This window comes from Mesorhizobium sp. 43Arga, assembly GCF_053714255.1.
The window spans coordinates 450821-508491 of sequence record NZ_JBSKBO010000004.1 but is presented as its reverse complement, the minus strand read 5'-3'; the positions used below and the strand labels follow the sequence as shown (position 1 = coordinate 508491).

Sequence of the window (57671 nt, the reverse complement as noted above, 5' to 3'; positions counted from 1 at the left end):
GGTGTCGGTGACCGAAAGTCGCTCACCTCGACACGTCGGATCACGGTGTGCGCCTGATCGACGCCGATGTGCATCTTGTAGCCGAAGGTACTCCTCTTGCCCTTCTTGCCCCAGCGCGCATCCGGATCGGCCGATGGCTTGATCGGACCCAAATGGCCCTTCCTCGGCTGCTTGGTCGGCCGGCCGCGCGCCTGCAGGAACGTGGCGTCGACCAAGGTGCCGCGCTTGACGATCAGCCCCTTGCCTTCCAACTGACGGTTGATCTCCTCAAACACCTTGTCGATCAGATGCTCGCGCGTCAGCTCATCGCGAAAACGCCACAGCGTTGAATGATCGGGCGTGCGGTCCGAAAGGCTGGAGCCGGCAAAGCAGCGGAACGACAGCCGGTCACGGATCTGCGCCTCAAGCGCCGGATCACTTAGCCCGTGCCATACGCCCAGCAGCAAGCACCGCAGCGCTGACCCAGCAATACCCGGATCGGCCCCCAGTCCAATTCCTTCGCTATCAGGTCGAAGATCGTCTCATCCGACGCAGCCAGACCGTCCGCTAGGCTCAGCTGACCAAGCACTCGATCCACCATCGCGAATCCTCCTCATTGGATATTCGCATGGAATCATCGATCCGATTCTGTGCAAAGCCCTCATCTAGGCGCGAGGCTTCGGACGAAACCGCTGAATTCTAACGGCGACGATGACGCAGGGTTGCTGATTTGTGGCGAGCTCAAGATGCAGCTCGGCCGGCGTCGGGTACGTTGCAATAGCCAGCACTCCATCTAGGCCCACTCGAATACAACATGCTTCGTCACTTGATGGAAAATCCTGGCAAGGTCTGCAACCGGCACGAACTTGTTAGCGCGGCCTGGCCCGCCAACATCCATGTCGGCGCACGTACCGTTGACGTTCATATCAGCCGACTGAGAAAGGCACTCTCGCCTCACAACGTTATCCGAACCATACGCTCGGCCGGATATGTGCTCCAAGAGCAGGAAATCTGATTCGATAGTCGTGTGCCAGTGCGCGATGAAGCTCGGCGAGCAGAAGCTGCTAGCGAGCGCGCCCTCAATTGACCGGATGACGATCACTTGCGCCGAGATCGGAGCTTTCTGAATGTGCTCACTGAACGAGCAAACGGAAAGGAAGCGCTCATGTCGGCAGGAAAGAAGTTCATCGGGCTTGACGTTCATCAGGATACCATGGTGACTGCGGTTGCGGATGATGGCGCGGATAGGGAGGTCCGCTATTTCGGCACGATCGCCAACCGGCCAGAAGCGTTGCATGCAGCATTGAAGAAGATCGGGCAGGACGGCGCGGGGCTTCGGGTCTGCTATGAATCGGGACCATGCGGTTTCATAATCTATCGGCTCCTCGGTAAGATTGGCGTGGACTGCATGGTGATATCACCATCCTCGATGCCGCGACGCCCCGGAGATCGAGTGAAGACCGATCGACGAGACGCACAGACACTGGCCCGCTTGCTGCGTGCCGGAGAACTGGTCGCAGTGTGGGTGCCGGACGAAGCGCATGAAGCGGTTCGCGATGTCGTTCGTGCTCGCCGGCAGGCGAAGGATGAACTCGCCTCGGCAAAGTCCGTCCTGAAGAGCTTTCTTTTGGGGCATGGCCGGCGGTTTACTGGCAAGGCAATCTGAGGCAAGGCTCATTGGGGCTGGCTGTCAGAGGAGAAGTTTGCCTTTCCGCACCAGCAATTCGTTTTCGAGGAATACAAGCGGCGAATTCATGATCTGATGGACCGTTGCAAGCGGCTGGACGACGTTTTGAAGGAAGCCGTTTCAGGCTGGGTGCTGGGGGCCTTTGGTCCATGCCCTTCAGGCTTTGCGCGGCGTGAAGTTGACGGCGGCCGTCACCCTCGTCGAGGAAATCGGCGATCTCCACCGCTTCAACAGTCCCAAGCAGCTGATGGCCTAGGCTGTAGACTCATTAGCGCGGAGCCAGAGGCGCATTGAGGCAAGTTGGACCATGGCGAGGAAGTTCTCAGCGAGTTTGTCGTAGCGGGTGGCGATGCGCCGGAAGTGCTTGAGCTTGCTGAAGAAGCGCTCAACCAGATTGCGCTCGCGATATAGCCGCTTGCTGAAGCATGGTTTCCATTTCCGATTGCGTTTGGCCGGGATGTTGGGCACTGCGCCCTGGGCCTCGATCAGGTTGCGGATGCCATCTGCATCATAGGCTTTGTCGGCCAGAACGATGGTTCGCGGATCGAGGCGGTCGAGCAGGCGATATGCGGCCGGTCCGTCGTGCGCTTGTCCAGCGGTCAAGCCGAGCCGGATCGGAAGCCCTTGCGCATCGACGACGGCGTGGATCTTGGTCGTGAGCCCGCCGCGTGATCGACCGAGACAAAGATCTCGATCCCCCTTTTTGCCGTCGCAGCCTGTTGGTGCGCTCGGATAGAAGTGCTGTCGATCATCTGGATGTCGCCTTCATAGGCGGCGGTGATGGCGTCCATCATCCTGTCCCACACCTCAGCTTTGCGCCATCGCACGAAGCGATTGTAGCAGGTGGTGCGTGGGCCATAACGCTCGGGCAGATCGCGCCACGGCGCACCGGATCGCAGCACCCAGAAGATGCCGTTCAGCACGCGCCGATCGTCTACGCGTGGAACACCTCTCGGCTTATTGGGTAAAAGCGGTTCGATCACGCGCCATTCGAAGTCGGTCAGGTCATATCGGCTCATGCCGAGCCTGAATCAGAAAGCAGCGCGATATGGAAGCGGCATATCTTACAGTCTGACCTCTTCGACCGGATCTCCGCGCTCGAACTCCCACGTCTCTGCCATATTCAAGACATCCTCGAAGGGCTCATTGGGATGCGAAGTGGTGCATAGAAAGCGTGCCTCGTTGCTTCCGTCACCAACCACAATCCCATCGATTATATCTTCAACTCTCGCGCAACCCGGTCCAATCACGGCCACGAGCGAGACCCCGTCATTCAGACATTGCTCTACGAAGCCGTCGAGCAAGGCCTCATCCGAGACGGGAACGTGCAGAATAATTTTGCGAGCAAACGACATCGCCAAACGATAACCGGTCGGATGACGGCTTTCTACCCGTCTCGGCTATCCATGTTTTATGGGTTCACGACCTAGTGCCGGCGGAATATTCCAGCGGCAAGAGGATTAAACGGGGAGAGATCACCCGCAGCGGTAATGCTGCGGCCCGGACAATGAGTATCGAATCGGCATGGCATTATCGTTTCCCGACCCGCGAAGGGCGTAGCTTGATAGACCGGAATGCCGAGATCCCTGAACATATCCGGGCCATCGCGTGGAAAGCGCAGGTTCGCCTATGTGCCAAATTCCGAAGGCTTGCCGCTTCCGGAAAGCAGACGGTCAAGGTCGTGACCGCCGTCGCCCGTGAGCTTGCCGGATTCATCTGGGACATTGAACGGCAGACGCCGCCGGTCCTCGTTGAAGCACGGCGCTAGCGCGCGGAGGCGAAGCTGGTCGGGGTTGCATAGCCGGAGCGCGCGGCCTTCAGGCACAACGAGAGGGGATGGAAGACACTGGACTTGGCTGGCGCGCTGCGCGGTCTGATTGACGTAGGATAATCCTCGATACGGCGCTGGGGCAGACTTGATCGATGCCCGCTCAATTGAAGGAGGAAGGTCCGCGACGGAAAAGGGTCGTGCGGTAGCGAATTCGCGAATAGGTGCTTGATCAAACGTCGTCAGGCAACGGCCGCGCAGCACGAAACGGCGAATTGTCGCAGGTTCCAAACTGCAGCTAGGAGGGGTTGACTCCGATGAAGCTGGAAGCAACATTTCCGATATATTCAACCTGAACATAATCGGGACCAACCTTGCGATTTCCTGGTATTCGGTGATGCGGGCGCCACTGGGAGCAGGCAAGTCCGCCGGCAGGGCCCCCTTCGCGGAGGCAGGAGCCATTGTCGACCTAAAAGTTGCAGCAACACCGCTCATCCGGTCGAACGACAGCGAGGACAGTTTCGGCCAGCACCGGGTCGGCCAGGATGCGAGAGGTTCGATGTCTTCAACGCCTTCAATCGCACCCGGGCCGCAAACGACCACGATCATGGAAGCAATGCGTTATGGAAGCACCTGCGCTTTGGCGTCGGCACCTCAATGACACGTTCGAGTTCCTCAATCAGATCCACAAAAGCTCGAGCCAGCAGGAAATCTGTCGCCATCTGATTTCCTATGCCGAGCGGTTTGGCGCCAGAAACGTGCTGGCAGGACCGATCCCGCCGCCGCGAGCGCTGAGACGCGAGCAGATCTCCCATGTGCTGCTTGACGCCTGGCCACAGCAATGGTCGGAGCGCTATTTTTCCAACGGCTACCTTTATCACGACCCCACCATTCAGCTTGTGAATCGTGGGGCCACGCCTTTCCGGTGGAGCGAGATCGATCAAGTTTCCCGGGTTTGTTCCTTCGGCCGACGGATCATGGCGGAGGCATCAGAGTTTAAGCTGCACGACGGCTTCACTGTTCCGTTCGCGACATTGAGCGGACAGCCAGTGGGATTTTCCATTGCAGGGGAGAAGCTCGAGCCGGATCCTCACGATCGTCTCGCCTTTCAGTTCGTCGCCGCGTGCGCCTTCGGTTGCGCGGCCGTTCTTGCCGATGGAAAACGAGCCTCCAAACCGGTGCATCTGTCACCTCGACAACAGGACGTCCTGCGCTGGGTTGCCGAAGGCCTCACCGTCGACAAGATCGCTGATCGCCTGAACATCAGCCGCAACACGGCAGATACGCATCTGCGATTGGTGCGCGAGAGGCTCGGTGTGACAAACAACGTGCATGCTGTCACAAAGGCTTTCCGCCTGGGCCTGATCAGCTAGCCTCACGCAATCGCGTGATGCCGCATCGGTGCGCGATGAACCATTGGGTTGACCTCCACAAATTGGAGGACAACCGAGATGCTTCTTGTCGTCACGTCGCACAATGCAGACGGATATCAGGTGGAGCTGGACCAAGCGTTCCAGCTTCGCCACAAGGTGTTTGTCGAGGAGAAGGGCTGGACCGACCTGCGGCGCGAGGACGGTCGCGAGGTAGACCGCTTTGACGACAGGCGTGCCGTCCACATGCTCTTCACCGAGCAGAACCGTGTGATCGGCTACCAACGCCTGCTGCCGTCGACGCGCCCTCATCTTCTGTCGGATGTCTTGCCGGAGCTGTGCGAAGGCACGCGTCCCATGGGAGAAAACATCTGGGAATGGTCGCGCTACTGCGTCGAGCCGCAATATCGTGAGCGGGGACGGATGCTGAGCCCCGTTGCCAATGCGCTGTTGTCGGGCATCGTCGAGTGGGGCCTGGGCAGCGGGGTCGACACAATCATCATCGAAATGAACCCGCTCTGGCTGCTGCGCCTGGTTCAGTTGCATTTCAAGGTGACGCCGCTTGGGCTGCCGAAATTGATCGGCGGTGAAGAGACGGTCGCAGTGACAGCCAATTTCGATGAGCGCACCCTGCAAAGGCTGCGAGAGACCCGCAGCCCAGCCAGCACCAAATCTGCATCGTAAGCCCAAGACAAGGGTCGGCCCACGGAAATGGTGCCATGCGCCGCTCCATCCAACTTATCACGCTTCATTTTGCGACTGTTGTCGCTGAGGAAGGCAGCTTCCTCGGCGCCTCCCGGCGCCTAAGAGTTCATCATTCCGCGCTCAGCCGGCGCGTAAAAGATCTCGAATTGAGACTGGGCGTGACTTTGTTCCACCGCTATCCGGGCGGGGTCAGGGTGACGGCCGCCGGCGACTGTTTCCTGACCAAAATACGACGCATTCTGAAAGATCTGGACGACACGGCTGGTCAGAAGCACGCGCGCGATCTCCACGACCTATCTGCCTCGTGCAGGAACAGCCTGCTTGCCTGCTCATGGCTGGTTTCCTGGCGCGGTTGATCAGGCGCGCGCGCGCGGGCTGCCGGTAAGGCCGAAGGGATCATCCGCCTGGCGCGCCCGACATTCGAGCCGAGACCAGAGCGGAGATCCAAGCTTCAGGGGCGCGCTGACCTCCACAGACTTGAGGTCTGCACCAAACGCTTCACGCGCTTCATCTGAGGCAAAGCAGCGAGCAGTGCTGGGCAACTGCGGTGGCCTCAAGGTGTCTGCTCGCAACATTGCCATAGGTGCTCGCCCGTACCCGCCTCGAGATGGCCGATCCCCATGTTACCGGACTTGTCCCCGCGCCGCTTGTGCCTTGCGACTGCGATAACCGCGATCGGATCGCATAAAGGCCTCAAGCATATGGGGGATCAGAGCCGCCGCTTCGACCGGCTCATACAAGCGGCTGTATTCCGCCGCGTAGCGCTCTAGCTCATCCTTGAGCGGCTCGGGAAGCGCGATCGTCACGCGGACCGTCCCGAATTTCGGCAATGGACCAAGTTTCAGGTTGGCCATGCGCCGCCTCCGAGGGAAAATGCGACAGAGACATGTTGACTGTTCAGATGCTCGACGTAGGCGACCAGATCGCGATGAACGGTGGCGGGTAGTTCGACAGTGATCTTGACCGGTCGATCGTCACGTGCAGAGAGTATCAGCTTCGTCATGACGCATCCTTCGCTGCCCCGTACGGTGCCAGCACGAGGTCGCGATTGACGATGACGCGAACCGGAAAACCCGGCCGGATCGTCAGCGTCGGCTGGACATTGAGTTGGTTGCGCACGATCTGCTGGCCGACATTGCTGAGCGAACCCTGCGCGCCTTCGCGAATGGCTTTGGCAATATCGCTTTCGTTGCTGCTGGAACCAAGCGACGTCCCGATGCCGAGCAGGGTCGAGAGCGCTGCGGCCCTGAACAATTGTCCCCAGTGATGGTCTACCTCGTCCTCGAGCCCGGAAAACCCTCTGACATCCGCACCCTGCTCGCGCTCGAGTACAATCGAGCTTCCGTCAGGCATGATGAGCCGGTTCCAAACCAGAAGCACGCGGGACTGCCCGAACGCGACCTGGTTGTGGTATTGCCCAATTAGTCTCGAACCTTGGGGGATCAGAAGGTACGATCCTGTCGGACTGTCATAGACACTTTCCGTGACCTGAGCGGTAATCTGACCAGGGAGGTCGGAACGGATCCCAGTGATGAGGGCAGCCGGAATAACCGTTCCTGCCTGGACGACATACGGCGAGGCTTTCTGGGCGAGACGGTCGGGACTGACCGTGCGACGATCTGGCTCCGCGTTGACGAAGGCGGCTTTGCGATCTTGCATATTTTGAGCGGCGCCTGGATCGGACGCCGGCGATCCCATCGGTGAAACCAAGCCTGACATGGTGTCGGCAATGGCATTTCCGGCACCCGCACCCTGTCGCGCGGGATTTGCCCGCGCGTTGGTGTCGGTAAACAGTTTCGCGACACGCGCGGCCTCGATCTCAGCCTGGCGACGTTGCTCTTCGGGATCGGCGCGCGGTGGGCGGATGTCTGGTACCGTCACCGGCTGTCCGCGCTCTTGCGCGCGCAGGATCGGGCGCCCGAGATCGCCCGGCAGCGCGGGACCGAGTTTCGGCACCCCCGAATAGTCCTTTGGCAGGTCCAGCAATCCATCGGCGGTGGCACGGTTTTCCGTAGAGAACAGTTCGGAGGGCTGCTCATTCCAGCGTCGTCTGGCATCGAGCGCCCAGATCAGCGTGCCAAGGATCGCAAGACTGGCGACGCCGCCAAGACCAATCAGCACCTTCCGCGACAGCCGCGTTACTCTAGCTGGCTCTGGCCGCAGCCTCAGTTCAGCCCTGATATCCGGTTTCGATGAATAGGCGGTGTCGCTCATCGGAACAGCCCCGCGCTGCGCTGTGGCCTTTTTCCGTCGATGCGCACGATCCGGACACGCATCTCGCTCGTCGTGTCACCCAGCCTCAGTTCAGCCGCGGCGAACAGGCGATCAACGACATAGTAGTTTTGCCGGGCGCGATAGTTGACCAGTTCGGAACCGCCCGAAGGACCGATGACGAACAGCGGCGGCATTTCACCCTGGCCGATGCCGGACGGGAATTCGATATAGACCTTTGCCCCGTCGTCGAAGGCGCGCAGCGGCTTCCAGGGTGCGGTATCGCCCTCGATGCGATAGCGGAAGTTGAGCTTCTGGATATCGACGCCGGAAGCGACCGGCTGCGCAGAGGCAGCCTGCGCGTTCTGGCGCCTCAACGCGATCAGCTGGTCTTGCGGGTACTGCCACGAAACCGACGCCATGTAGGTCTTTTCCGTGGAGCGGAGCTCGAGGTGATAGGTGCGGCGGTCGCTGTTGATCACAAGGTTCGTCTGGAGATCAGGGCGGGTTGGCTTCACCAGGATATGAACCTGGAGCTGCTCCCCTGCTCCGCTCTGCGTGTCACCGATGATCCAGCGCACGGTGTCGCCGGCCGCTACCGGACCGGAGCCGACAAGCTGCTCGCCTGGCTGCAAAGCGACGTCGGTGACCTGGCCGGGTGCGGCATAGATCTGGTAGAGCGCGCCCTCGCTCCAGGGATAGAGCTGGATTGCGTTGATGAAACCGTTGCGGACGGGCTGCATCCGCGCGGCCTCGTTCGCCTGGCTGATGCGCTGCTTGGGGTCAGCAGCCTCCGCGTTTTTCCCGCCACTGTCGACCGGCTTCAACTGGCCGGGTAGTGGAAGGGGCCTTGGCAGTTCGACCACCTTCACGGCGCCGGGCGGATCGACCTTGCGAACGGCAGGCGCGGCATCGTCATAGTCGATCTCAGGCGGAATGAACTTCTTCGAGGCGCAGCCGGCGAGCGCTGTCGCCGATAACAGCCCCGCGGCAAGCATGCACGTCATCGACATGCTGAGCGCGTTCTGTGTCGCCGGTTTCGGTGTTGGTGGCGCACGCATCATGGGAGCTCCTTCGACCAGTTTATGGCGTTGACGAAGACACCGAGCGGATTGGCTTTCAGCCGGTCGGCCTCGCGTGGTTGTTGAATGATGACGGTGAGGATGGCGGTCCAACGCTCGGTGCTGGCCAGGTTGCCGTTCTCGTAGCGGCGCTCGGTCCAGGCGACACGAAACGAATCCGGCGAGGCACGGATGACGCTCGAGATGTCGATCGCGACCTGGATCTTGCCGACCTTGGCAAAGGGGTCGTTCGATCGGGCGTAGTCGTTGAGCGAGGTGGCGCCGCGGTCGGTCGTGTAGTCGTAGGCGCGCAACCAGTTCTGGCGCACGATGACAGGATCGTCCGGAATGCTTCGCACCTGCTCGATGAAGCGGGCGAGATGCCATGCGATCTGCGGATCGGTCGGCCTATAGTCTGCAACAGCCGAGGCGACCACCTGCGCCTCGCCGAACTTGTCGACCTGGACCACCCAGGGAACGACGGAGCCGCGCGTCGACTGCCAGACCAAGGCCCCGGCGAGCCCGCCGGCAAGCGCGAGCGAACCGAATGCCATCAATCTCCAGTTTTTCGCCTGGACCCGGGCAGAGCCAATGCGCTCATCCCAAGCCTGGGCGGCACGCTGGTACGGCGTCTCTGGTTGAGGCGTCGTGCCATAACGAACGGAAGGTCGTTTGAAGGGATTCATCGGTGATCATCCTGATGGAGAGAAACACTCGTCGAGCCGCCGCCATGATCGCCGGAGCGGACGGAATGCGCGGCCGTGCTGGCGCCATGACTGATGGCCTGGCCGCGCTTCATGCGAGCGGCCCATTCCGGCGGCGAGCCAGCTGTGGAATTGCGCTGGGATTCGGGGGGCGGTCCGGCAAAGGAGGAACCGTTTGCGGCTTCGCCGGTACTGCCAACCACCGATTGCCCGCCGGTCGCAATCCAACCGGCAGAGCGGCCGGATTGATTGCTGCCGCTGAGCGCTGACGCAGCACGCGACATGGCTTGTTTGGCGGGCTGAACAGCAGCCCCAACCCCGGCTCGCGCGACACCACCGAGGCCGGCGGCGACTGCGCCGGCGCCGCTTTGTCCTGAGGCAGCAGTGGCGAGCCCATAGGCGGTCGACGTACTTCCTGCCAGATGAGCGCCGCCTCGCGCCGCAGCGGCCGACATGCGGCCTCCGGTGCCGATGGCACTTGCAGCAGCACTCAGTCCGGCACGGGTGCCCATGTAACCCGCCGCGCCAAGGCCGGCGGCAGCGAGGCTGGTGCCGACAGCTGCACCTGCACCGAGTTGCGGAGCGCCGGAGACAAGGCCCGTCGCAATGCCCGGGCCGAAGATCGACAGCCCCATCAGCGAAAGCGCGCCGAGCACGAGCGACAGTGCATCCGTGATCGTGGGTTGTTGGGCGAAACCTTGGGTGAACTCACCAAATAAGCCAGAACCAATCCCGACGATGACGGCAAGCACGAGAATCTTCACGCCCGAGGCGATCATGTTGCCGAGCACCTTTTCGGCGAGGAAGGCTGTCCTGTTGAACAGCGCAAACGGGATCAGCACAAACCCGGCAAGTGTCGTCAGCTTGAACTCGATCAGCGTGACGAAGATCTGCACGGCCAGAATGAAGAAGGCGATGAGGACGATCGCCCAGGCCACCATAAGGACGACGATCTGGACAAAATTCTCGAAGAAGGAGACGTAGCCCATCAACTGGCTGGCGGCTTCGAGGATGGGATTGCCGGCGTCGATGCCAACCTGTGCGACGCGGCCAGGTTGCAGCAGCGCAGAACCAGAGAGTGTCGACCCTCCCGCTTTCAGGCCGAGCCCGGAAAAACTCTCAAAGACGATGCCGGCGAGGCGATTGAAGTTGCCGATGATGAAGGCGAAGAAGCCGATATAGAGGGTCTTCTTGACCAGCCGGTGCAACACGTCCTCGTCCGCGCCCCAGGCCCAGAATATCCCCGCAAGCGTGATGTCGATGACGATCAGGGTTGAGGTCAGAAAGGCGACCTCGCCGCCGAGCAGGCCGAAGCCGGAATCGATGTAGCGGGTGAAGGTTTCGAGAAAGCGGTCGATGACGCCGGTATCGTTCATGGCGACACCGGGCGATTTGTCATCGGACTAAACCGCTCTGGCATCGGCATGGGCGGCATATCGGTGCCGAAGAAGCGCCGGCGGTTCTCCGACCACGCCCTGCGACATGCGGGATCGGCTGCCGCCGCCACACCCATGGCCCGACATCGCGCAAGCTCGACCGTGGCTGGCTCGCCGCCCGGATGCGCGGAGCGCGGGGAGGACACGTCCAGCGAGCCGTTGCCGCGCAACGCCATGAAGGTGGCGGCCATGGCGGCGCAAAGGCATAGAACGACCATCATCCGGGCGGCGATCTTGAGATTCATTTTGAAAATGCTCAGTTGTGGAACATGCGAACCGAGGACGGGCTGTAGCTGCTACCCGCCATGAAGCGGCTGAACTGTTCTCGCGCTTGTTGCTGCGCAGCAGCCTGCCTGGCGCTCTCCAGTGCAGCGGCTCGTCCTTGCGCGGCCATCATCGCGGTGAGGTCGGCGACCTGCCTTGCCTGGACAGCGAGAAGCTGGTTGCCTGCCTGGGTCGCCTGCAGGATGCCGACCGCCGACTGGCTGGCGTCGACCGCCGTGCTCGTCTGTTCCCGCGTCCCTTCAATGTTGTCGACGGCGACAGCCCCAGCTTTCAACGAATGCTCGAATGACGAAACCGAAGTCTGCCAGCGTTCACGGGCACCATCGACGAGCTGCTGGCTGGAGAGATTCGAGCCGAAATTCTCATAGGTCGACTTGAACTGGCTTTCGATGTCCTGGACGCTGTAGGCGAGCCGGTCTGCCTCGCCGAGCAGCGCCTTCATCTCAGAGAAATTGCCTTCGATCTGGCCAAGCAGCGAGGTCGGCAGCGAGGTGAGGTTCTTCGCCTGGTTGACTAGCATCTGCGCCTCATTCTGAAGCGAGGTGATCTGGTTCTGGATCTGCTCCAGCGCGCGGGCAGCCGAGAGTACGTTCTCCGCATAATTTCTGGGATCGAAGACGATCAGTGCCGACGCCGGGCCGCACGACAATGCGACGCCGACAGCGACAACACTGGCTGCGGCCAAATGCCGGACACGCAGACAGTTGCGGACGGAATTCATGACGACACCTCCTTTGCGGATTGCTCGATGACGTTGGTGAGATGAGGAACGAGGTCAGCGGCCCAGGAGAGACCGCGATCGGAAAGCCAGGCCTCGAGGAAATGGTCGCGGCCGCGCTCGGCGATGATCCGGTCAATGGCCGCTTGATCGGTCTTCGAGGATGCGGCGCAGAGGGCGAGTGCGATCGGACCGAGGTCCAATTCGAATAGCCGGTTGCCGCGCCGCGACTGGCAATAATAGTCACGCTTCGGCGTCGCCCGGGCGACGATCTCGATCTGGCGATCGTTCAATCCAAAGCGCCGATATATGTCCGTGATCTGCGGCTCGATGGCGCGCTCATTCGGCAGAAAAAGCCGCGTCGGGCAGCTCTCTACGATGGCGGGCGCTATTCGGCTGCCGTCGATGTCGGAGAGCGACTGCGTGGCGAAGATGACGGAAGCATTCTTCTTGCGAAGGGTTTTCAGCCATTCGCGCAGCTGTTCGGCGAAGCCGCCATCGTCAAGCGCCAGCCAGCCCTCGTCGATGATCAGCAGCGTTGGACGCCCATTCATTCTCTGCTCGATGCGATGGAAGAGGTAGGCGAGCACGGCCGGAGCAGCACCGGTGCCGATCAGACCCTCGGTCTCGAAGGCCTGAACGGAGGCTTCGCCGAGACGTTCGTGTTCGGCGTCGAGCAACCGGCCGTAGGGACCGCCGATACAATAGGGGCGCAGCGCCTGCTTCAGCGCCGCGGATTGCAATAGCACCAACAACCCGGTGAGGGTTCGTTCCTGAACCGGCGCCGAGGCCAGCGAGGTGAGCGCCGACCACAGATATTCCCTGACCTCCGGTGTAACGGGCACGCCTTCGCGCTGGAGAATGTCGACGAGCCAGTCGGCCGCCCAAGCCCGTTCGGGCGTGTGCTGAATGCCGCCCAGAGGCTGCAGCGACACGTCGTCGGTGTCGTCGGAGAGATCCCCCAATGTGAGCAGCGCAAGCGGGTCGGCCAGGCCGTGCCCGCTCGACGGATTGCCGCCGAGATTCTGCCAGTCGCCGCCCATTGCGAGCAGCGCCGCGCGGATCGATCCGCCGAAATCGAAGGCGAAGATCTGGTTGTCTGGATAACGCCGAAACTGCAGCGCCATCAGCGCCAGCAGAACCGACTTGCCGGCCCCCGTGGGGCCAACAACAAGCGTATGGCCGACATCGCCGACATGCAGGCTGAACCGGAACGGCGTCGACCCTTCCGTCCTGGCAAAGAACAGCGGCGGCGCCCGAAAGTGCTCGTCAGTTGCCGGCCCTGCCCAGACCGCCGACAGCGGGATCATGTGGGCGAGATTCAGCGTCGACAGCGGTGGCTGCCGGACATTGGCATAGACATGGCCGGGAATGCTGCCGAGCCAGGCCTCGATCGCGTTGACTCGCTCGACCATGGCGGTGAAATCGCGGGACTGGATGATTTTTTCCACCAGCCGCAGCTTCTCGTCGGCGATTGACGGATCGGCATCCCACACAGTCACGGTCGCGGTGACGTATGCTTCGCCGAACTGGTCTGAACCGAGTTCCTGCAGCGCCGCATCGGCATCGGCTGCCTTGTTGGCGGCGTCCGTGTCGACCAGGACCGACGCCTCGTTCGTCATCACTTCCTTGAGAATCGCGGCGACGGACTTCCTTTTGGCGAACCATTGCCGGCGGATCTTGGTCAGCAGGCGGGTTGCATCGGTCTTGTCGAGCATGATTGCGCGCGTCGACCAGCGGTAGGGGAAGGCAAGTCGGTTGAGCTCATCGAGGATCCCCGGAAAGGTCGTGGTCGGAAAGCCGATGACAGTGAGCGTGCGGAGATGGAAATCACCGAGCCTCGGCTCTAGCCCGCCTGCCACCGGCTGATCAGCCAGCAGGACGTCGAGATGCATCGGCGTTTCGGGAACGCGGACGCGATGGCGCCTGGTCGAGACCGTGGAATGCAGATAGGTCAGCGTTTCGGTGTCATCGAGCCAGTCGACTTCGGGAACGAAACCTTCGATGAGCTTCAGGACGCGGTCAGTACGGTCGACAAAACCCTTTAATAGCTCCCAAGGGTCTACGCCGCTCTTTGCGCGGCCTTCGTAGAGCCAGCTTTCCATCCGGGATGCTTCCTCAGCCGGCGGCAGCCAGACGAAGGTCAGAAAGTAGCTGCTTTCGAAGAGCTCAGCATGGGACTCGCCATCGCCCAGCCCGGGTGATCCAGCGATGGAGTCACCCTCGAACTGTTCGCGTCGTTCAATGTCGACCAACGCTGACGCGCTGTCAGGGAAAAGCCCTGCCGGATAGTCCTGCGCTGCAATTCGGGCTGCTTCGACGAAGATGGCCCAGCCGGAGCCAAGGCGGCGGAGCGCATTGTTGAGGCGTGCCGTCGTGCCGACCAGTTCGGCAGGCGTTGCACTATCGAGATCGGGACCGCGAAAACGTGCGGTTCGCTGGAACGAGCCGTCCTTGTTGAGCACAACGCCCGACGCCACCAACGCAGCCCAGGGCAGATAGTCGGCGAGGTTTTTCGAGCGTTTGCGGTATTCGGTGAGGTTCATCATGGAAAGAGCCCTTCAGCAGCCGAAATGGGCGGGATAGCGAAGGTGCCGGCGCGCCACGTCGACGAATTGCGCATCGCGCTTCGCTGCCAGGACAGCTGCAAAATGTCCGATCGCCCAGATGACGATACCGGCGAGCCAAAGCCTGAGGCCTAGTCCGACCGCACCAGCCAACGTCCCGTTGGCAATGGCGACCGCGCGTGGCGCTCCGCCGAGCAGGATCGGTTCGGTGAGTGCACGGTGGACCGGCGTGAAGAAGCCGCGGACTTCGTCCTCCATCAGATCAGCGCTCCACCGCCGAACGAGAAGAACGACAGGAAGAACGAACTCGCCGCGAAGGCGATGGATAGTCCGAACACGATCTGGATTAGCCGCCGAAAGCCGCCCGAGGTGTCCCCGAAGGCGAGCGACAGACCGGTGACGATGATGATGATCACCGCCACGATCTTGGCGACCGGTCCCTCGATCGACTCGAGGATCTGCTGGAGCGGCTCCTCCCACGGCATGGAAGAACCTGCCGCATAAGCAGGGGCGATCATCATGGCTCCGACCGCAGTAGTCGTAGCGGCGCCCAGGAGGACCGAGCCAAGCTTACGGATAGACGATGAAGTGAAGGGGATCGGGTTCATTCTGACGCTCCATGGATGGCTCGGGATTTATGGTTGGCTCGGTCTCGAGTTTGGCCTCGAGCATACGGTAATCGCCGGTGACGGGATCGAGCCTGTCAACCACCGCGATCTCCACGAGGCGACGGGCTGAACCGCGGCCGGCTAACACGGCGACGAGATCAATCGTCTCGGCAATCAACCCGCGCGGAACGGTGACAACAGCTTCCTGCACGAGTTGTTCAAGCCGACGCAGCGCCCCAAGCCCGGAGCTGGCGTGTATGGTGCCAATGCCGCCGGGATGTCCGGTGCCCCAGGCTTTCAGGAGGTCGAGTGCTTCCCCGCCGCGGACTTCACCGATCGGGATGCGGTCGGGGCGAAGCCGCAGCGATGACTTCACCAGGTCGGAGAGCGAGGCGACGCCATCCTTCGTGCGAAGCGCTACCAGATTGGGCGCTGCACACTGCAGCTCGCGGGTATCTTCGATTAGTACAATACGGTCGGAGGTTTTTGCGACCTCCGCCAGAAGCGCGTTGACCAATGTCGTCTTGCCGGTCGACGTGCCACCAGCGACTAATACATTCTTACGCTTTTCGACGGCGAGCCGCAGCACATCGGCCTGGGCTTCCGTAACGATTCCGGCGGCGATGTAATCCTTGAGCGTGAACACGGCGACTGCGGGCTTGCGGATGGCGAAGGTGGGCGCTGAAACGACCGGCGGCAGCAGACCCTCGAACCGCTCACCCGACTCCGGCAGTTCGGCCGATATACGCGGCGAGCCGGAATGCACTTCGGCGCCGACGTGATGAGCGACCAGGCGGACGATCCGCTCGCCATGGGCCGTGTTCAAATGTTCGCCAGTTTCGCAGAGCCCTTCCTTCAGCCGGTCGACCCACAGCCGACCGTCCGGATTGAGCATCACTTCGACAATCGAGGGATCATCGAGAAAGCCAGCTATTGCGGGGCCGAGGGCTGTGCGCAGCATGCGCGACCCACGCGAGACCGCTTCCCTGCCGACATTTTGATTGTCTGCCACGATGATCCCCAGTTTCTCGGGCGATTTGTTTCGCGCCGTTGACGGGGATGATTAGAAGAAGCAGGAATGTGAGCGTTGCAACAAGGAAAACGGCCGGCACCAACACGACGTGCAGAAACTTGCAAAATGCGGTGCAGATGAGCTGGCCGACCGCGTCCCCTATTCTGGGTGCGACTCAGCCGTGTCCGGCGGCGCTGCAGGCGCAATGTCCTCGGCAATTTCTTGGCTGAGCTTTGGCCCCTTGCTCAATCTGCGGCCGAGCGCATCGACGAACGCGTCATAGCGCTGCCTCCCTTTCGCGCGCGCTTCAGGCTGAGCGGCGTCAGGTAAGGCTGGAGTGGACGTGAGCCAGAAGCGCACGAACAAGGCCAGCGTCTCGATCGAAATACCGAGATCGCGTTCAACCCGCTGAACGCGCCGGTCGATCTGATCAAGCCGCCTTGTGATTGCCGCCTCTTTGCGCTCCTCGGCATCCGGAGACAGAAAAGAAGCGATAGCTGCCTCCGCGATCAACGACAGGGAGACATCCCTCTTGGCGGCGTAGTCACCAAGCGCATTCATGACCTCCGGTTCCAGATAGGCCGAGAGCCGCCGCTTCTTTGTGGAGGTCAAAGTTCGATTCCGTCTTTGGGATCGAGTGCGGCCTGTCGGGCGGTGCGCCGCATCGTCTGGTCGACCGAACGTCGCCGGGCTGCCTCATCATCGGATTCGTCGCGATCAAGGTCGAATTCATCACTGTGTGCCAGCCTGGGCTCCGGCGCGATATCCTCGTGCTCTGGCAGTTCGGGCTGGCGGCGGATGCCGCCGTTGCCGGGGTCACTGTCTTGCCCAGTCGATGCGCGTATTGTCTGCGCCGACGGCACCTTGGAAAGCGATATTCCGGTCCAGTCGTCTGGATGCGATACTGCGTCGTTGGGTGTGGGCTTGGGCGGAGGCAGGACGCGCTCGGCGAGCCGCGGATCTGCGAAATAGCGCGCCTTTTTCGCCCGGATCGGCGACAGTCCGGAGACCATCACAATGGCATCGGTCGGTGGCAACTGCATGATCTCGCCGGGCGTCATCAGCGCGCGGGCCGTCTCCTGTCGCGAGACCATGAGATGCCCAAGCCAAGGCGACAAACGATGCCCGGCATAGTTCTTCATCGCCCGCATTTCGGTTGCCGTTCCTAGCGAGTCAGAGACTCGCTTGGCGGTCCGCTCATCGTTGGTAGCGAAACTCACACGAACATGGCAGTTGTCGAGGATGGAATTGTTCGGCCCATACGCCTTTTCGATCTGATTGAGTGACTGGGCAATGAGGAACGACTTGATGCCATAACCGGCCATGAAGGCGAGCGCTGACTCGAAGAAATCAAGCCGGCCAAGTGCCGGGAATTCATCGAGCATCAGAAGCAAGCGATGCCGGCGATCCTTTGCATGGAGATCCTCCGTTAGCCTGCGGCCGATCTGATTCAGGATAAGCCGGACAAGCGGCTTGGTGCGGCTGATATCCGATGGCGGCACGACCACATAGAGTGTCGTGGGACGCGCTTTCTCAACCAGATCAGCAATGCGCCAATCGCAACGGGACGTCACTTGGGCCACAACCGGATCGCGGTAAAGGCCAAGGAAACTCATTGCGGTCGACAGCACACCAGAGCGCTCATTCTCCGATTTGTTGAGCAGTTCACGTGCTGCCGATGCCACAACGGGGTGCGGACCGGCATCGCCAAGGTGCTTGGTTAGCATCATGGTTCGCAACGTCGTCTCGGTTGGCCGCTGCGGATCGGAGAGGAACCTGGCAACACCGGCCAGCGTCTTTTCATTCTCGGCGTAGAGGACATGCAGGATCGCGCCGACCAGCAGCGCGTGGCTGGTCTTTTCCCAATGATTGCGGCGCTCAAGCGACCCCTCTGGGTCGACCAGCACGTCAGCGACGTTTTGGACGTCTCGGACTTCCCAAGCGCCACGCCTGACTTCCACCAGCGGGTTGTATGCGGCTGACGCAGGGTTGGTTGGGTCGAACAGCAGGACACGGCCGAAACGTGCTCGCCAGCCAGCCGTGAGTTCCCAATTTTCTCCCTTAATGTCGTGAACGATTGCGCTTCCCGGCCAAGTCAGCAGGGATGGCACGACCAGCCCGATGCCCTTGCCGCTTCGGGTCGGTGCGAAGCACAGGACATGCTCCGGGCCATCGTGGCGAAGGTAGTCCAAATCAAGCTTGCCGAGAACCACGCCATCGGGGCCGAGCAGGCCTGCGGCTTCGATCTCCTTTCGCACAGCCCAGCGCGCTGAGCCGTACGTTGCCACGTATTTGGCCTCCCGCGCTCGCCATAGTGACATGCCGATAGCAACAACAATTGCGATGAAACTGCCGCTCGCCGCGATCAGCGCGCCTTCAACAAAGACCGTTGGCGCATAGGCGTCGTAGAAAAGCCACCACCAGAAAAATGCCGGTGGCGGATAGATCGGTTGGCCGACAAGTTCGAACAAGGGCGAACCAAGTTGCTCTTGGTAACCCAGTTGCCAGGCTGTCCATTGCGTTGCTCCCCAGGTGGTCGTAAGCACGATGGTGAAAACAGCGACGATCTGACCCCACAATATTCTGGTTGCCTGCATCATAATTCCCGATTCGAGATTTCGGGAGCCAATAAGCAGAGTACGAACTCAGGCAGTGCAACAAGAAAGGCTTCATCGCGGCCGCTCATTGTGACCAGACCTAAAAATACTTGCGATCTGCGCTGAGCATTTGTTCCTCAAAGAAGAATTTGAGGCACCCCGCGAAAACGGTTGGCGAACTTCGATTGCGCGGATGGACACGGCCTGGTCGATTACAACCGATCAGGGCCCTGATGACCCATGGCAATCGCAAGGTCCCGCCCGCAGGGAGATTCACCGCTCGCACTCGCTCATGCATTTCAGACTGGACGGATGCTTGGCCGCCATCCAGGATACCTCGATCTCCGGCCGTCGGGTTGCCCGTGAACTGACGGAACTGATCGCGCACCGCGGCAGGCCGGGCATGATCGTCTCCGACCACGGCACCGAGTTCACCTCGAACGCCGCATGCGCGACGAACTCTTGAACGAGAGCCTGTTCTTGGGCCACGCCCGCATCGCCATTGCCGAATGGCGGGACCGCGAGGCCTCATTCCCCGCTCGGTTCCCAGACCCCGGCAGCTTTGCCGAGGTCATCACCGCAACCGGCTCCGACGCTGTGCTGATCGAAGGCTCTGCGCCTCCGCCGGTTGCTCAACCCGCGCCAAACGGCGTAACAGAAATGATCTGATCCCCAGAAACTGGACCGTTCAGAATTAGAGTTTTCCGCTGTAATTTCCCGGCTGGGAGAGGAGCGGAAGCGATGAAGGCATCGAAGTTTTCTGACGCGCAGAAGGCGTTTATTCTAAAGCAGGGAGCGGATGGGATTCCTGTGGCGGAGATCTGCCGTCGAGCGGGGATCAGCCAGGCGACCTACTTCAACTGGAAAAAGAAATATGACGGGCTGCTGCCGACGGAGATGAAGCGGCTGAAGCAGCTGGAGGACGAGAACGGCAAGCTCAGGAAGCTGGTCGCCGACCTGTCGCTGGACAAGGAGATGCTGCAGGACGTGATCCGCCGAAAACTGTGAGGCCTGGTCGCAAACGCGAGCTGGTGGCGGATACCTGTTGTGACTGGAACGTGTCGATCCGGCGAGCGTGCCGGGTTCTGGAGTTCGACACCTCGACCTATCACTACAAGTCCCGCCGCCGCGATCAGGCCGGCATCGAAGCTCGGATCAAAGACATCTGTGCGACGCGGGTTCGTTACGGCTACCGGCGCGTGCACGTGATGCTCAGGCGCGAGGGCTGGGATATCAACATGAAGCGAACCTATCGCATTTACAAGGACTTAGGGCTTCAGCTGAGGAACAAGACACCGAAAAGGCGCGTCAAGGCGAAGCTGCGAGACGATCGCCAACCAGCCGCCGAACCCAACGACGTGTGGGCGATGGACTTCGTTCACGATCAGCTTGCGACGGGCAAGAAGATCCGCGTCCTGACGGTCGTCGATACGTTCTCACGCTACGTGCCGGTGCTCGACCCGCGCTTCAGTTACCGAGCCGAGGATGTGGTCAGGACGCTGGAACAGGTCTGCCCCCGGATCGGCTATCCGAAGACGATCCGGGTCGATCAAGGCTCGGAGTTCGTCTCCCGCGACCTTGATCTGTGGGCCTATACCAGGGGCGTCACGCTCGACTTCTCGCGACCGGGAAAGCCAACGGACAACGCTTACATTGAAGCCTTCAACGGCCGCTTCAGGGCGGAGTGTTTGAACGCCCACTGGTTCCTGACGCTTGCCGACGCGGCCGAAAAAGTTGGAGGATTGGCGCAGATACTACAACGAGGTGCGCCCACATGGCGCAATCGGGCACAAGGTTCCGATCTCGTTGATCAATCCCGATGGTGCCGCCAGCCCGCCATCGTGAAACAGCCGGAAAACTCCACCTTCCGGCGGTCCAAAGAATGGTATCGGATCAACAGCCGGAAAACTCCACCTTCCGGCGGTCCAAAGAATGGTATCGGATCAAAACGGCCAAGGCTCTAATCTCCACTGGATGAATGATCAGTGGCAGGTCCCAAGCAATCAAGCTGTCCTAGCTTAACTTCACGTCCGAACAGCCTGCAGCAGGCTGAACCCCCCAGACGCTTCAGGCGGTTTGGGTCTACGGTGCAGGCTTCATCTGCTACGCGCTTCACCCTGCGGGCAGCAGACTGCGAAGCCTCCACTGCCGCGAACAGCTCGGGACGGCGGGTTAACCGCGGGACCTGTCCGCCATTTCTGGCACAAGAACCGTGCAATCGGCTCGTGTATGTCGTGTTGCCCATCTCGTGATCGCATCATTGCCCTCGTCCTCTTTTAGCCGGCCGTTCCTCCCGACCGCCGGTTCGATGATGATGACCCCCTGTCGAGAATAGTCCTTTTGTCGCCGCATGACGGTCTGAGCCGTCTCGTGGTCGTTCACTAGCCTCGCAACGAGATGTCAGAGGCATTGAAGCTCCGCGCTACACATCGGTGTTGTTGGTTTCGACCTGACCCTGACGATTTGACACGCTCAGCTCAATTGAGCGTTGTCCGAACCATCGGCCGCGGCAGCTAAGCGGCGCCATTTTACTGTGCGATGACCGTAATGAATATGACAGGGCAGACCACAATGAGCAGGTTGGGGCTGAAGACTTTTTAGCGAACTCGCAAAAAAGGAAACGACAGCTCTTCCAGTTTGCAATCGCAGCCGAAACTCGTTTTTTGATGAGAGGGTAGCCAGCCATTTGCCGCTTCCGTTAGTTATCCGCCCGGCAACGTTATGTGGCTGCCCTTCAAGAGCCGGACACTAAGGTGTCCGATGACGCCACGCTGCGTGAGTTCGCTGTGCCGAACATCCGCAGGAGCGTCGCGGGCGCTGGCATAGATCCACCTTGTGCGCGCTGGTCGGCATCGGCCTCAAAGCGGAAAATGACGTCGTTCTCTCTTGAGCAGCACCGTCCTCGTCGCTTGGAGGAGACGAGGGCTACTCTGTATCGCAAACGTAGGAGCGACGGCCGGTGATTGGCCGCGCCGCATGGCCGAGAAGCGCTGACCGCCGGCATCCAGGAAGCCTAAGTCCAGGGCGTCTCGATACGCTCCGTCGACGACCTGGTCAGGCCATGGGCATGAGGCGGCAGCTCTTGGTGTTCGACGATCCGAATCGATCCGCTCATCGAGCCCGTGAACGTCGGTTTTCGCGCCACGGACGGCCGCGATGCTCTGTTCATTCGTCTCTCGCATATCGGCCTTCGCGATGTCTGGGTCTCAACGACATGCTCCTTGTAGTCGGCGAGTTGCGCCTAGACCGGGGCAGCGAGAGCAGCGGAGGCCGCCTTGGTGATACTCTCAACCTTGGCGATTCGGATGGCGCCTGGGTCCGCCGCCAGAAAACCCAGGGCACTGGATGATGGCAAAGACAAGAAGCTGTTCTAATCGAAGTGTGTCGCATCGTCCCGCCGCGTCCGAATGTCCCAGCCGCGCGGGCGCCGTTTTCGTTGGAAGCTAGGACTGCCGCGACTGCCGCAGCAGACAGGCTTGCGACTACGACTTTTGTCGACCGGATCGGATGTTTAACGCGCAGAATGTGGCGCCCGACTTTCTGGCCGGGGCGAGCGCGAGAAGACCCGTCAGAGTTATTGCTTTGACCGTTTGGCCAGTCCCTAACTGTTAGCGTCCGGAGCGCGGCCGGCCACGGAATCATCGATCTGCTCGCCTTCGGTTGTCGCCTTGGTGCCCGCGCTATCTGATTGAGCACGTTCAGCCTTGGCCCCGGTGACGCGTCCATGCATCCACGCGACGGCGGCGCCAATAATGCCGGCCCCGACCGCGAGGATGATCGGGTTGGTAAACAGGAATGCGAATAGAGCAGTCATGAGAATGTTCCCCAATGTATCAAGATTACCACCCAGCAGAGTTTACAGGACATGTGCAGAGATTGGTCCATGTCGTAAGAAATCCGCCCCATGCACTTGGCATCGTCGATGAGGCCGTGAGCGACGAACTCTGCGACACCGAGCGCGAGACTGCCGGTTATCAGGCCGACCACGCCGCCGTGGATTGCCGCGTGAGATAGAAGGCCATGGTACCAGGGAACGCCCGGAATCGGATTGGCGCGGTTCTTGGCCCTGGCAAGGAAATCGCTCTGAAGCGGATAGTCAGCCAGTGCGTGACCGGCCAGAAGAAGCGCAATCGTGGTTAGTAACGCGGTCATCTCACTGCACCTTGCCGATGCTGGGGTTACTGCCGAGAGTGGGATCGTCCCAGTGCCGCGAGTAATCGGTCAGCACGCCGACCGACCGCATGGCGGTCAGGAGCCATTTTGGCAACACGTAGCGTTGGAACAGGCCGGGATCGAGCGAGAGGAGGACGCGGACCACGACGCCACTGAAGGCCTGTAGGCGGGCCAGGAAAATGGGCTCGCTGTTGAGGAAGAAGGTTTTGATCTTGGGCCACATGGTCCTTCGGCTTTCTCAGAAATTCGCGCAGCAATCCACGGCCGGCTTGTCGGCGGTAAGTGGAACGGCGACGGTCTTGCCTTCGAATGTCAGTGAGTAGCGGATAGTCCTGCATGGATCCCCTTCTTGCGCTGCCATGTTGCAGTGCTCGTCGCCGGGAGTGCACCGGCCAGTTGGCCTTTCTCCGCAGCGGGTAGGCCGAGCGCAAGTGGACGTTTCGTCCGGTCCGATGCTGGAGGTCGCGTAGTTCACGCGGCCCGTACATCGATGCCGCTTTTGGCGGTCCCGCCGTGTACCAGAACTGGGGCAGGACGAACTCGGTTTATGAGTTGCAACGTAATGCAAGTGCCCTGGCAAGGACGCTGATCGTGCAAATCGAGGTGAGAGCTAGACAACCACTAGCGTGCCGATCTCCACCACGCGGCCGGTGGGGATCTGAAAATATTCGGTCGCATCGGCCGCCGTGCGCGCCAGGCCGATGAAAAGGCGGTCCTGCCACACCGGCATGCCGGAATTGGGCGAGGCCTTGAGCGATCGCCGCGACAGGAAGAATGATGTCGTCATGATGTCGAACTTCCAGCCCTGCTTGCGGCAGATCGCCAGCGCGCGCGGAATGTTGGGCTGCTCCATGTAGCCGAAGGTCAGCGTCACCCCGCATGAACAGCTCGTTGACCGTCTCCATCTTGACCCGGTCGCTGTCAGGCACCACCGGTTGCGGCGCCGTCACCACCGAAAGGATGACGTTCTGCTCGTGCAGTACCTTGTAGTGTTTCAGGCTGTGCATCAGCGCCGTTGGCGCACTGAGCGGATCGCTGGTCAGGAATACGGCGGTGCCGCACACCAGCTGCGGCTTCTTCTTCAGCAGATTGCCGGTGAGGAAATCGAGCGGAATCTCGTTGCGCCGGGTCTTGTCCAACAGATAGCGGCTACCCCGCACCAGGTCCACATGCCCAGCACGATGGTGAAGGCCACGGCCAGCGATGCCCAGCCGCCCTCGAACACCTTGACGATGTTGGAGGCAAAGAAGCCGATGTCGATAAAGGCAAACAGCGCCGTCAGCGAGACGGCCAGCCACAGCCGCTATTTCCAGATGCGGGTCATGACCACATAGAGCAGCAGGGTCGTCACCAGCATGTTGCCGGTCACCGAGATGCCGTAGGCCGAGGCCAGTTTGCTCGATTCGCCGAAGCCGACCACCAGCATTACCACCGCCAGCGCCAGCAGCAGGTTGACGCGTGGCATGTAGATCTGGCCGGATTGCTTCTCCGACGTATGCAGGATTTCCAGACGCGGCAGCATGTTGAGCTGCACCGCCTGCCGGGTCAGCGAAAAAGCACCGGAGATGACCGCCTGGCTGGCGATAACCGTCGCCGCGGTCGCCAGCACGACGATCGGGATAAGCATCCAACCCTCGTTCATCTCGAAGAACGGATGGCCGAGGACGCCGCCATTCGCCAGGATAAAGGGGAAGACGGCTCCGATCGTGACGGAGGCAACTTTTGGCGAATGGATCAAGAAGGCGACGATGTAATGCGGGCTCACCGCCCACAGAATTACCGGGTCGGTGATGATATGATTGAGGCCGGACAGGCCGATCGCCAGGAACCAGACCGCGGTCACCGGACCGAAGACCAGTCCCACCCCGCCGGTGCCGAAACGTTGCACCGGAACACCACGGCGAGAATCACGAGTGTCAGCGGCACGACATAGGGCGGGAAGGCGGGGGTGATGACATTCATGCCTTCGACCGCCGAAAGCACCGAAATCGCCGGCGTGATAACCGCATCGCCGAAAAACAACGAGCCACCGACGATGCCGACGCCCAGGATCAGCGCTGAGCGCTTTGGGAAACTGCCACGCGCGAGCGCCATCAATGATAGTACGCCGCCCTCGCCGCGGTTATCGGCGCGCAGCACGAACATGATGTACTTTACCGTCACCGTGATCGTCAGCGACCATATGATCAGCGACAGCACGCCGAAAATATCTGCTGGGTCAGCGATGTTGCCGCCAGACGAGGCATGCAGCGCTTCGCGGAGCGCATAGATTGGGCTCGTCCCGATATCGCCATAGACCACACCGAGTGCGCCAAGCATTAACAACTGAGTGCTTTGTGTATGAGCCGAGCCGAGATGTTCCGCTAGTTCCCCACCGTCACAATTGTTGGCAGATTCCGCGACAGCCATTCGTATGCTCCCATGGGTGCTGGGCTCTGGAGCCAACGCAATTCTGCATTTGCGAGGCGCGCCCCTTGCAGTGGGTAGCCTCGGCCGATTGGGCGTGCGACGCGGAGAGGGAGGAACTCGCTGCACTGCCGCTATCGGCCGAGGCGTCAGGTAATTGCTAGCAGAGACTGCCATCTTGAAGTCGACTGGCACATCACACGGTCGGTTATCACATCAACACCAGCAATCTATAACGTTTAATTCTTACATAATACCAAGAGCCTCTGGCAATTACAATCTAACATTCGAAATTTTATTATAAAGTTATACAAAACACCCAACCTCATTCGGTCATTTACCTCGATTCACTTAGGATCCGACTATCGACTGGCGATTGTTGGAAGTCAATATTTTCATGGTTTCAGATGTAGCATTTCGGAAGGCTTGTCATAGAACATAAGTGTCCAGATTTGCGACATTTCGTGACGACAGAATCGCGCGCTGGCCGAGCCGTCCGCATCCTGAATACGGGAGCGTTCCGCCTGCCTTTGACCTTCCGCTTCGGCCCGAACGCGCTTGACAAACGGGCACCGGCCCGGTCCGCAGGGGCTCGAAAGGATCCGGGCGTGGAAGGGGAGGGTCGCGCCTATTCCGCTGATCGCCATCGGCGGCCTCAATCCCGAGCGGCTCGATGGCGTTTTCGGTGCCGGCGCCGACAGCGCGGCGGTGGTGACGGACGTAACGCTGAATCGGGATCCCGCGGCGCGCACCAGGGAATGGATCGAAAAGACGGAGCAATGGCGCTGAAGCAAGACCCGCATGTGCTTGTCGTTGGCGGATCGGATTCCAGCGGAGGTGCCGGGATTGCGCGCGACATCGAGACGATCTCTGCCATCGGCGTGGGCACCTGCCTTGCCATCACCGCGGTAACGGTGCAAACACACGACGCCGTCGGGGATATCCGTCCTATGCAGCCTGGCCTGGTGGCTGATCAAATGCGGGCGGCGTTGCAGGCCAACGAGGTGGCGGCCATCAAGATCGGCATGCTCGCGACCGCGCAGATCATCGCTGCGGCCGCCACCGTGCTGCGCGAAAATCAGCGGATACCGGCTGTGCTCGATCCGGTGCTGGCCTCCTCGTCCGGCAGACCGCTGCTGCAAGCGCGCGCGATCGGCGTCATGAAGCGGGAACTCATGCCGCTTTGCCATCTCGTCACGCCAAATCTCATCGAACTGGCGATCCTGACGGGATCGGAACTGGCAGCGGACGATGATGATGCGCTGCGGCAGGGAAGGCGATTGCTCGCGGCCGGGCCGCAGGCGCTGCTCGTCAAGGGCGGCCACGCAACGGGACCACGATCGACAGATATTCTGTGGAGTTCGGATCAAGAACCCATTCGCTTCGATTCACCGCGTCTTGCCGGTACGATGCGCGGGACCGGGTGCATGCTGGCCAGCGCCATCGCCGCGCATTGGGCCGGTGCGAAGTCGCTCGAAGAGCGCGTGCTCGAAAGCAAGCGATTTGTGCTCAAGAGGCTTAATGAGAATTCTGCCGGATGATCCCACAAGCCATCCGAGCTCCATGGCGCAAGGAATTGCTGGGGGATGACGGCCGGCAGTTCGTTCCGCATCGGTTTTCGATGGCGCAAGTGGCCGACAAGCCCGCCCGGCAGCAAAACCGGCCCGGCCTGAAAATCGTCTCAATGAGGTTTGTTTTCATACATCTCATTGCGCCAGAACCGTGGGTGATCGTTGGGCGAGCTGGAGAGATCCTCGACTTGCGGCAGCGACAGGTCTGCCTCATCTGGCAATTCACCGGCCATGGCGGCGGCGAGCTTCGCCTGATCGAGCTCCTTTTCCCACCGCGCCACGACAACCGTCGCGATCGCATTGCCGACGAGGTTGGTCAGCGCCCGGCACTCCGACATGAAGCGGTCGACGCCCAGGATCAGCGCCATGCCGGCAACCGGGACGGCGGGCACGACCGACAGCGTCGCCGCCAGCGTGATGAAGCCAGCGCCAGTGATGCCCGCGGCACCCTTGGAGCTGAGCATGGCGACGAGAAGCAAAAGTACCTGGTCGCCGAGAGTGAGAGGCGTGTCGGTCGCTTGTGCGATGAACAATGCCGCCAGCGTCATGTAGATGTTGGTGCCGTCGAGGTTGAAGGAATAGCCGGTCGGGATGACCAGGCCGACGACCGACCGCTTGCAGCCGGCGCGCTCCATCTTGACCATGAGGCCGGGCAGCGCCGCCTCTGACGAGGAGGTGCCGAGAACCAGCAGCAACTCTTCCTTGATGTAGCGAATCAGCGCCAGGATCGAGAAGCCGTTGTAGCGGGCGACCGCTCCGAGCACCACCAGCACGAACAGCAGCGAGGTCGCGTAGAACGTGCCGATCAGCATTGCGAGATTGGCCATCGAGCCGATTCCGTATTTGCCGATGGTAAAGGCCATTGCGCCGAAAGCGCCGATCGGTGCGGCCTTCATCAAAATGGCGACAAGGCGGAAAATCGGTGCGGTCAGCGCCTGCAGGAAATCGACGACCGCACGGCCGCGGTCGCCGACCAGCCCCAACGCAATACCGAACAGCACCGAAAAGAACAGCACCTGCAATACATCGCCCTGGACGAAGGCGCCGGTGATCGTGTCGGGGATGATGTTCATCAGGAAGCCGACGATGGTGGTGTCATGCGCCTTTTCGGTAAAGGTCACCACCTTCGATGCGTCGAGTGTGGCCGGATTGATGTGCATGCCGGCGCCGGGCTGGACAACGTTCGAGACGATGAGGCCGATAACCAGCGCCAGCGTCGAGAACACCAGGAAATAGACCATCGCTTTTCCGGCGACACGGCCGACTTTCTGCAGGTCAGATACGCCGGCAATGCCGGTCGCCACCGTCAGGAAGATCACCGGCGCGATGATCATCTTCACCAGTTTGATGAAGGCGTCGCCGAACGGCTTCATCGCGGCACCTGTCTCCGGATAGAAATGGCCGAGAAGCACGCCAGCGGCGATCGCCACCAGGACCTGCACATAGAGATGCCGATAGAAAGGAATCTTGCCGCGCGGCTTGGCGGCAGCGATCGTTGTCTGCATGATATCCTCCGTTGCGCCCCGATCGGAAGACCCGACCTCCCGGGACTAAGCTTCAGCAGCCTCGCGGCTGCTGAAGCTGAGTTCGCATCAGGCGTGCCAGACGCAGCCCTTTGTCGATAAACCCTTGATCTTTAGCGCGTTATCATCAATTCACGCTGCTTGCCTCTGGGCAACAAGTGCGGCTGCCCGGACAAATTTGATTGGCCGTTGTGCGAAATTATTCAAAAAATGGGCGATGCCGCAGCGCCGCGCTTCCGACCCGTCTTCGACGCTCGAGCAACTCGGCGGGCGAGCGGTCCGAGCTTGGTTTGAGTTCGCGGCAACAGGGCTCGCGATCATTGCGGCGGCTCTCCATGGCTCCGGCCTCTACGCTCGGGACATCGAGCTCAACGTGCTAGCGGCGCAGGCGCGCACAGGCGCCAACCTGAAGGTGCTGCTTAGCGCTGTTTTGGAAAATCCACGCGCACTGCCGCTGCTGCTATCGCAAGACGAGCAGGTGCACGATGCTTTGGCGCGGCGCGATGCCGTCGCGATCGGTGTGCTGAACCGCGAATTGAAGGCAGCGTAGTCGAACATGACGCACCAGAGCGCAGCACCGGTCATTCTGATCGATGACGACCGTGACCTCCTGAAAGCCACCGCCCAGACGCTTAAGCTTGCCGGATTCTCGGTGTCGGCGTTTTCGATGGCATCAAAGGCACTGGTCGGCATCCATTCCGATTTTGCCGGTGTGGTTGTGTCCGACATCCGCATGCCCGAGATCGATGGCTTTTCGACCGCATCCTGCGGCTTGATCCCGACCTTCATCACCGGTCACGGAGACGTCCCAATGGCAGTCAAGGCGATCAAGGACGGCGCCTACGACTTCAATACCAATCCGTTCGCCACTCACGGACTGACCCAGTTGTGCGGCGGGCAGCAGAAAAACGCCGGCTAACCATGGAGAACCGGGTCCTGCGCGAGGCAAGCGAGCTGGCCCAGGACAGCTTGCCGCTGATCGGCCAGACCCGGGCGATGGAAGACTGCGCCGCACCCTACGGCAAATCGCAGACACCGATGTCGACGTGCTGGTGACCGGGGAGACCGGCTCCGCCAAGGAGGTGGTGGCCGGATTGCTGCACCGCTGGAGTCGCCGCGCCAAGGGCAATTTCGTCGCGCTGAATTGCGGGACGTTGCCGGAGGCGATTGTAGAAAGCGAGTTGTTCGGCCATGGGGCAGGCGCTTTCACCGGCGCGCAGAAAAAGCGGATCGGTCGCGTTGAGCATTCAAGCGGCGGCACGCTATTCCTCGACGAGATCGAAAGCATGCCGGCGTCGGCACAGGTGCGGATGTTGCGTGTGCTGGAAATGCGCGAGGTCATGCCGCTCGGTACCAATGAGGTAAGGCCGGTGGATCTGCGCGTCGTTGTCGCGGCCAAGGTCGATCTCGGCGACCGGCGCCAGCGCGGTAATTTCCGGGAGGGTCTCTATTGCCTGCTCAATGTGGTAACCGTCTCCATTCCACCACGACGCGAGCGCCGCGACGATATTGCTCTTCTGGTCGGCTACTTCGCAGAGCGTGCCGCGGCCCGATTCCGCCGCCCTGTGCCTGCCAGACCGGCGTCGGTGCACCGTTATCTGCATGAGCATGACTGGCCGGGAAATGTGCGCGAATTGGCGCATTTTGCGGAACGTTTCGTGCTCGGGTTGGAACAAGAAATGCAGACGCTACCCTCTGATGCGGCTCGCCCGCTTCCCGAGCCGCCTGGAGCGCTACGAGGCCGACATCATCCGCGAGACGCTCGGCCGCAACGGCGGAGATGTCAGGCGAACGGTCGAGGCGTTGGGCATTCCGCGAAGACCTTTTACGACAAGTTTCAGCGCCACGGCATCGTACGGGGCGATTTTTCCAAGTAGTCGGCAATCTTCAAACTCGGTGCAAAAGCGCTCGACGCAGGCCGCAGGTGCTAGAGACAGGCCGAAAAATTATTCTCTTTCTCTCGTTCTCTAATCGAACTCGAACGGTTCGGGGTTTCGTTCCTCTTAAAGAAACGTGCGCGACCAGTTCTCTGCTGCGCGTGGTGGCGCCGGATCATATGTTCATGACCAGGTTGTCGATTCTTCTGAGGGACCCATCGGCCTTTGGGACCGCTGGATAGGCGCGGCCGTCCTATGCCGTTCTGTGACACAAATAGCGTCCCGCGGCCGCGGCGTATTAAGCGTATATTTACCGTAGTTCGGCAAAGTTTAATCCTACGGTCATGTTTGGAGTACCGCAGCACCACAAGCCCCAGGCAACATGCCCGCGCCTTCTCGTAGGCGCGGGTTTTTCGTATGCCCCCCTGGAAAAAGCAGATTTCCCAAATGATGAATCGACGGGACGCGGCGTAGACGTCAGCAGGGCACCATGCGCCTTTTGAGCGGCACGACGAAGCTGCTTCGCGTCCGGGGTTTCGCTCTCCATCGTCGAAGCGCGTCCGATTGCGGAGGAAGGCGCGTTGTGCGGGCGGTAAGCAGCCCGTCCCGGCCATCACAGGCCGAGATTGAGAAGGTGCCATAGTTTGATTTGCTGAGGTAGTGAACCATGACGGGGCGCCGAGCCGACAGCCATTTCAGGACCCGCCGGGATCGGGAGGCTCGGTTTGAATTCTCCTTCATCAGCGGCAGCATAATAGCGCAGGCGTGGCGCAGGCTGTCATGCTCACCAGACGAAGTGATATGTGTCTCGTAACCATCGCGAGAGAGCCTGGTGCCCTTCGGGAGTTAGAAAGTCAGCAAATCGCGAATCAGCAGACGCCATCCGGGCCGGTCGGATTCAGTGCGGTGCTCCGCCAGCCAGCAGATAGCGATAACCGTTCGTGGTCATCCATCGGGCTCGCGCGAGATGTGTTTCCCATGCTCGGAATGCCCGTTCCGGCTCCTTCGTGGGATCGATATGCAGAACGATCCTCGCCACGTCGCGCCAGTCGGCGTTCTCGGCCGCTGCATCGAGAAGGCGGATATAAGTGAGCAGTCGCTCCTCGTCGTAGCCGGTCAGGATGGGGGCATCTGGAGCGACGTCGGCAACATCGGGATCGAGTAGCGGTTCGAGCACAGGAGAGCTGTCCCCTTCAACAGGCACCCTTCAGTCGGGTTCCCACTATAGCGAATGGGAACGATCATTCCTAGAACGTCAGTTCCTCTTCTGATTCCTAGTCGACCATGGATCTCAAGGAGATCTTGGCCATAAATTTGCGTCGTTTGCGCCATGATCAGGATCTGACGCAGGAGGAGCTGGCAGCCCGTTCTGGGCTGAGCATGCGCTATGTCGGCTCGATTGAGCGTGCTCGGGTTTCGGCCAGCGTTAGCGTTCTTGGTAGAATTGCAGATGCGTTTGAGGTGGACCCATGCGAGCTCATCAGAATCGCAAAACGGTAGGTCCGAAGAGTGTCTCCGGATCCGACAGGCTCTGCAGCCTGCCAAAGTTAGTGGCCCGATGTCATTACGTGGCCTTTGTCGTACCTTAGCTTGCTTGGGCTCGGGGCAGCGCGACAATCTTCTCCTGCCTGACCGGAACGGCATACGCCGCCAACCCCGCTGTAGGTGGATACTCAACACGCTGAGTCAGCTTGCGTTCGACCGCATCGGTTTTCGGTTTAAAGAGCGCCTACCACCCGGCTGCAGGAGCGTAAGCCAAGCGCCAAAGACCTGCCGTTGGTCAAGAGAAGCTGCGCCACGCGCTTGCTTTTGGCCAGGCCCGCCCGCGGGTGTCCACGACCGATTGGGCTCGCCGGCACCCGGCTGCTTCAGCGTATCGGTGACGCCGCAAACCTGCTGGGTACCCGGCTTGTGCGTGAGGCCATGAGGATGGAAAGGAGAGTCATCGCATGGCTATCGAAGAAACGACTGCACGGTTGCTTGGGGGCGGGAGCAGTTTGTCAAGAACGGCAAGGCTGGGCTTCTGCCCGCCCAGCCGGTCCGCTTCGCGCGATGAAATAGATGCGCGCCCAGACCGCCCCCCGCCACCGCGGAAGGCGGTATGGTCGGGCTCACCCCTTTCTGGCCGCAGCCAGCGGAGGACCGACCACGAGCACGGTCGGCTCGGTCGACAACAGCTTCTTTGCCGCCGCCTTGACTTGATCGAGCGTCACCGCGTTGATCAGGCCACTGCGGCGCTGCATGTAGTCGATGCCGAGACCGTCGAGCTGCAGCCGGTCCAAGGTCGCAGCTATGGAACTCGATGAATCCAGATTGCTGATGGCATAGGCGCCGACCAAATGTTTCTTGGCCGCCTCCAGTTCGGGCTCGGTCGGGCCGTCCTCGGCCAGCCGCTTGACCACGTTCCGCACGATACCAAGCGTCTCTGCGGCGCGGTCCGAGCGTGTGGCGGTGGTTACGATCAGGGCGTCGGCATGGTCCTGGTTGATCAGGGAGGAGTTGACGCTGTAGGCCAGCCCGCGCTTTTCGCGCACTTCCTGCCACAGGCGCGACGTGAAGGGACCGCCGAGAATCTCGTTCAGCAGCACGGTCGGGAAGAAATCGGCAGCCTTGCGCTTCACGCCGGGCCAGGTGAGTTTCAACGAGGTCTGCGGCAGGTCGTAATCGACCTCGACATGCTGTGCCAGCTTGGGTTCAATATCGACGACGGAGGCAACCGCCTGGTTCTGTGGCAGGCCGCCGAACACCAGATCCAGCTTCTTCTTCAGCGTTTCCGGGTCGATAGCTCCGACGACCGTGACATGCAGCCCGCCCCGCGCGAAGACTGCCTTGTAAAGGGCCTTCAGATCAGCCTGCGTGATGGCGGCGATGCTCTGCCTGGTGCCCTGGTCGGAGCGCGAATAAGGATGATCGCCATAGACGGCGCGCGCCCATCGGTTCTCCGCCACCGTGGGGGGATCATTCTCGTTGGCGATGATGCCGGACAGGACCTGGGCACGGATGCGGTCGATAGGCGCCTGATCGAAGCGCGGCTCGTTGACCGCCAGCCGCAACAGGTCGAAGGCTTCGTCGCGCTGTTCGGCCAGCACGCGCATAGAGCCGTGGATGCTGTCGCGGGTCTCCTCGAAGCTCAGTTCGACGCCGGCATCGTCGAGCTTGATCTGGAAGGCTTCCCAATCGAGAGGGCCAGCGCCCTCAGGAAATAGGCGGGCCATTAGATTGGCCAGCCCTTCCTTGCCCGGCGGATCTTGCGTCGAGCCGCCGCCGAAGGTGAAGCGTATGGCGACAACCGGCACGGAATAGTCCTCCACCAGCCAGGCGGTGACACCCTTGGATGAGGTGACCGACTGGATTTCCATGGCGCGGGCGGAAAGCGCCGGCAGGACCAGGAAGACGATCGAGAGGAAGAGCGTGGCGAAAGCGTGCAAGCCGCTCCCCCCTGCCTTTGCCGGAGAAGAGAAAGCTCGGAAGTAGTCACTGGTCAACACATCAATTCTCCGTCTTGGGTTGCGGCATCAGATAGCCGGTCGTCGACCGGGCGGGCACCAGATAGCGCTCGGCAACGGCCTTGATCTCGTCGGCGGTGACCTTGCGGATACGGTCCAGCATTTGCTGCACGTCCTCGACGTTGCCGCCGGTGGCCAAGATCGAGCCATAGATTTGGGCCATCCCATCCAGGCTATCGCGGGCAAGGATCAGCGACCTGACAAAGCGGTCCTTGGCTTTTTGGAGCTCATCGGGGGTTACGCCGTCGCTGGCGATGCGCGCCACCTCGGCCTGAACCGCGGCTTCGACGTCGGCAAGCTTGGCCTTGCCGCGCGGCGCGCCATAGACGGTGAAATTGGTGTCGTTGAGCATGATGCCCTCGAGGTCCGCGCCGGCGTTGGAAGCGACGCCCTGATTGACGACAAGCGCCTGGTAAAGCCGGCTGCGGTTGCCGCCGCCAAGGATATCGGCCAGCAGATCGAGCGCTTCGGCCTCGCCCGGTTTGGCCGTGTGGTAGGAGGGCACCACCCATTGCGTCGAGAAACTCGGTACGCTGACGCGGGCGTCGGCGAGCGTCACGGTGCGCCTGGTGTTCTGCTCCGGCTCGACCGGGCGGACACGCGACGGCAGGTCCGGCCCGCGGGCCACCTTGCCGTAGGTCTTCTCGGCCAGCGCCTTCACCGTTTCCGGTTCGACATCGCCGGCCACGATCAACACCGCGTTGTTGGGACGGTAATATTTGTTGTAGAAGGCGACGGCGTCGGTGCGGTTGAGCTGCTCCATCTCCTGCATCCAGCCGATGACCGGAATGCGATAGGGCTGGTTCTGCCACAGTGTGGCATCGACCTCTTCGCGGAGCACGGCCTGCGGGTTGTTGTCGATGCGCGAGCGGCGCTCTTCCAAGATGACGTCGCGCTCGGTCTTGACTACGTCATCGGTGAGGATGAGGTTGCGCATGCGGTCGGCCTCGAAGCTCATCATCAGCTCGAGCGCCGACGGCGTCACCGTCTCGTAGAAGGCGGTGAAGTCGTAGGAGGTGAAAGCGTTGTGGAAGCCGCCTACGTCGGAGACGGCGTTGCCTAACTCGCCGGCCGCGTGATTGGTCGTGGCCTTGAACATCAGATGCTCGAAGAAATGGGCGATGCCCGATTTGCCGGGCGGCTCGTCGGCGCTGCCGGTCTCGTACCAGACCATATGGGTGACGATCGGCACGCGATGGTCCGCGATGACGACCACTTTCATGCCATTATCGAGCACGAAATCCGTCACCTTGGCGCCGTCGGCGGCAAGCGCGGGGTCGACGAGGATCAGGGCGGCTGTCAAGAGCAAGGCGCGGAGAGTGGAGGCCGGTTTTGTGATCTGCTCGAACCAGGTTGGCGTCTCTGCGAAATATCGAGATCTCAGACTATTGGGGACTAAGCCAACGCTGTGTTTGCGCGCGCATGACCTGTCCGATGCACGTTTTGACATGTTGATTACTTTCCTTCTTCACATGATCTCGATGGGACAAACAAACGGATACGGCCGCGCGTGTGTTGCGAGGAGTTAGACGCAGTCGTGGTGCCAACTGCATAGGAACCGTTTTTTCAAAATGAAAAGCGCTCGACCGAACACCACTGTGTCGCCGACTAGCCCAACCTGATTGCAAGACGTTCTTCACGAACGGATGGACAGAATTCTTCTCCCAAGAAGCTCGAACGCACACATCGTTGGCTAGCCAAAGACAGGGTTCCCCTCGCCTGGTGAAGGTGTCGCCGTGAAAGTCTTGCTCTCCGGGATAAGCCGCCTGACGTTGCCCCATGATGCCCGGGTGTGCGGCGATTTGGCGCGAAGTTCCGTCGTGCGCGCTTTTCTCAGCGAGAGCATACCAGCTCATCAAATCGTCAGCCATCGGTGTTTTTGTCTCAAGGCGGCAACCCGCCCGTTCGGAGAACGCGTCGATGGCCGGCGCTTTACCGCTCGTGCAGCAGGGCGCGTTCGCCAGCGGCTTAGCTGCCCCCGTCAAAGCCCCAACCCTCGTTTTCTACCGAGAGTCCAATCCACACCACCCTCGGCCCGCATGACGCCAGCGAGGTGACGGCCAAGGTGCTTGTCGAGTGAAGGTGACCAAGGCACGAGCTTGAAACCGAGCCCGTCGTCGATCATCGCGAACCGGCCTGAGGCAAGAGAGAAGCGCCGCCGGTAGATACCAGCTATTTGGGCGCCCTCAGTAGCCCTCATGAAGGGAAGACCTGTCCCGGCGGACAGTTGCTCACCGAGTGCATCAACCTCGCGAACGCGAAGCGCTGCAATCAGGTTGGGCGCAACTATGACACGGCCAGCCTCGTGCCGCGCTAAGCCTTGCTCGACAAGGTGCTGGATGCGGTTCTCCAGCGCCTGTTTCACCTGCTGTGCAAATCCGCCCTCGCCCAAGTTGTTTGGCCCATGCGCGACCAGTTGTCGGTCGAGCCAAGTCGCGCCGTCAGCATGGACCTGGTCCTCGATCGGGAGATCAGAACGGACAGCAAGCGCGACGCGGTTGCGGCCTTTTTCATCTTCGTAGCGCCGAAGCTCGACGATGGAACCTGGTGCGGAATCTCCAGCGGCTTCGAGATTTTGAAAGCGGACGTAATGAGTGCGGCCATCGATTCCGTCGACAATGGCGTAAGCAGATGCGCGCAATTCGTCATGGAGGCCTCGCTCCATGAGCCTGCCGATGATCGGCACCTCGCTCGCCTCGCCCAGGAAGACTTGGTCGGCAGCGTATCTATCGAGCCCACGCTCGGCCAGGGTGCGATGCATACGCTTGATAATGTCACCTCGCTCGCCAAGTGCTCGCAGGGAGGCTTCGGCCTCGGCGACCATTGTCCACTGGCCAGCACCGATCGGGGCGGCGAGGCCGAGGCTTTCCAACTTCCGCAAGCGGCCGACTTTCACCGCGAGATACTCATCAGGCTTTCGGCCCGCGATGGGCGCGACCTCGACAGCGCCATGCCTTTCCATTTCACGAACAAGCTGGCGGTCGAGTACCGTCCAGCGTTCAGCCTCAATTTGTTGATGGAGTGCATGACGAATTTCACGATCGTTCCTTGGGCCAAGCTCCAGACTGATCAGGTCCTGCGCACGACCGCGCATCCCATTTTTGATGTAGTCGCGCGAGATGACGAGATCCTGACCGTCCTCAACTCTGCCGCGCAGGATGATGTGAATGTGGGGATTGTCGGTGTTCCAATGATCGACGGCCAGCCAATCCAGGTTGGTGCCAAGGTCCTTTTCGGCCTGCGCCATCAGGTCGCGAGTGAAAGTCTTGAGATCGGCCATGTCGACCGCGTCTTCGGGCGAGATGATGAAGCGAAAATGATGTCGATCATTCGCGCAGCGCTCGGCGAAATCATGGACGTCGGCATCGTCGGTTTGCCGACCAAACATGGACGCCTTCTCGCTGTCGCGGGTGACTCCTTCGCGACGCAGATAATTGAGGTGCCGGGCAAGCGGGCCATTCTGTCTCTTGTGACGGACCACGAGCGCCTTGACTGTGCAGGAACGAGAGCGGCTGGTGATGAAGCGACCGGCGCGAAGGCTCGCCACACGGCCTCGTCCGAAATATGAGCCGCGCCCGGCAGTGATTGTGCCGTCGCGAGAGATCCTCCCACCAGCTTTGTGCGCGGCTGCGAGCGCCTGAGCGATGAATGGCCGTGCCCGTTGGCTCTGGCGTGAGGGGATACGGCCTGGCCGGACCCGGAAATCATCGTCACTTCTCACGACGTTTCACCCGCGATGTGCGAACCACGTTGAAACCGTTGCGGAAAACCAAACCGGGCGATGTGCGGGAACTTCTGGCGATGTGCGCAAAGCTCGAGAAAAGGCAACCAAAACAACCGACCGACCGAGCCGCACATCGCGGCCTTTTATCTTGCCATCCCTCCCCGACTTCTCCGCTAGCTTGTCCTTCCGCCGCCAATCCCGCGACAGCACAGGCCAGAGTGCGATTTGCGACAGATCCGACGATCACCGCGATGCACTGAGAGGTCGTGGGATGAAGAGGCTGTTTGCAGCCGACTTCAATGTGGGACGGGCTTCTTCAGACTGAGTGTCCGCGTGCGGTTCAGGTGCCGTCAGATCGTTCAGCGCAGTGTCGACCTGCGGCGGCATGTCGGCCGAACGGATCGAAGTGAACACAGTTTGGTAGACGCGACGCACGGCTCCGTTGCCATGCGAAACGGTGTCGTTTGTCGCAGTAGCGCCGCGTTCAAAAAGCTGGGAACGATCCGCTCTCGACCTGGTGCCCAATCCTCGCAAGCGGGCCGGAATCTCAACAGCTCCCTTGATCAGGGAAATCAACTTCGTGACGTAGTCAATCGTCTCACGAGGCAGCCGGCGACCCTTGGAAAGATGCTCCTGATAGCGTTGTGGTCCGGCGTTGTAGGCAGCGAGAAAACCATTCGGACCAAAGCGGTCGAGCATCTCGCGGAGATACGCGGCGCCGGCCAGGATGTTGTCTCGCGGATTGAACGGATCGGTTCCGAGACCATATTTGATGCGCAGTTCAGCCCAGGTGGCGGGCATAATCTGCATCAGGCCGACCGCAGATCTGGCTGAGACGGCGCGGAAATCCCCGCCGCTCTCGACATGCATGACCGCGCGTATCAGGTGCTCGGGAAGATCAAAGCGTTTGGCGGCCTCACAAACGTACGCGGACCAGTTCTCATTCTTTGCGATTGTTGTCCCGGCGCACGATTTCGGCTCCGGTTGCGGCGGTGCTTCCGCCGCACCGACCGCAGAACCAAGCATGAGCAACGCGCATGCCGAGAGCATCGCCACGCATTGGCGAGTGGTGACGCGCGCACCACCATCCCGACGTGCCAAAAGCCTGCCATCGTGCTCGCTTCGCTCAAGGGCAAGGCTTCGCCGCCCGATCATGCTTCTCATGCACGACAGCGCAAACAGCGATGGAGAAGCGTTCGGCCGCCCTTGACCTTCACTACGCGCGACGGCCGCCTGACAGGCGATCGGGTCGAAGGGTTTGACCGGCATTCGATCGATCAAAGGGTTTGCCTGGGCAAGACTGATAATGCGCGATCGAAACATCGAAGTCAGGCTCGCTCTTCGCGCTTCGACGGCCGGCTCCAGTGCAGGTTCCAGACGTCCTTTTCGGTGGCGACCTGGAACAGGTTGGCGCGGATCGGTTGCGTGAACGATGGATCGTCGATGAGCACCGAGAGATAGGCGCCCGCCTTCTCGCCGCTGCGATTCCACGCTGCCCCGATCTCGACGCCGTCGCAATATATGCGGTGTTCGGGGGAATTTTCCGCATCCGACTTCTCGAAAGGCAGAATGGCGAGCTTGGCGTCGATCGTCAGCGTGCAGATGTTGCCGAAGAAGCCGTCATCGTTCCGAGTGAAGGTGCCGATCTGAGACATGCTATTGTCCTTTCGTGGTGAGAAAACGAGCCGTCATGGCGCGCCGGGAGCCGGTTCGCCGGAAGTATCCGGCGCCGGCGATGCTTGGTTAGTGGTTAAAAAGGGGACCGCGCGGCCGACGATGTTGGTGATTGGCAGCGGGCCGAAATAGCGGCTGTCAAAACTGTCGGCGACATCCCAGTTCATGAGGAACACTTCGCCGTCCGCTAGCACATGGCAGCCTCGCCAGGCAGGCAGCGGCCGACCCTTGCTGTCGTGCTCGAGCGCGGTTCCGTAGATCTTGCCGTGCGCGATGATGGCCGCCCCGCGGCGGCAAACCATTTGTCCGCCGAGCGCCAGGACGTGCTTCAACAGCGGTACGCCGCGTGGCAGAGGTTGAAGGGCCGGCTGCGAGCATCCGGCGCCCCTCAACCCCGTTGCGCGAAGAACCCGTGGTGAGGCCTGTTCTGTCCAGACGATGTGTTCAGGTGATAGAGGCTCGTCACCAACGATGGCGAAATCGCGCGCCCCAACGAGCGGCGAAATCTGGCGAACCGGCGAGTTCTCCTGCCATCAACGGACGTGACGCCAGCCGGTCGCATTCGGCGGCGAAATCAGCGTTCCGGATCAGATACTCGGCGGCAAACTCGGCGGCTTCATAGCCGCGCATGTGCTCGTATGCCGCCGGATCGGTCCAATCGCTTTGCGACATGGCAACGGTCCTCATCGGAGGCTCGCGTTTGGTCGCGAGCTTCGCAAGCAGCTTCCAAGGCGACAGTTCCGTTGAGTAGTCAGAGAGTCGGCAAACCGCTTTGCTGGTTCGGCAAAGCCCATCGAGCCGGCCAGTTTCAGTGCGGGGCTCCGCCGGCCAGGAGATAGCGATAGCCGTTGGTGGTCATCCATCGGGCGCGAGCGAGGTGTGTCTCCCACGCCCGGAATGCCCGCTCCGGCTCCTTCGCTGGATCGATGTGCAGAACGATCCTCGCCACTTCGCGCCAGTCGGCATCCTCGGCCGCAGCATCCAGAAGACGGATGTAGGTGAGCAACCGCTCCTCGTCGTATCCAGTCAGGATGGAGGCATCTGGCGCCACATCGGCAACATTTGGATCTAGCAGTGGTTTAAGCATTGGCGATCTCGTATGCCGACACGTTCATCGGTGTGCTGCCACATCCTGATTTGGACATTTGCTAGCGACACGAACCTTCACCCTCAAAGAACTTACACCTGATCCATAATTCGATCAGGTTATCAGATTTTCTGGTTATCGGAATTTCCATTTAATTGATCTGCCGGCTTCGTCAAGGACCGGTAACATGCAAAAGACGCTTCGATCGCCAAGACACGTGCGTCTTGTTCAACTGATCGTCGACAGACGTAAGGAAGCCGGCATGAGCCAAGCTGATTTGGCGAAAGCGATTAACAGATATCAATCGGTGGTCGCGGCTATCGAATCCGGTGGGAGGCGAATAGACGTTGTCGAATTCCTCGATCTGGCTGAAACGATCGGCTTCGATCCACATGAGATATTGAGTGAAGTCGTCGCGGTTCGAAACGCGAAGTCAAAGCATCGCTAACGTATAGAATTGTACTATTCACGATCAAAAGTCACGTGTCGCCAACGTGACGGCAGTCGCGTCGCGCGCCGGGCGCAGCCCGGCGAGCCGCGGCCGCCTACCAGGCGCGGCCGCCGCCGTCGAACTAGATGGCGGATGGCTAAGAATTCCGACATGGTGCTGCGCGGCCGCATGCCGGCCGCGCAGTGTCGGAACGATCAGACCGCTTTTTCCAGCAACGCCTTGGCCTTCCCTTCAAGCTCAAGCCGGCTGTCCTGATGCGATTTGGTACGAGCGTGGCCTGTCATGCCCTGCACGAAATCAAAAATGCTTTCGGGTGGCCTACCCTCCTCCTGCAAAACCGCCTCGATGATCTTGCCCGCTTCGGCCTTCGAGAACCCGCGCTTGCGCAGAAACGTTTCGCGGTCGTCCTGGCTGCGGGCGACGATCTTTTCGCGCGCCGCCTTGATGCCGGCGATGAACGGCGCCGGCGATGAGTTGGCAAAACTGGTCAAGGCCGGTGCCGCTTCGTGGGCAAAGCGCTGCGCGGCAAACTTCGAATGGCGGATGCTGATTTCTTCAAAGCCTTCCACGCCCCAGAGGTTTCGGTTCATGCAGACTGCGCGAAGATAGAATGAGGCAATGCCAAGCGTCTTGCTGCCGACTTCCGAATTCCAGCAATAAAATCCCCGGAAATACAAATCCCGCTCTCCGTTCGGCAGGTGTCCCGCCTCTATCGGATGGGTGTCGTCCACCAGAAACAGGAACACGTCGCGGTCGCTGGCGTAGAGCGTGGTGGTGTCCTTGCTGATGTCCACGAAGGGATTATGCATCATGGTTGCCCAGTGCAGCACGCCCGGTACCTTCCACATGGTGTCACCGGTGCCGTTGCCGGCGATCTTCATGACGGCGGCAACCAGTTCATGATCCCAGATGCGGCCATAGTCAGGGCCGGTGACGGCACGAAGCTCGATGCGTCCGTCCTCCGCCTCCAAGGTTTTGACAAGCTCGGCGCGGTGATTGAGCAGGCCGTGCTGCAGGTTGATGCCTGCCAGCGGTGCTGGAAGCTGGCGCATGTAAGTTGCGGGCGCTCCGACAAGATTGCACAGCTGGCCAAAACTCCAATGCGTGGGCGCGATCACCTGCTCTCGTCCAGGAACGATCAGCGAAAGCCGCTCGGCATTGTCCCGACTTGCCTCAACGCGAACCGCGCGGCTCTCGACAGTGCGGGCCGTGGCACGATCCGCACGCGTCCGCACCGCATCATAAAGCTCTGTCAGCGACAGGTAGCGCTCATCGTCTGGACGCGAGAACCATTCGGACGAAACGCGCCCGATGCGCTCGCCGCGCGAGATGTCGACGCGAAAGCCGCCGGGAACGGGCTGCTGCTGGTTGTTGTCGGCGCTGCCGATGGTTGTGGTCATGTTCATTGTGGTCACTCCTTTTCCATCAATGCCGAAGGCATGTCCCGCGGCATGCCTTCCGGGGGCGCGTGAGCGCGCGGGAGTGATGGGGGCCATTGCCGGCGCGCGGAGCCGGGCTGCGCGGTCGAGCGGGGCGGATGGAAACGATTGTAAGGTTTGCCTTAGTCGGCCGCTTTGCGAGCCGGCGGCCCCGCTCTGCATAGCCGGCAATGGCGGGGAAGCGAGGGGAAAGTCTCCTCGCTTCCCTAAGGGCAGTTGGCAGATTGTTCTGCGGCGATCAAAATAAATTGAAACGAGGTTCTGCCTTGACGTTTCGCCTGATGAGGGATTATCGCGCGAATAATCCATTATTCGCTTGATCTATTGTACAAACTGCACAAATAGCATGCTGAGGTGACTGATGATCAAGAAGGAAATCCCATGACCGCATCCGATGAACAGCAGGGCAACACCGATCTCATGTCGATTGCTGCCGACATCGTCTCCGCTTATGTGTCGAACAATCCAGTGCCTGTCCCGGAATTGCCGAAGCTGATCGGCGATATCCATTTTGCTTTGCAAAATGTCGGCACACCTGCAGCCGAGCCTGTGGTGAAACTGGAGCCAGCCGTGGCGATCAGGAAGTCGGTGACCCCGGACTACATCATCTGCTTGGAAGACGGAAAGAAGTTCAAATCGCTGAAGCGGCATCTCAGCACAGATTACAATCTGAGCCCTGAGGAATACCGGCACAAGTGGAGCCTGCCTGCAGACTATCCGATGGTGGCGCCGAACTATGCAGCCGCCCGCTCGGCGTTGGCTAAGGCAGCCGGGCTCGGCCGCAAGCCGGCGGCACCAGAAATAGCCAAGGCGCAGAACCCGAAACGGATCACTCCAGCCGCTGCAGCAACTGTAACCGCATCAGCTGCAAAGTCGCCGGTCAAGAAAACGCGCAAAGTTGCCGCCAAGGCTTAGCCTGCTGCAGCCAATTGCCTATTGTCCAGGCGTTGGCGGACTGAGCATGATGAAGCCCCGGCGCGGCGCGTCGGGGCTTCTTTTTTGCGGTGCCGATCTTACTCGGCGGCGCGGCGGGACCAGATGAGGGAGAACTCCCCCTGGGTTTCGGTCTCGACCAGGCTGGCGTAGATCGGAGCTGGGAAACTCGGATCGTCGAGTTTGACCGAGTGGTAGTCTCGGCCCTCGCGGGACTTCTTCTTCCATGCCGCGCCGAACTCGGTCGCGCCAGCGAAGATGCGGAAGTCTGGACCCTTCTCGTTGTCGCCCTCGGCGGGGACGAAATCCACGGTCTTGACGTCGAGGTTGAGGGTCTTGACGGAGCCCTTGAAGCCCTTGCCGGTGCTGGTGAAGATGCCGATAGTAGCCATTGCGGTGGTTCCTTCTGTTGATCGGGCCGCGCCCATCGCGGCCTCGATGGTGGTCATGAGACCGAGGGCGATCGGCTCCGCACCCACCGGGGTCCCTATTGCGTTTGCGCAATGGGGTGGTCCTTAGGGCTGAAACGAAGTGGAAGGCGGCTGACGCTGGCTTTTTTGTCTCGCGATGCAAAGCCGGCCTCCCGGGCCGGCGGCGGAAAAAAGCCAACGGGGGACGTTGCGAGAAGACGATCGAGGCGAAGCCGGTCTTCGGTCAGACCCAAGCCATTCGAGGACGCCGTGGTGCGGCTTGTCAGCAGACTAAAAGGAGCCGCCGCATTGGCGATCGACCGGATTCACATCGCAAAAAGGCACTTGGATCAGTGCAGAAGCACCTTCCCGGCAAGGCAGGAATCACTCCCCCGCGGAAATGGTGACTCTGGGAGGTCCAGGTTCTAGCCGCCCTTTGCCCTCAATTCGTCGCAGTGACGCGAGACGGAAATTGATACCCGCGCGAGCGCGGCGACAATTGCCACATCAAGCGAATATGGGCTTCCCCGCCCCGATCTATGCGAGGCTAGTCGAGACCACAGCGCGGAGCATTTGCACCCAATCCGCCGCAGCGTTGCCGGGTGATGGCGAATTGAACCCTGCGTGCCTCGCAGGAGCTTCGGCGGAAAGTCCGCCGCCGTCGGTCGCGTCTCGGATTGAACGGATGCCCCACCGTTCAGCATAGCTGTTCGGGGCTACCATTGATGACCTCGCGCCGTCGAGGTCCGGCCGCGCTTCCGCGCGGCCGGAAAATTCTCGCCCCTATCAAAGCGACTCACCGAAACCGCCGAAGCGGCTCCGGTGGCTCCATAATCACTCGGCCGCGACGTGGAAGGGTTCGTCCTCTGCGGCCGCGCTGTCGCCAATCGGCTGCGGTCAAGTCTTTCTCATCCAGAGGGACAAGGTGTGTCGCTGGCTGCTCGTTTGCCTCTATCACGCCCTCGTGCTGGCGCTCTTCAGCTCCCCTGCAGCGGGTTCCCTTGTGCGCAAGAGTGCCGGCAGCCGGCCGGTTCCGACGAACAACTTCTCGGCGGCTTCGGCCATCGGCTGCTTCTTTAGAGTGACAACCCTGTCCGCCGCCTCGTTGTCGACAGCCTCGCACACTGCCGGGGAGGATGTGCGCCTTGGTTACACGCTCGAGGTAGGTGCGTAGCGTCGGCGTCCCATGTGCCGTCAGGTCGAGCGCGAGTGCCGTTGCAAGCCTGTCAGCCGTTTCATGAGCGCGCGGCTTACGCTCCCAAGGTCTCTTCGCGCGTGACGTTCTCGTCCAGCCTGATTTCGTGCGGATCGCTTTTGGTATCGACGATGCAGCGGATCGGTTCGGTCTTCTTGATCTGCTTGCGCTTGACGCGAAGCAGTGGCGCCAGCCTGCGGCCTTCACCAATGCTGACGAGATAGAACCCGGTTTCCGTCCCCTCCCCGTCAACCTCCGGCTCCACAACAATGTTTTGGAGAATACCTTTTGCGGCGATGCTCGCCGCATAGGCTTCGATGCTGGCCTCGTTATGCGGAGTTTTGCGCGCATTGCGGGGCGACTTCTTCAACTTGTTCAGGGGAATGAAACCTCTTGTGCCGCTCTCGCCGACGGTCTTGGCATTCGTCTCATTGGTAGTCATGGCTCTGATCTTTCGCTTTAGATACCGAAGCCATGCCCCTCGGCATGCCTTCCGGGGGCGCGTGAGCGCGGCAGAGAGGGGGCGAAGCCGGTGAGCGGGGCTGGGCTGCGCGCCGAGCGGGCGGATCGGATCAGCTTACGAATGAGAAGGAGCGCCGCCGTGCGAATGGGCGGCCCTGCTTTGCGCCGGCGGCATTCGCGGGGGAGAGATGGCCAAGACCATCTCTCCCCCGCGAACGGTCATAGGTAGAAGGTCTAGATAGTTGACCGACCCACCATCGAGTCCGATGGGGTGGGCGGTTGTCTCTCGCTGGCCGTACGCGATGGATGGTAATCCCCAGCGCTCGCTAACTTCCAAACAATTCTACCAGAAGGCGGCTCCGCCAACGGCCTCGGATTTGCCGAACGTCGCTATGAGCTGCATGATCGACGTGACTTCATCTGAGGGACTGCTTAAGGAAGCGCCGACCTGTGAGCCTGATTCGTGCCGATACCGAAAGCGAGCTACACGTCTGGGCATTAAAGCTGCGCGACATGCCGCCTTCACCCCGGCTACGGGCACAGTGCTATGGGCCTGCGACCATTGACAATCACCATCATTGCCCAAGTCTCGTCAGCTGATCGTAAGGTTGACCCAGCAATCGAGAAATTCGCCGCAAGCAGATGAACCAAGCGGCCGTTTGAGCGAGGCTGCACAGCGACGGGCACAACACTTGGTGCGCGTCCTCCGGTCTTGCTGCCTCTGCCGAAGATGAGCAGCGGCTTGATACGCCAGCCCAGGAGCGGCCCACAAAAGAGCGCTCTTGAAAGGAAGTGCAACATGACAAAGCTCGCGATAAACCGCCGCCAGGCGATTGTCGGTCTCGGCACAGCGGGGCGTGTTCACCTCAACCAACAATGCCGCCAACGAGCGGGAGCAGACCGCAGCGTTTATCCGCGCCCATTCGACGGCAGTCGACGACTACAACGCCGCCGTAGTCGACAAGACCGAACGCTGGAGGAAGTGGATGAGGTGGCCAACATCATCCACAAATACGTGGATAGCGGCGTCCGTGTCCGTTCCCCGCGGCGAAAGAAACCTTCTTCAGCAGCGCCACGCGAATCAAGAAGGGCTGTGCGCTTGCACTCGATTCGGCGACGGACCAGCTCGACTGGCTCAAGGCGAAGAGGATGGTGAGCAAGACGATCACGCCAGAGATGCTCTTCGACACTTCCTACGTCGAGTCGATCTAATCCGTGCGGGTCCACAACCGCACGCCGGCCGTCTCGAGACCGGCGTGAAAGAAGATATGGAACTGCTACTAAGGAATGTTCACCATCGCCACGATGCCGTGACGCTTCTGAGCGACGTCTTGCTCAGAGGCGCACAGGGCGAGTTTGTGTGCCTCATCCACCCCTCGGGACGAGGCACGGGAGGATCATAGGCACCCACTTCCTGGAGGCAGGAGCACTCTACAACTTGGACCGCGTGCTCGCAGAGGTGACCATGCTGTCCCTGATGGGGCTGGCTGTTAACTGGTTTGTCGGCGGCGTTGAGCAGCACTTACGGCGCACCTAACCGGCAGGATCCGCTCGCGAGCATCTGGCGTACTGCGCGAGGTTGCTCAGATCTTCACGGTCGCGAGAACCAGCAGATTGCGGTTTTCGTCAAGGGCGGGAGAAAGGAACTGTTTGGGTGAAGCTTTTATGCAGGCGCCCTGCATGTCGTCTCGTCCGAGCCGGTGAGCGCTCGCACCTTTCGCCTGCTAACCGAGACCCCGTGGCGAAGTGAACCAGGGTGAAGTTCCATCGGTTACAGCAGCAATCCCCCGGCCGTGCAATCCGAGGATGCTGCTGCACTCGAACGTTCCCAGCCAAGCAGCGGAGTTTTGCTGAAAAACCGACAAGGTGGGGTTGCGGATGGAGGCGATATATGAGCGAGACCCGTAAAATCGGGAGCGTCCTTGTAGTCGACAATGTTTTCGCCCTTATTCTGAACATGGAAGAACACGTGCTGCGTAGCAATTCGTCGACCATAGGGTCGTGCGCGCATGGGAAAGCGTTAAAGATCTCCCAAGGACTGAAGCGCGACGTTGTCATTGCCAGTCTGGATCTTGGCCAGGATGACCCTGGACTCTTGCGTGATCTCCGCGACCTCGGGGACATCTCCGTTATCGTTATTGAGAACCCTGGGAGTGAGAAAGACAAAGTGATCCGGCTTGAATTCGGCGCCGACGAGTGTCTGCGTAAGCTCCGTCAGCTTTTGGTGCGCGTTAACTCACTGGTCAGGTGCCGTTCTAACGACCCTGTGGAAGTTCATAGAAGGTCACCATCAGGAAGATGGCTTTTCGGCGGATGGGAGCTACGCTTGAAAACGCGACAGCTGCGTGATCCGTCTGGCGCACTGGTACCCTTAACCCAGGGAGAGTATGCGCTCCTGTTTGCCTTCCTTGAGGCGGCAGAACGGCCGTTATCGCGGGAGTACCTGCAACGAGCCACTCGCATCCACGGCGAGATTTCAGACCGAAGCATTGATGTTCAGATCTTGCGCTTGCGTCGGAAGCTCGAAAGAGACGCGCAAGTTCCACAGTTGATAAAAACCAAACGTGGTATCGGTTATGTCTTCAGCATCCCGGCGGAGCTGTCGGATAGCTGACGACAGATCAAAGCCGGCGACTGCTCGCTTTTCCTGCAGCAGAGCTGCGGGTGAGGAGGAGCGACGTGCGGTGCCGTCACCTATCCATCGCATTGATGGGATGTATTGATACAATCGATTTTCAATAAGTTTGTGAATGAGAATACCAACAGCACCGTGCCTCGACCCATCCGGGTCGGCGAATTCGACCGAAGCTACAGAAGGGCACCCGCGACTGCCAGCATTTCCATGTTGCCGTGATCACCAGTTGCATTTGCTGCAACCCAATGTCGAAGCCTGCCGGGTTCTTGCGGATCACATCAACGCGCCCGGCATGCCTCGGTTGGCCAGCCTTCCTGAAGACGAGTTCCGTGTAAATATTTTGAAGGTCCATGCCAGTGACACGTCGCATGCTCCTCCTCCCCCAAACGGGATGGAAGCGGCACGCCGCACTAGACATGCGGATGTGCGCTCTCAGGGCAAATGGCCGGTTCGCAGAGCCGGCCAAATCCTTAATCGAGTTCGCAGCCAATGGCTCAGATCGGCCCTGGAGCGGCTGAACCGGACGCTAGCGATACCGGTCTTTCGCAGCCGTGACAGCTGTCTGCGGCTGATTCAAGCTCCGGCGTTAGATGAGACTGCTCGGAGGCACCGTTGTCCACGCCGCCTACAAAAGCGCGCCACGCACCGGTCACAAGCCACCACGCCAAGAGCAATCCCCGTCGTCTGCTTTCGCCGTCGGGTACTTCGCGATGTCGATGATGCCGCACAACGCACCAGCGCGAGTCGCCTTTGCCGCGGGCGCCGAACGCCCGCGACGCTCAACCGACGTGATCCCCTAAATCGCCCGCCCATCAATAGGACTGATCATCTCCAAGAGGAAACTATATGGCCGAGTTCTGTAGAAGCCCTGCCTTCTGGCGTTCCTTTCCGATTTTTCAGGATTTTGATGATAAGACCCTCGCAGCGCTAGCCGGTATCTCAAGCTTTCGCAGATGGCTTCCAGACACGGTGATTTTCCAGCGAGGCGATGAGGGCAACTACATGGTCGGGGTGATCTCTGGACGGATCAAGGTATCTCTGATCACCCCACAAGGGCGTGAGTTGGTCTTGCGACAACTCGAAGCCGGGGAACTGTTTGGCGAGATGGCCATGTTGGACGGTCATCCTCGATCAGCCGACGCCACGGCGCAGGTCGCCTCCGAAGGCTTCGTCATCGCTAAGAGGCCATTTATGGACCTAATCAAACTTTCGCCGGGGGCAGCCAGAGCCACAATCCGTTATCTCTGCTCGCGACTGCGGAGTATCACCGAGCAGTTGGAAACCATCGCTCTCTATCACCTGAATTCCCGGGCGGCCCGTTTTCTCCTCGTTACCCTGAGGCAGATCCACGGCACCGAACTGCCGGTAAGGGCAGATCTCAAACTGTCCCTCACTCAGTCGGATATAGCAGGGATTTTGGGCGCAAGCCGGCCGAAGGTAAATCGTGCTATATTAGCGTTGGAGGAGGCCGGTGCCATCAGACGTACGAACGGAATCATTGAATGCAACACCGAACGCTTGCGGTGGATTGCTGATCCAGCCGAGCGTTAGGTCGCGGCAGGCTCTGGCTCTGCCTCGTCAGGAACCGCATATCTCGATATTAGTGTGATCACTTTTGGTGCGCTGCCGCAGGATCAAAGAAGCGTCACGCTCACGCATGGCATGTCGCACAGCGGCAGGGTATCCAACACCTCGCACGCGGCTCGTTGGGAGACTGTCAGTCTACCGATAGGCACTCGCTGGGGAAGCATGGCAGTATGTGTTTGCAGTCCCTCTGCCATCAACAGCTCAATAATGTAGCGGCAAGTCGCAAGCGCCTCATCGATATCAAGAGGTGTCAGCATAGCGGGTATCAACAGGCAATCTGAACTGCCGATTATCGAGTCGTTCAAGTCGCTGGGACCGCCATGGCTTCGGCCAGACCATAGTCGAAGCCGCCAAGATCCGGCTGTCCATATGCATCTACCATGAGGGGCAGTTCGTCGGCCACGAAAACCTCGCATCGCTGGTCCCAAGCGTGGTTACGAATGGCATTTAGTTTCCACCGCGTGAGCGGGCGGTTCGGGTCGGATTCGAACAACGCAATCTTCTTCTGCTTGAAGGCAAGCGAGGAGCACAGACCCATCAGGGCCGTGGTTCTACCCGCTCCACCTTTGAAAGATAGCAAGTGATCAGTTTCATGTCGCGATCCGTTCGCGCCGAAAGCGCACCGTGCAAATATTCTTTTTTGCACTTGATGGCGAGGGGGGTCTTTTATGGGAACTGCACCTGGTTTCTTCGATGTCGATGACCGGCTTCGGCGGTTGAGCGATCTTGGCGATCAGCTCGAAGCCTATGGTCGGGTTGTGGACTTCGAGGCGTTTCGGGCTGATCTGGAAAGGGTGCTCGCCTACACGGGCGGGCCGCACGGTGGCCGACCGCCCTACGATCCGGTCATGATGCTGAAGGTGTTGGTTATCCAGACAGCGAACAATCTGTCGGACGAGCGCACCGAGTTCCTGATCAACGACCGGCTGTCGTTCATGCGGTTCCTGGGCAACGGGCTTTCGGACCGGGTTCCCGATGCGCGCACGATCTGGCTGTTTCGGGAGAGGCTGACGACGGCAGGAGCGATCCAAGCCCTGTTCGAACGCTTCGATGCGATGCTGCGCGAGGCCGGCTACATCGCCATGTCGGGCCAGATCGTGGATTCCAGCCTTATCGCCGCGCCGAAGCAGAGGAACACGAAGGAAGAAAAGGACGACATCAAGGCCGGCCCCGCAAGATTGGCAGGACAAAGGACGGTCAAGTTCACCAAGGCCAAGCCGCGGGCAGATGGCAGGATGCCGCCGGTTGATATCGCCTTTCCCGCCTTTGGCTACCAGAACCACATCTCGATCGACCGGGAGCATGGCCTGATCCGCAAATGGCTGGCAACAGATGCGGCCGCCTACGAGGGAGCCAGGCTGCGCGAGGGTCTGCTCGACAAAACCAACACCGCCAAGAGCGTGTGGGCCGACACCGCCTACAGGTCGAACGCCAACGAGGCCTTCATGGACAAACAGGGCTTCATCAGCCGGGTCCATCGCAAGAAGCCGAAGGGCAAGCCGATGCCCGAAACCACCCGCCGCTCCAACAACCTCGAGTCAAAGGTGCGTTCGCGTGTCGAGCATGTCTTCGCCGAGCAGAAGAGCCGCATGGGGCTGTTCATCAGGACCATCGGCATCGAACGGGCCATGACGAAGATCGGCATGGCCAACATCCTCTACAACATGAAACGACTGATCTACCTGGATCGCATTGCTGTCGCATGAGCTATGGCCGAAAGGGCCAACGACTGCAAACCTGCAATCGCTGCCGGGTGACCGATTTCGCGCGCCAAAATGGCCGGTCACGCTTCAGTCAGCACTTGATCGAAGCGTCCACCTTGGACAACTCAAAGAACGGTATTGTTCTCGATCCTGTTTTTTTACACGACGTTTTCCCCTTCTTCAGAGTCCTGAAACCATCATGTCGACTTGCCTTCGGTCCCCCATTTGCCTGCCAAATTGTATAGACATAGCTCATTCGAGATGCATTAGCCCATTGATATCTCTATGCATTTGTAGACTTTGTCGGCAAAAGTCATTCACAAGGTATTCATCTGACTTTGGAGCGTTAATTTCCTCGGCATTCGTTGGTACATTTGCAATTCATCTGTGAATCTGTCCAAGGAAAATAGGTTTCATTTGTAGCGTTTCGTAGTTTGATTGTAACAAACGTGAGGACCCCACCGGGAAATCCATGCGAATGAAGTGAGCGAGGCCGCTCCCGGCGATGCGTGTGATCATGAACGCCCCAAGGCCTGGAGACAGGGTGACGGGCGGCCTGGCCCCCTTGCTATTCGTCTTCCTTCAGCCTCGCCTCGCCGCTTGCGAATGTTGGGCATCGCGGCCGTTTGACGAGGTCGGCAGCCAGCGAGATCAGCTAGAATCGGTGTTGTGCGCCATGGCCGGGCTGGTGCGCCGAATGGTGCGAGACCGGCCAGAGCCCTAGCTAGTTTCCGTCCATGAACGGCAAAGTTTTTGATTTTGTTGCGCGAATCGTAGCTTTGCGCGAGCACGGACCATCGGTTTGGTAGTTTTGGATCATGCCACTGATTCCAAATCCCTGCCGCCGCCGGAGCCGACAATGCATCAAGAACGCACCGTCCAAGTCGGCTTGTCGATCTTTTCGCCGCGCACGAGATCGGTCCCGAGTCGAAGCGATGTCGCGATGGCTGGATGAGCATCGCGATTTGGTGCGGGTCGGGGTCAAGGCCACTGGGCGGCGGGGTCTGCCCGCTGAAGCAGTGCTACGCTGCGCTCTGCTGAAGCAATATCGGCAACTGAGCTACCAGGAGTTGGCCTTCCACCTCGAGGACTCAGCCTCGTTTCGCGCCTTTGCCCGCTTGCCGTTGTCCTGGAGCCCGCAGAAGTCGGTGCTGCAAAAGACGATCAGCGCGGTCCGGTCTGAGACTTGGGAAGATCAATCGGATACTGCTGTTGGGTGCCGGCAGGCGAAGCTCGAAGACGGCGCGGTCGTGCGGCTGGACAGCACCGCGACCGCCGCACTTATCCACGAACCGAGCGACAGCAGCCTCCTTTGGGATGCTGTCCGGGTCATGGTGCGGCTTTTGAAGCGGGCCGATAGCTTGGTCGGCGGCCCCGGCTCATGGTGCGATCATTGCCGTGCAGCCAACAAGCGGCCCGCAAGAACCAGTTCACGCGCGGTCGACCCAACCGGTCCAACTCTATCGCGAGCAGATCGCCATCACTCGCGCGACCCTGGCCTATTTGAAGCAGGCGACCGAGGGCCCCGCCCGCCTGATCCTATAGCCCGCCATCACAGCGCTCCAAGCCCAACAAGTCCTTTGCAATCGCTGCAAAATACTTGTGTTTATGGACGTAACTAGCTAGTCGAGGGTGCCTGGATTGCCAATGCACAATGCCCAACGTATACAACTTCCCCAACCTTGAACAACCGATAAGCTTTGTGCGGAGTAGTGCTTGTCATGGTCTTGGGTGCTGGCTGGAGCTGGAGCGGTCATTACAATGGCCAACGCCGTGGCAGCAAGTATGGTTCGTGGCCAATGAGACCGCAGTTTCAGGAGCCTTGAGCGCCCCACAGCATGTTTTTCTGAGGTAGGCATTTTTCGTTTTCCTTTTTATCATCACGGATTTGAAGAGAATCTGGTGTTATGTGCAGGAGAGCGGGCGAAGCCGCCGATATTCATGTGGTCAAGTCATAAGTTCTCCTGAATGTTTGTTTTACGAGAACCCTTATGGCAGCCCTAGCTGACAGCCTGAAGGCGTTCTGCGGGATGGCGATCCTGTCTGATCGCAGCGAGATCCAACGGAGCAGGGGCGTCCCACGGGATGCGCAGCCTGTATTGTGTTCGGACGAATGTCATGTGAACTCATGGGCTAAAGACTGCACGACGGGCCATGTCGGAACACGTATCATGGCTATGAATAAGCAATTGGCATGCCACCAAAAGGGTTGTGAGCAGCGACCCCAAATCGGAGGAGTCGGCTCTGGCCGGCTTGATCCTAACCCTTAGGATGGTCTGGATCTGAACACAGATTGTCGTCAATCGGACGCGGACAAGCGGTGACCAGCTTTGGCGCGGGCTGACACCAGAGTTCTCGGTTGAGAATTGCATGTCTGAAAGCGGGATTGAGCAACAGGCGATCGCCGGTGCCGGTCGAGTTGCGCAGCCGTTGCTGTTTAGCGTGGCTGCATAGGGCCGCAGGTGTGATCCGAGCGCCGAATGATGGCGCCTGGCTGCATCCGGCGGCCCTATAGCGATCACTGATCGCGCGTGATCGAGGTCATACTGAGAGTATCTCGTCCAATCGCTCGTCCTGCTGCGGCCGTTCAAGGCTTCGCTGGCCTACTGCCATCCAGGCGAGCACGGCGTTCGAGGTGGGACCCGGTGCCGTGGTCCGACGGAAATCAGATTGCGTCTCGCCCCGACTTGGCAAGTGTCCAGACGGATGAAAGACGAAACCTCCATCCTTCTCTTGAAGCTGCTCCTTTGGCCCTAGCTAGTTCCGTCCCTGAACGGCAAAGTGTTGATTTTGTTTAGCGAATCGTAGCTTTGCGCGAGCGGGGCCCGGCGGTTTGGTAGTTTTGGATCATTCCACTGATTCCAAATCCCTGCCGCCGCCGGCGGCGACAATGCATCAAGAACGCGCCGTCCAAGTCAGCTATTCGATCTTTTCGCCGCGCACGAGATCGGTCAAGAGTTGAAGGCGGTGTCGCGATGGCTGGTGAGCATCGCGATTTGCTTGGCTTGGTGGCTCGCGATTTGGTGCGGATCGGGGTGGTGCGGCTGGACAGCACCGTGAGCGCCGCACTTATGCACGGGCCGAGCGACAGCAGCCTGCTTTGGTTGGGATGCTGTATGGGTCATGGTGCGTCTTTTGAAGCGGGCGGCGCCGGCTTATGGCGCGATCATTCCCGTGCAGCCAGTCGACCCAACCAAAGCAGGCTACCGAGCGACCCGCCCACCTGATCCCATACTGCGCCATCACAGCGCTCCAAGCCCAGCATAAGTCCTTGTAATCGCTGCAAAATACTTGTGTTTATGGACGGAAACTAGTCTAGAGGTCGGTCGGAATACTGTTAGTTCACGTCCGTATCAGGATCAGACCGAGGACAAATGCAACGGGTACAGCCGGGAGGAGCTTAGGCGGTTTGGGCCGGAATCGCATTAACAAATGTTTTGGACGGACAGGGATCCGATCCGGCGCTATCAGCGGCTTAAACTTTTAGCGAGCTGGCAGTGTGCTTGTTACAGACATTTGGAACACATCGAGCAGAATTGCCAGTCCGACCCCGCATGCGGTGAGGATGAGGCCGAACATGAAAATGCGGTTAGCGCGGTCGAAAACCTTCCGGCGTAGAGAGCCGATGTCGAGCAGGATGGACAGCGCCCGCATCTGCAACGCGATGCCGCCCAGGATCGGTACGACGGCGAAAAGATCATACAGCCGCCACGGCACCGGGTTCGCCGCCCAGTGCGTGACGAAGCCCAAAGAGAACGCGAGCAGGATGCCGACGACGGTGATAGTGCCATTCCGGAACATGGTCTCGATCAGTTCTTCCTTCGGGTCCTGCTCGTCCAAGCTATCCTCCATTACAGTTATTGAGCGGATCGTTCGCCGGCTGGATCAATGTCGTTCCAAAAGGCGCAGCGGGTTTTTTGAGATACAAGAGAATGGCGCCAGTGGAAAGCTGGGTAGATCGCAGTCGCGAAGCGTCAGCGTACGCGGAACCGCGATCGGACCCTCTTCCCGTTGCTGAAACGACCAAACCGGCCAACAGGGGCGATAGCCATATAGCCAACATGGGTATCCGAGTGGGAGTGTAGCTCACGTAGCTTGCGAAGCAGCGAGCCGCCGTCTTCCTCGACCAGGACGCTCCGGCTGCTGCTGGCGACCGTGGTGCCAATGGCAAAACCGCCGAATCGGCAGCGATGCCGATTCGTTGAGAGGGTAGCCCTGCGCGCCGACGGCAGGAGGTCGCCGCCGAGCGTTTGGCCGCGACGTGGGGTGATCAGCCTGGAACGATTGAATTATGCTTCGTTAGGGGAGGCCATCCGTCCGCCTTTGGCCTCAATTCTCGGCGCTGCGGCTGCATAAAAATGGGCTGTGCTGGCTCGCAACACCGATCGTCTGCTTGAAACCAGATGCACTGGCTAGGAGTCGCCCCACCCGCGGGAAGGATGGTGCGGACAGAGACGTCGCCGGCGATCTTACCCCAACTTCGGAAATGTTTTGTTGGCCGCGGACACCGATATAGAGATCAACTTCGGCCGGACCCCGAGCCGTTCGCCCACAGTCGGTTCGGGCCTGATGGTTGGGCGCAAGTTACGCGGAACTCGGCCTCAAGATTTGGCTAGTTGACGGGTCCTTTCCACACCACGACCGGCAATGCCCGAAGGGAATCTTATCGTGTTCATATATTTTCCGGGAGATAGATGTCGAACGGCAGAAATGTCTCTCCCGGCGTGGTCGCGCAGCGGCTTCGATGGTCCGGGCCATCAGCGTTATCAGGTCCTGACAAAGCCGGCGCAGTGGCGTGGCGACCGCCATCTTTATAATGCCATCCGCCAGCGCGGCGCGTGACTCCCGCGTGATCTCGTTGACGATGGCGAACATATTCCGGTCTTCGCTCTGTTTCCTGAGCGCCGAAACTGCACCCTCCATGCGGCCGCCGGCCACGTAAAAGCCGACGAGTTCGGGTTCCCGTTGGATCACATCCAGTGTTGCCTCGTATGTGATCCGTCGCGTCGCGACGTTGATAGGAATGTCAAACACCTCGAATGTCGGCGCGCTCTCACGAAAATAGGATGGAAAGCCGATTTCCTGAAGCTCGTGGGCCTGGTAATGCTCACTGACCGCAAACGCCACCTTGCCCGTCCGTTTTGCGGCTTTGGAAAACATCCAGGCTGCTGTCCGCCCGACCTTGCGGTTGTTTAGGCCGACATAGCCCTCGCGTACGCCGGTGGCGAAATCGGAAAGCAGCGAAAAAACTGGGATGCCTTTCGCTTTCAGTTCTTCGACAGCTGCCGTGATCCCCGGGTGGTCCGGCGCCACCATGGCGATCGCGTGGCAGTGGCTCCCAAGCTCCTGGAGGAGTGCGATCAGATCGCCCGGCACATTCGACGGGGCGAATTCGATAAGCGAAGTACCCTGGAACGCCTGTGACGCATTGACTGCCGCTTCGACTTCGCGCGCGAAGTCCTGGTAAAAATACTGCGCCGGTTCTCTGAGGATAAAACCAAGCTGATAGCGCGGCGGATCCGACTGCGCGCGCCGCTCGACAAGGTCATTGGCTGCCTCGTAGACCCGCAGCGCAGTCTGCTTGCGGACCGGATGGCGGGCGTTCAGAACCCGGTCAACGGTTGCGACGCTGACTTCGGCTTCGCGGGCAAGATCGGCAATCGTTGGTCGCTTGGCCATGAATTCGATTCGTAGACATTCTCAGAGGAGAATACGTCGATGATCAAGGTTAATAAAATCCTTTTGCACTTCCATTGATGCCGCCATCCGGGAACTCCGCAATCGGGCGGCTGTGCCGAGAGTTCGTTTTGAGCGTTTCTCGGATGAAAGTTGCGAGCATTGCGATGACGATCGTGGGTGAGAGTCTATGCGCTGCGCGTGAGCGCGCACGCGGCGGCCCCGGCGGGTCATCTCCGTGGCCCGTGCACATCAGGCGACCACGAGCTTGGCGGCACCATTTGGACGTGGTGCCGCCTGGGATTTGAATTGTCAGAAGCGGTAGGTGACGCCTGTGCCGATCAGCCAAGGATTGAGCTTGGCTTTGCCCGTGACGTTCGCGCCGCCGACCACTGCATTAAAATTCGGCTCAAGGAAGAGCTTCTTGGCGTCGAAATTGATACCCCAATGCTGATCCAGCGTGTAGTCGAACCCGACCTGCACAGCGCCGCCAAATGTGTTCTTGACGTGGAGAGCATCGGCGCTGGCGGTATCCTGGTTATAAAAGATCGTGTAGTTTACCCCTGCACCGACGTAAGGCTTGAACGCGCCGAAATCGGTGAGGTGGTATTGCAGCGTGAGCGTAGGCGGCAGCACCCAAGTCTTGCCGATCTTGTCCAGTCCGCTGATCGTTCCCTCGCCGTAGATGTTAGCATAGGTGGTCCCGAGTATGAGTTCGGCGGCGAGGTTGTCTGTGAAGTAGTAGGAAAGGTCCAATTCCGGAATTGCGGTATCCGAATAGGAAAGGCCGGAGCCGGGAATTCCGTTGACGTTTCCCTTGTCGTCCGTGATCACCCCCAGCGCACGCAGCCGAACTTGCCAAGGGCTACGTTCAATCACAATGCACGGTTCCTGATGGGTCGCACCCACGCATTCTAGATCCGCAGCCGCC

47 protein-coding genes and 12 pseudogenes (2 of these 59 running past the window's edge) are annotated in these 57671 nt (G+C 60.3%); 21 read left to right on the top strand and 38 right to left on the bottom strand.

Going from position 1 to position 57671, the window contains the following annotated elements; translation table 11 throughout:
- Positions 1 to 446: the 5' portion of an IS5 family transposase gene (locus tag ACWGS8_RS18065; protein ID WP_454582182.1), read on the bottom strand. It extends 19 nt beyond the left edge of the window; only the first 446 of its 465 coding nucleotides appear in the window; the start codon lies at positions 444 to 446; the stop codon falls past the left edge of the window.
- A gap of 332 nt (positions 447 to 778) precedes the next feature.
- On the opposite strand from ACWGS8_RS18065, the pseudogene ACWGS8_RS18060 reads away from it, so the two are divergent.
- From ACWGS8_RS18060 to ACWGS8_RS18050, 3 genes and pseudogenes are all read left to right on the top strand, one after another.
- Positions 779 to 994, top strand: a pseudogene (locus tag ACWGS8_RS18060) (winged helix-turn-helix domain-containing protein); the annotation flags it as partial.
- 150 nt (positions 995 to 1144) lie between these two features.
- Entirely contained in the window at positions 1145 to 1645 is a 501-nt protein-coding gene (locus tag ACWGS8_RS18055; protein WP_454582181.1) for an IS110 family transposase, read from the top strand.
- A gap of 163 nt (positions 1646 to 1808) precedes the next feature.
- Positions 1809 to 1922, top strand: a complete 114-nt coding sequence (locus ACWGS8_RS18050; protein ID WP_454582180.1) for a transposase — start codon at positions 1809 to 1811, stop codon at positions 1920 to 1922.
- Here ACWGS8_RS18050 and ACWGS8_RS18045 read toward each other — a convergent pair.
- A protein-coding gene (locus ACWGS8_RS18045; protein ID WP_454582179.1) for an IS5 family transposase occupies positions 1919 to 2685 on the bottom strand; the annotation gives its coding sequence in 2 pieces (ribosomal slippage) (positions 1919 to 2373 and positions 2373 to 2685; 768 coding nt in all). The genes ACWGS8_RS18050 and ACWGS8_RS18045 overlap by 4 nt on opposite strands.
- A 410-nt stretch (positions 2686 to 3095) precedes the next feature.
- Between ACWGS8_RS18045 and ACWGS8_RS18040 the strand changes: the two genes are divergently transcribed.
- The 4 genes from ACWGS8_RS18040 (at position 3096) to ACWGS8_RS18025 (ending at position 5865) form a co-directional block, all read left to right on the top strand.
- A complete protein-coding gene (locus ACWGS8_RS18040; protein ID WP_454582178.1) occupies positions 3096 to 3434 on the top strand; it encodes a hypothetical protein in 339 nt (112 codons plus the stop codon).
- Between the two features lie 623 nt (positions 3435 to 4057).
- The gene (locus ACWGS8_RS18035) at positions 4058 to 4807 is read left to right on the top strand and encodes a helix-turn-helix transcriptional regulator (RefSeq protein WP_454582177.1); all 750 of its coding nucleotides are present in this window, start codon (positions 4058 to 4060) and stop codon (positions 4805 to 4807) included.
- Positions 4808 to 4885: 78 nt separating this feature from the next.
- A complete protein-coding gene (locus ACWGS8_RS18030) occupies positions 4886 to 5488 on the top strand; it encodes an acyl-homoserine-lactone synthase (RefSeq protein WP_454582176.1) in 603 nt (200 codons plus the stop codon).
- 35 nt (positions 5489 to 5523) lie between these two features.
- Positions 5524 to 5865 carry a LysR family transcriptional regulator gene (locus ACWGS8_RS18025; protein WP_454582175.1) on the top strand — a complete coding sequence of 114 codons (342 nt, stop codon included), beginning with the start codon at positions 5524 to 5526 and terminating at the stop codon, positions 5863 to 5865.
- A gap of 267 nt (positions 5866 to 6132) precedes the next feature.
- Here ACWGS8_RS18025 and ACWGS8_RS18020 read toward each other — a convergent pair whose 3' ends face one another.
- The 14 genes and pseudogenes from ACWGS8_RS18020 to ACWGS8_RS17955 all read right to left on the bottom strand — a co-directional run bounded on the left by ACWGS8_RS18020 (position 6133) and on the right by ACWGS8_RS17955 (position 18708).
- On the bottom strand, positions 6133 to 6363 hold the full coding sequence (locus ACWGS8_RS18020) for a DUF2274 domain-containing protein (RefSeq protein WP_454582174.1): 231 nt from the start codon (positions 6361 to 6363) through the stop codon (positions 6133 to 6135).
- Between the two features lie 44 nt (positions 6364 to 6407).
- Positions 6408 to 6512, bottom strand: a pseudogene (locus ACWGS8_RS18015) (DUF2274 domain-containing protein); the annotation flags it as partial.
- The gene (locus tag ACWGS8_RS18010; protein ID WP_454582173.1) at positions 6509 to 7723 is read right to left on the bottom strand and encodes a TrbI/VirB10 family protein; all 1215 of its coding nucleotides are present in this window, start codon (positions 7721 to 7723) and stop codon (positions 6509 to 6511) included. The pseudogene ACWGS8_RS18015 and the gene ACWGS8_RS18010, both read right to left, overlap by 4 nt.
- A complete protein-coding gene (trbG, locus tag ACWGS8_RS18005; RefSeq protein WP_454582216.1) occupies positions 7720 to 8718 on the bottom strand; it encodes a P-type conjugative transfer protein TrbG in 999 nt (332 codons plus the stop codon). The genes ACWGS8_RS18010 and trbG overlap by 4 nt, the downstream gene beginning before the upstream one ends.
- Before the next feature lie 62 nt (positions 8719 to 8780).
- Entirely contained in the window at positions 8781 to 9467 is a 687-nt protein-coding gene (trbF, locus tag ACWGS8_RS18000; protein ID WP_454582172.1) for a conjugal transfer protein TrbF, read from the bottom strand.
- A complete protein-coding gene (trbL, locus tag ACWGS8_RS17995) occupies positions 9464 to 10861 on the bottom strand; it encodes a P-type conjugative transfer protein TrbL (protein WP_454582171.1) in 1398 nt (465 codons plus the stop codon). The genes trbF and trbL overlap by 4 nt, the downstream gene beginning before the upstream one ends.
- Positions 10858 to 11166: a putative entry exclusion protein TrbK-alt gene (gene trbK-alt, locus ACWGS8_RS17990; RefSeq protein WP_454582170.1), complete on the bottom strand. Its 309-nt coding sequence runs from the start codon at positions 11164 to 11166 to the stop codon at positions 10858 to 10860. Before trbK-alt ends, trbL begins: the two co-directional genes overlap by 4 nt.
- 11 nt (positions 11167 to 11177) lie before the next feature.
- Positions 11178 to 11927 (bottom strand): P-type conjugative transfer protein TrbJ, encoded by a 750-nt coding sequence (gene trbJ, locus ACWGS8_RS17985; protein WP_454582169.1) that lies wholly within the window; start codon positions 11925 to 11927, stop codon positions 11178 to 11180.
- Positions 11924 to 14473, bottom strand: coding sequence for a conjugal transfer protein TrbE (gene trbE, locus ACWGS8_RS17980; RefSeq protein ID WP_454582168.1), 2550 nt, complete (start codon positions 14471 to 14473; stop codon positions 11924 to 11926). Before trbE ends, trbJ begins: the two co-directional genes overlap by 4 nt.
- 12 nt (positions 14474 to 14485) lie before the next feature.
- Positions 14486 to 14749 carry a VirB3 family type IV secretion system protein gene (locus tag ACWGS8_RS17975; RefSeq protein ID WP_454582167.1) on the bottom strand — a complete coding sequence of 88 codons (264 nt, stop codon included), beginning with the start codon at positions 14747 to 14749 and terminating at the stop codon, positions 14486 to 14488.
- Positions 14749 to 15099, bottom strand: a complete 351-nt coding sequence (locus ACWGS8_RS17970) for a TrbC/VirB2 family protein (protein ID WP_454582166.1) — start codon at positions 15097 to 15099, stop codon at positions 14749 to 14751. The genes ACWGS8_RS17975 and ACWGS8_RS17970 overlap by 1 nt, the downstream gene beginning before the upstream one ends.
- Complete coding sequence (trbB, locus tag ACWGS8_RS17965) at positions 15062 to 16060, bottom strand: P-type conjugative transfer ATPase TrbB (RefSeq protein WP_454582165.1); 999 nt, start codon at positions 16058 to 16060, stop codon at positions 15062 to 15064. Before trbB ends, ACWGS8_RS17970 begins: the two co-directional genes overlap by 38 nt.
- Before the next feature lie 210 nt (positions 16061 to 16270).
- Positions 16271 to 16672, bottom strand: coding sequence for a CopG family transcriptional regulator (locus tag ACWGS8_RS17960; protein ID WP_454582215.1), 402 nt, complete (start codon positions 16670 to 16672; stop codon positions 16271 to 16273).
- A 47-nt stretch (positions 16673 to 16719) separates the two neighbouring features.
- Positions 16720 to 18708, bottom strand: a complete 1989-nt coding sequence (locus ACWGS8_RS17955) for a conjugal transfer protein TraG (RefSeq protein WP_454582164.1) — start codon at positions 18706 to 18708, stop codon at positions 16720 to 16722.
- Positions 18709 to 19021: 313 nt separating this feature from the next.
- Between ACWGS8_RS17955 and ACWGS8_RS17950 the strand changes: the two are divergent.
- Together ACWGS8_RS17950 and ACWGS8_RS17945 are read left to right on the top strand one after the other, a co-directional pair.
- Positions 19022 to 19377: pseudogene (locus tag ACWGS8_RS17950) on the top strand (integrase core domain-containing protein); the annotation flags it as partial.
- Between the two features lie 72 nt (positions 19378 to 19449).
- Positions 19450 to 20553, top strand: a pseudogene (locus ACWGS8_RS17945) (IS3 family transposase).
- A gap of 1756 nt (positions 20554 to 22309) precedes the next feature.
- Here ACWGS8_RS17945 and ACWGS8_RS17940 read toward each other — a convergent pair.
- The 4 genes and pseudogenes from ACWGS8_RS17940 to ACWGS8_RS17925 all read right to left on the bottom strand — a co-directional run bounded on the left by ACWGS8_RS17940 (position 22310) and on the right by ACWGS8_RS17925 (position 25290).
- Positions 22310 to 22522, bottom strand: coding sequence for a hypothetical protein (locus ACWGS8_RS17940; RefSeq protein WP_454582163.1), 213 nt, complete (start codon positions 22520 to 22522; stop codon positions 22310 to 22312).
- Entirely contained in the window at positions 22519 to 22860 is a 342-nt protein-coding gene (locus tag ACWGS8_RS17935; RefSeq protein WP_454578794.1) for a DUF3307 domain-containing protein, read from the bottom strand. The genes ACWGS8_RS17940 and ACWGS8_RS17935 overlap by 4 nt, the downstream gene beginning before the upstream one ends.
- 1 nt (position 22861) lies before the next feature.
- A complete protein-coding gene (locus ACWGS8_RS17930) occupies positions 22862 to 23104 on the bottom strand; it encodes a hypothetical protein (RefSeq protein ID WP_454582162.1) in 243 nt (80 codons plus the stop codon).
- Between the two features lie 387 nt (positions 23105 to 23491).
- Positions 23492 to 25290, bottom strand: a pseudogene (locus tag ACWGS8_RS17925) (potassium transporter Kup).
- A gap of 579 nt (positions 25291 to 25869) precedes the next feature.
- Here ACWGS8_RS17925 and ACWGS8_RS17920 point away from each other — a divergent pair.
- Positions 25870 to 26076: pseudogene (locus ACWGS8_RS17920) on the top strand (thiamine phosphate synthase); the annotation flags it as partial.
- On the top strand, positions 26067 to 26828 hold the full coding sequence (gene thiD, locus ACWGS8_RS17915) for a bifunctional hydroxymethylpyrimidine kinase/phosphomethylpyrimidine kinase (RefSeq protein WP_454582161.1): 762 nt from the start codon (positions 26067 to 26069) through the stop codon (positions 26826 to 26828). The pseudogene ACWGS8_RS17920 and the gene thiD, both read left to right, overlap by 10 nt.
- 140 nt (positions 26829 to 26968) lie before the next feature.
- Here the strand turns inward: thiD and ACWGS8_RS17910 are convergent, their stop codons facing one another.
- Positions 26969 to 28363 carry a dicarboxylate/amino acid:cation symporter gene (locus ACWGS8_RS17910; RefSeq protein WP_454582160.1) on the bottom strand — a complete coding sequence of 465 codons (1395 nt, stop codon included), beginning with the start codon at positions 28361 to 28363 and terminating at the stop codon, positions 26969 to 26971.
- Between the two features lie 235 nt (positions 28364 to 28598).
- Between ACWGS8_RS17910 and ACWGS8_RS17905 the strand changes: the two genes are divergently transcribed.
- Both ACWGS8_RS17905 and ACWGS8_RS17900 read left to right on the top strand, forming a co-directional pair.
- The gene (locus ACWGS8_RS17905; RefSeq protein WP_454582159.1) at positions 28599 to 28931 is read left to right on the top strand and encodes a hypothetical protein; all 333 of its coding nucleotides are present in this window, start codon (positions 28599 to 28601) and stop codon (positions 28929 to 28931) included.
- A 6-nt stretch (positions 28932 to 28937) separates the two neighbouring features.
- Positions 28938 to 30258 (top strand): annotated as a pseudogene (locus ACWGS8_RS17900) (sigma-54-dependent transcriptional regulator).
- 898 nt (positions 30259 to 31156) lie between these two features.
- Here the strand turns inward: ACWGS8_RS17900 and ACWGS8_RS17895 are convergent.
- Complete coding sequence (locus tag ACWGS8_RS17895; RefSeq protein ID WP_454582158.1) at positions 31157 to 31435, bottom strand: DNA -binding domain-containing protein; 279 nt, start codon at positions 31433 to 31435, stop codon at positions 31157 to 31159.
- 107 nt (positions 31436 to 31542) lie between these two features.
- Between ACWGS8_RS17895 and ACWGS8_RS17890 the strand changes: the two genes are divergently transcribed.
- Positions 31543 to 31758 carry a helix-turn-helix domain-containing protein gene (locus ACWGS8_RS17890; protein ID WP_454582157.1) on the top strand — a complete coding sequence of 72 codons (216 nt, stop codon included), beginning with the start codon at positions 31543 to 31545 and terminating at the stop codon, positions 31756 to 31758.
- Between the two features lie 611 nt (positions 31759 to 32369).
- Here the strand turns inward: ACWGS8_RS17890 and ACWGS8_RS17885 are convergent.
- From ACWGS8_RS17885 to ACWGS8_RS17850, 8 genes are all read right to left on the bottom strand, one after another.
- Complete coding sequence (locus tag ACWGS8_RS17885) at positions 32370 to 33686, bottom strand: M16 family metallopeptidase (RefSeq protein WP_454582156.1); 1317 nt, start codon at positions 33684 to 33686, stop codon at positions 32370 to 32372.
- Between the two features lie 61 nt (positions 33687 to 33747).
- On the bottom strand, positions 33748 to 35073 hold the full coding sequence (locus ACWGS8_RS17880; RefSeq protein ID WP_454582155.1) for a M16 family metallopeptidase: 1326 nt from the start codon (positions 35071 to 35073) through the stop codon (positions 33748 to 33750).
- 672 nt (positions 35074 to 35745) lie between these two features.
- Positions 35746 to 37485, bottom strand: coding sequence for a relaxase/mobilization nuclease domain-containing protein (locus ACWGS8_RS17875; RefSeq protein WP_454582154.1), 1740 nt, complete (start codon positions 37483 to 37485; stop codon positions 35746 to 35748).
- Positions 37486 to 37731: 246 nt separating this feature from the next.
- Positions 37732 to 38811 (bottom strand): lytic transglycosylase domain-containing protein, encoded by a 1080-nt coding sequence (locus ACWGS8_RS17870; RefSeq protein WP_454582153.1) that lies wholly within the window; start codon positions 38809 to 38811, stop codon positions 37732 to 37734.
- 5 nt (positions 38812 to 38816) lie between these two features.
- Positions 38817 to 39143, bottom strand: coding sequence for a DUF736 domain-containing protein (locus tag ACWGS8_RS17865; RefSeq protein WP_454582152.1), 327 nt, complete (start codon positions 39141 to 39143; stop codon positions 38817 to 38819).
- A gap of 33 nt (positions 39144 to 39176) precedes the next feature.
- Positions 39177 to 39554, bottom strand: coding sequence for a S26 family signal peptidase (locus ACWGS8_RS17860; RefSeq protein WP_454582151.1), 378 nt, complete (start codon positions 39552 to 39554; stop codon positions 39177 to 39179).
- A 70-nt stretch (positions 39555 to 39624) separates the two neighbouring features.
- A complete protein-coding gene (locus ACWGS8_RS17855; RefSeq protein ID WP_454582150.1) occupies positions 39625 to 39834 on the bottom strand; it encodes a transcriptional regulator domain-containing protein in 210 nt (69 codons plus the stop codon).
- Positions 39835 to 39970: 136 nt separating this feature from the next.
- Entirely contained in the window at positions 39971 to 40249 is a 279-nt protein-coding gene (locus tag ACWGS8_RS17850; RefSeq protein ID WP_454582149.1) for a DNA -binding domain-containing protein, read from the bottom strand.
- A 187-nt stretch (positions 40250 to 40436) separates the two neighbouring features.
- Here ACWGS8_RS17850 and ACWGS8_RS17845 point away from each other — a divergent pair, with 187 nt between their 5' ends.
- Entirely contained in the window at positions 40437 to 40697 is a 261-nt protein-coding gene (locus tag ACWGS8_RS17845) for a helix-turn-helix domain-containing protein (protein WP_320254203.1), read from the top strand.
- Between the two features lie 197 nt (positions 40698 to 40894).
- On the opposite strand, the gene ACWGS8_RS17840 is transcribed toward ACWGS8_RS17845, so the two are convergent.
- Positions 40895 to 42100, bottom strand: coding sequence for a DUF932 domain-containing protein (locus ACWGS8_RS17840; RefSeq protein WP_454582214.1), 1206 nt, complete (start codon positions 42098 to 42100; stop codon positions 40895 to 40897).
- 420 nt (positions 42101 to 42520) lie between these two features.
- Between ACWGS8_RS17840 and ACWGS8_RS17835 the strand changes: the two genes are divergently transcribed.
- Positions 42521 to 43054 (top strand): MucR family transcriptional regulator, encoded by a 534-nt coding sequence (locus ACWGS8_RS17835; RefSeq protein ID WP_454582148.1) that lies wholly within the window; start codon positions 42521 to 42523, stop codon positions 43052 to 43054.
- 98 nt (positions 43055 to 43152) lie between these two features.
- Here ACWGS8_RS17835 and ACWGS8_RS17830 read toward each other — a convergent pair whose 3' ends face one another.
- From ACWGS8_RS17830 to ACWGS8_RS17820, 3 genes and pseudogenes are all read right to left on the bottom strand, one after another.
- Positions 43153 to 43464 carry a DUF736 domain-containing protein gene (locus ACWGS8_RS17830; protein ID WP_454582147.1) on the bottom strand — a complete coding sequence of 104 codons (312 nt, stop codon included), beginning with the start codon at positions 43462 to 43464 and terminating at the stop codon, positions 43153 to 43155.
- 1286 nt (positions 43465 to 44750) lie between these two features.
- A pseudogene (locus ACWGS8_RS17825) lies at positions 44751 to 45119 on the bottom strand (ParB/Srx family N-terminal domain-containing protein); the annotation flags it as partial.
- Between the two features lie 1021 nt (positions 45120 to 46140).
- A complete protein-coding gene (locus ACWGS8_RS17820; protein ID WP_454582146.1) occupies positions 46141 to 46329 on the bottom strand; it encodes a hypothetical protein in 189 nt (62 codons plus the stop codon).
- 701 nt (positions 46330 to 47030) lie between these two features.
- On the opposite strand from ACWGS8_RS17820, the gene ACWGS8_RS17815 reads away from it, so the two are divergent.
- Positions 47031 to 47753 carry a winged helix-turn-helix domain-containing protein gene (locus ACWGS8_RS17815; RefSeq protein WP_454582145.1) on the top strand — a complete coding sequence of 241 codons (723 nt, stop codon included), beginning with the start codon at positions 47031 to 47033 and terminating at the stop codon, positions 47751 to 47753.
- Between the two features lie 867 nt (positions 47754 to 48620).
- Positions 48621 to 49325 carry a Crp/Fnr family transcriptional regulator gene (locus tag ACWGS8_RS17810; RefSeq protein WP_454582144.1) on the top strand — a complete coding sequence of 235 codons (705 nt, stop codon included), beginning with the start codon at positions 48621 to 48623 and terminating at the stop codon, positions 49323 to 49325.
- Between the two features lie 83 nt (positions 49326 to 49408).
- Here the strand turns inward: ACWGS8_RS17810 and ACWGS8_RS17805 are convergent.
- Positions 49409 to 49899: pseudogene (locus ACWGS8_RS17805) on the bottom strand (hypothetical protein).
- A 130-nt stretch (positions 49900 to 50029) separates the two neighbouring features.
- Here ACWGS8_RS17805 and ACWGS8_RS17800 point away from each other — a divergent pair.
- The 3 genes and pseudogenes from ACWGS8_RS17800 to ACWGS8_RS17790 all read left to right on the top strand — a co-directional run.
- Entirely contained in the window at positions 50030 to 51067 is a 1038-nt protein-coding gene (locus ACWGS8_RS17800; protein WP_454582143.1) for an IS5 family transposase, read from the top strand.
- 856 nt (positions 51068 to 51923) lie between these two features.
- Positions 51924 to 52585, top strand: a pseudogene (locus tag ACWGS8_RS17795) (transposase); the annotation flags it as partial.
- A 1369-nt stretch (positions 52586 to 53954) separates the two neighbouring features.
- Positions 53955 to 54252 (top strand): annotated as a pseudogene (locus ACWGS8_RS17790) (ISNCY family transposase); the annotation flags it as partial.
- A gap of 295 nt (positions 54253 to 54547) precedes the next feature.
- Here ACWGS8_RS17790 and ACWGS8_RS17785 read toward each other — a convergent pair.
- From ACWGS8_RS17785 to ACWGS8_RS17775, 3 genes and pseudogenes are all read right to left on the bottom strand, one after another.
- On the bottom strand, positions 54548 to 54904 hold the full coding sequence (locus tag ACWGS8_RS17785) for a hypothetical protein (RefSeq protein WP_454582142.1): 357 nt from the start codon (positions 54902 to 54904) through the stop codon (positions 54548 to 54550).
- 832 nt (positions 54905 to 55736) lie between these two features.
- A pseudogene (locus ACWGS8_RS17780) lies at positions 55737 to 56743 on the bottom strand (LacI family DNA-binding transcriptional regulator).
- Positions 56744 to 57052: 309 nt separating this feature from the next.
- Positions 57053 to 57671 carry the 3' portion of an OmpW/AlkL family protein gene (locus ACWGS8_RS17775; protein ID WP_454582141.1) on the bottom strand. Its footprint extends 74 nt past the window's final position, so the window shows 619 of its 693 coding nt (coding positions 75-693); the start codon falls outside the window, past its right edge; the stop codon is at positions 57053 to 57055.

Coding starts and splice junctions, on each gene's coding strand:
- ACWGS8_RS17955 (WP_454582164.1), bottom strand. CDS start 18,708: ATGCAGGCAACCAGAATATTGTGGGGTCAGATCGTCGCTGTTTTCACC.
- ACWGS8_RS17940 (WP_454582163.1), bottom strand. CDS start 22,522: ATGACTGCTCTATTCGCATTCCTGTTTACCAACCCGATCATCCTCGCG.
- trbL (WP_454582171.1), bottom strand. CDS start 10,861: ATGAACGATACCGGCGTCATCGACCGCTTTCTCGAAACCTTCACCCGC.
- trbB (WP_454582165.1), bottom strand. CDS start 16,060: ATGCTGCGCACAGCCCTCGGCCCCGCAATAGCTGGCTTTCTCGATGAT.
- ACWGS8_RS18020 (WP_454582174.1), bottom strand. CDS start 6,363: ATGGCCAACCTGAAACTTGGTCCATTGCCGAAATTCGGGACGGTCCGC.
- ACWGS8_RS17935 (WP_454578794.1), bottom strand. CDS start 22,860: ATGACCGCGTTACTAACCACGATTGCGCTTCTTCTGGCCGGTCACGCA.
- ACWGS8_RS17975 (WP_454582167.1), bottom strand. CDS start 14,749: ATGGAGGACGAAGTCCGCGGCTTCTTCACGCCGGTCCACCGTGCACTC.
- ACWGS8_RS18030 (WP_454582176.1), top strand. CDS start 4,886: ATGCTTCTTGTCGTCACGTCGCACAATGCAGACGGATATCAGGTGGAG.
- ACWGS8_RS17850 (WP_454582149.1), bottom strand. CDS start 40,249: ATGCTTAAACCACTGCTAGATCCAAATGTTGCCGATGTGGCGCCAGAT.
- ACWGS8_RS17845 (WP_320254203.1), top strand. CDS start 40,437: ATGCAAAAGACGCTTCGATCGCCAAGACACGTGCGTCTTGTTCAACTG.
- ACWGS8_RS17835 (WP_454582148.1), top strand. CDS start 42,521: ATGACCGCATCCGATGAACAGCAGGGCAACACCGATCTCATGTCGATT.
- ACWGS8_RS17970 (WP_454582166.1), bottom strand. CDS start 15,099: ATGAACCCGATCCCCTTCACTTCATCGTCTATCCGTAAGCTTGGCTCG.
- ACWGS8_RS17855 (WP_454582150.1), bottom strand. CDS start 39,834: ATGTCGCAAAGCGATTGGACCGATCCGGCGGCATACGAGCACATGCGC.
- ACWGS8_RS18035 (WP_454582177.1), top strand. CDS start 4,058: ATGGAAGCACCTGCGCTTTGGCGTCGGCACCTCAATGACACGTTCGAG.
- ACWGS8_RS17865 (WP_454582152.1), bottom strand. CDS start 39,143: ATGTCTCAGATCGGCACCTTCACTCGGAACGATGACGGCTTCTTCGGC.
- trbK-alt (WP_454582170.1), bottom strand. CDS start 11,166: ATGAATCTCAAGATCGCCGCCCGGATGATGGTCGTTCTATGCCTTTGC.
- trbF (WP_454582172.1), bottom strand. CDS start 9,467: ATGAATCCCTTCAAACGACCTTCCGTTCGTTATGGCACGACGCCTCAA.
- trbJ (WP_454582169.1), bottom strand. CDS start 11,927: ATGAATTCCGTCCGCAACTGTCTGCGTGTCCGGCATTTGGCCGCAGCC.
- ACWGS8_RS17910 (WP_454582160.1), bottom strand. CDS start 28,363: ATGCAGACAACGATCGCTGCCGCCAAGCCGCGCGGCAAGATTCCTTTC.
- ACWGS8_RS17800 (WP_454582143.1), top strand. CDS start 50,030: ATGGGAACTGCACCTGGTTTCTTCGATGTCGATGACCGGCTTCGGCGG.
- trbE (WP_454582168.1), bottom strand. CDS start 14,473: ATGATGAACCTCACCGAATACCGCAAACGCTCGAAAAACCTCGCCGAC.
- ACWGS8_RS17890 (WP_454582157.1), top strand. CDS start 31,543: ATGGATCTCAAGGAGATCTTGGCCATAAATTTGCGTCGTTTGCGCCAT.
- thiD (WP_454582161.1), top strand. CDS start 26,067: ATGGCGCTGAAGCAAGACCCGCATGTGCTTGTCGTTGGCGGATCGGAT.
- ACWGS8_RS17930 (WP_454582162.1), bottom strand. CDS start 23,104: ATGTGGCCCAAGATCAAAACCTTCTTCCTCAACAGCGAGCCCATTTTC.
- ACWGS8_RS17840 (WP_454582214.1), bottom strand. CDS start 42,100: ATGACCACAACCATCGGCAGCGCCGACAACAACCAGCAGCAGCCCGTT.
- ACWGS8_RS18055 (WP_454582181.1), top strand. CDS start 1,145: ATGTCGGCAGGAAAGAAGTTCATCGGGCTTGACGTTCATCAGGATACC.
- ACWGS8_RS17905 (WP_454582159.1), top strand. CDS start 28,599: ATGCCGCAGCGCCGCGCTTCCGACCCGTCTTCGACGCTCGAGCAACTC.
- ACWGS8_RS18025 (WP_454582175.1), top strand. CDS start 5,524: ATGCGCCGCTCCATCCAACTTATCACGCTTCATTTTGCGACTGTTGTC.
- ACWGS8_RS17815 (WP_454582145.1), top strand. CDS start 47,031: ATGAGCGAGACCCGTAAAATCGGGAGCGTCCTTGTAGTCGACAATGTT.
- ACWGS8_RS17870 (WP_454582153.1), bottom strand. CDS start 38,811: ATGTTTCGATCGCGCATTATCAGTCTTGCCCAGGCAAACCCTTTGATC.
- ACWGS8_RS17830 (WP_454582147.1), bottom strand. CDS start 43,464: ATGGCTACTATCGGCATCTTCACCAGCACCGGCAAGGGCTTCAAGGGC.
- ACWGS8_RS17810 (WP_454582144.1), top strand. CDS start 48,621: ATGGCCGAGTTCTGTAGAAGCCCTGCCTTCTGGCGTTCCTTTCCGATT.
- ACWGS8_RS17960 (WP_454582215.1), bottom strand. CDS start 16,672: ATGAATGCGCTTGGTGACTACGCCGCCAAGAGGGATGTCTCCCTGTCG.
- ACWGS8_RS18010 (WP_454582173.1), bottom strand. CDS start 7,723: ATGAGCGACACCGCCTATTCATCGAAACCGGATATCAGGGCTGAACTG.
- trbG (WP_454582216.1), bottom strand. CDS start 8,718: ATGCTTGCCGCGGGGCTGTTATCGGCGACAGCGCTCGCCGGCTGCGCC.